The organism is Streptomyces klenkii (genome assembly GCF_003626645.1).
Classification (GTDB): domain Bacteria; phylum Actinomycetota; class Actinomycetes; order Streptomycetales; family Streptomycetaceae; genus Streptomyces; species Streptomyces klenkii.
Map to the genome: position 1 here is coordinate 1 of NZ_RBAM01000018.1, position 57671 is coordinate 57671.

Genomic DNA, 57671 nt, shown 5'->3' on the forward strand with positions numbered 1-57671 from the left:
GACATGCAACGCGTCACGGTCCGGATCCGCGTAGACCGCCACACTGGCAATCCCGGCATCCCGGCACGCGCGAGCAACGCGGACAGCGATTTCGCCACGGTTGGCGATGAGCACCTTGCGCACGATGAAGTTCACTTCTCCAGAGGGGCCGGAGCGGCCGGAGGGGCCGAAGCGGCCGGAGTGGTTTCGGCAGGGACGAGGTCGGCGGGCAGCTCCGCGGGCCGTACGGAGGTGCCGGCGAAGCAGCCGCTCCACGCGACGTGGGCACCGCGGACGTACGCCTGGGCGAGCGAGGCCAGCAGCGTGGGCGCCTCGGGCCGGGCGCGCCGCACGGTGGGCAGCAGGGCCGCCGGGCGGCCGGGCGTCAGGCAGGTCTTGCCCATGCTGGTGAGGATGGCGTCGGGGCCGACCTCCAGGTAGGTGGTGGTGCCCCGGGCCTCCAGGGTGGCCATGGCGTCGGCGAAGCGGACGGTCGCCCGGATGTGGTCCACCCAGTAGCCCGGCGTGCACATCTCGCCGGGCGAGACGGGCAGGCCGGTGACGGTGGAGACCAGCGGGATGCGCGGGCTGTGGAAGGTGATGCCCTCGATCGCGGCGCGGAAGTCGTCGAGGACGGGTTCCATCAGCGGCGAGTGGAAGGCGTGGCTGACGGGCAGGCCGCGGGTCTTGCGGCCGGCGGCGGCCAGCTCGTCGGCGATCTCCCGTACGGTCTCCTCGGCGCCCGCCAGGACCACGGACGTGGGGCCGTTGACGGCGGCGATGCCGGCGGTGGCGGTGCGGCCCTCCAGGTGGGGCGCGACGTCGGCGGCGGAGGCGAGGGCGGCGGTCATCACGCCCCCGGCCGGCAGGGCCTGCATCAGCCGGCCGCGTACGGCCACGAGGCGCGCGGCGTCCTCCAGCGACAGCACCCCGGCAGCGTGGGCGGCGGCGATCTCGCCGATGGAGTGCCCGGCCAGGACGTCGGGGCGCACGCCCCAGCTCTCCAGCAGCCAGTACAGGGCCACTTCGACGGCGAACGTCGCGGGCTGCGTGTACTCGGTGCGGCTCAGGAGCTCCGCGTCACCGCTGTCGATCACCTCGCGCAAGGGGCGCGGCAGGTGCGGGTCGAGGACGTGGCAGACCTCGTCGAAGGCCTCGGCGAAGACCGGGAACGCGGCGCGCAGCTCGGCGCCCATGCGGGGGCGCTGGGCGCCCTGTCCGGTGAAGAGGAAGGCGAGGGCGCCGTCCTGGGCCGTGCCGGTCGCGAGGCCGGGGGCGGCGGTGCCGGCGGCGAGGGCGTCCAGGCCGCTCAGGGCGTCGTCGCGGCCGCCGGCGAGGAGGACCGCGCGGTGGGGGCCGTCGGTGCCGCGGCCGGCCAGGGCGAGGGCCACGGAGGCCGCGTCCGGGGTGCCGGGGGCGTCCGCCGCGTCAGCGCCGGCGGTGCCCGCGAGGAGGTCGCGCAGCGCCGCGGCGCGGGCGCGCAGGCCCTCTTCGGTGCCGGCGGAGAGGACCCAGGGCAGCGGGGCGGGTGCTGCTTCGGGAGGTACGGGGCGCTCCAGTGTGGTGGCGCCTGCGGGTGCGTGGTCCATGGAGGCCTGCCTCGCGGTGTCGTCGGAAAATTCCAGGTCATCGGCCGGGGGTGAGCCCGCGGTACGCGTCATGGCAGCGTGCGGGCGAACGGCAGGGGCGCCGCGGGCACCGTGGTCGCCACGGCCGGCGTGCAAAGCGCCGGGGCCGCGGGACGCACAGCGGTGCGCGGGGCGGAACAGGGTGGCCGGAAGGCGGGGCGGGCAGGAAATCCTCGCGCGATTCGCGTGCTGCGCGTGATGTCCCGTTCCCCTTCGCTGCGGCTTCGTTGCCGTGCGAAAAGCATCTGGAATTGGTGACTATCCGTCAAGGTATCCCCCATCAGACCTTGGTGAACTGTGTCAGGCGATCGTCAGAGCCGTGCCGAGCTGCGCCTCCCGGGAGTTTTCCGGGGAATGCCGCTCAGCATTCCCGAGGTGCCCGAAGCGGAATCCGACGCCGCGGACGGTGATGATCCAGCCGGCGGAGCCGAGCTTGCCGCGCAGGCTGCTGACGTGGGTGTCGATGGTGCGCCCGGGCCGGGACCAGTTGTCGTCCCACACCTGCGTCATGAGCTCTTTGCGGGAAATCACCTTCTCCGGCTGCGAGGCGAGGAGACGGAGGAGGTCGAATTCCTTGCGGGTGACCTCGACCCGGCGCCCGCCGAGGCGGATCTCGCGCGTTCCCGCGTCGATGGTGAGCGGGCCGGCGGTGATGACCTGGGCGACGGAGCGGTCGCGGCCCCGGGGGCGCGCGCGGCGCATGACGGCTTCCATGCGGGCCATGAGCTCGCGAAAGCCGTACGGCTTGACGACGTAGTCGTCGGCGCCGGCTTGCAGGCCCAGGACCCGGTCGAGCTCGCTGGCGCGGGCGGTGACGGCGATGACGGGGATGTCGCTGGCGGCTCTGATGGCGCGGCAGATCTCCAGGCCGTCGAGGTCCGGCAGTTCGAGGTCGAGGAGGACGAGGTCCGCGTCGCCGTAGGCCTCCAGGGCCTTGCTCCCGGTGCCGGCGACGGAGGTGTCGTACCCGTGCCGGCGCAGGCCCTGGACCAGGGTCTCGGCGGCGCGGGAGTCGCTCTCGACCACCAGGACGCGCAGGGTGTCCTCCGCCCGGAGGCCTTCGGTCCGGCCGTTGCCGTTCCGGCCGCCCTGGGCGCTCTGGGCGACCGGGCCGGAGAGGCCGGACGGGCCGGAGACGGAGCGGGGCCGGGGGATGCGCGGTGGTGCCGCTGTCCGGCGTATGTGGGGGTCGAGAGAGCTGGTGGTGGCTTGCTGGTTCATCCGGCTGCTCCTGCACTTTCGCGCGGCGCTGGGGCCGCTGGGCCGACCATTCAACGCGAGATTACAAACCGGACTGCTGGTTTGTCAAAGGTCTTGACCTTTGCGAGGGGCGACACCCGGCCACGCGCGGCGGACGTCCTGATTCCACATCAGACACCCCCTCAACAGGCGCTTCCATGGGGGATCGGGGCCTTCGGCAGGCCATTCGCAGGGCGGGGAGCCGCGTCGGCACACATGGCAAACAGGAGGAGAATCCGGTTAATTACCCTGAGAAACAGGGTCATATCTCATTCATTCGGACAGTTGGCCGCTAGAAATAAAACCAGTTAGTTGGTTTCATGGCTCCCATGACGTTGCCCCCCCTCCCCCTTCGCACGTTCGCGCAGCTCAGCGCGGCTGCACGCGACTTCACCCGCACCACCGGAACGCACTGCTCCAAGGGCCGGCCATGACCAAGCAGGAACGGGCCATGAACACCCGTCACGCCCTGATCCGCTCCGCGGCCCAGGCGTTCGACCAGCACGGCTACACCCTGGCCAAGCTCGCCGGCATCAGCGCCGGCGCCGGCGTGAGCACGGGCGCGCTGCACTTCCACTTCGACACCAAGGCGGCCATGGCCGCGGCGGTGGAGACGGAAGCCGCCCGCATCCTGCACGCCGTCGCCCGCCGCGTCCAGCGCCGCAGCCCCTGCGCCCTGCAAGCCCTGGTCGACACCTCGCACGCGTTCGCCCAGCAGCTGTGCTGGGACGTCGTCGTCCGGGCCGGCTTCCACCTCAACTCCCGCACCTCGCACGCCTCCGAGACCGACATGCTGCGGGAGTGGCTGGAGTGTGTGCGACGGTACCTGACGCGGGCCGCGAGGGAAGGATCGATCCTCGCGGACGCCTCGGTCGAGGACATGACGGCGACGATCATCGGGGCGACGATCGGCTTCGAAGGGCTCGCCCGGCGCGACCGCGAGTGGCTCTCCCGGGCCACGCTGGCCAGCCTGTGGCGCGCGCTGCTGCCCCGGCTGGCCACGCCGGAGGCCCTGGCGCGCCTGGAGCCGGCCGGCATGGAGTGCGCGCTCAGCGCGGCCGGGGCGCTGCCGGAAGGACCGGTGGGAGGGCTGACAGGAGGGCTGACGGGAGGTCACTGACGCATCGCGTGGCTCAAAATCGACGCACCGTCCCGACCGAATACCGAGGATCCGGTCTCCTTCGGTCTTCTACGCGCCGCAAGTCCGTCATATCGGTCCGGTGGGTGCGGCAGGTTCATCACATCTCCCCCACGAATCACTCATCGCCTTCACGAGACTGTTGACAAACAGGATGACCGGTTTGTTAACGTTCAAGCGCCGGATCGACGCACACGTGGGGGGACATGTGGGAATCGCGGACGTCTCAGGGGGACATGGCGGCCGGTCGGGGTTCGCCCTGCTGGAGGCCGTCGTAGGGAACGGCTTCACGTCGGCCTTGCAGGAGGGGCTGGGCCGTTCGGCCGTCTCGTCCCTCGGTGCGCCCCGGGCGCAGGGGGCGCACGGGGCGCGGCAGTCCGCATCAGGACAGCCGGGGCAGGTAGTGGTGCCCATGGTGCCCGCGCAGCGACGCCCGGCGCCCGGGGGGAGCGCTCTCGGCGTCGATACGGGCGCGGTGATGCGCCGCTACGAGGCGGCGCTGCCGGAGGTCCTGGAGGAGCTCGGGTGCGACGCGCCCACGCTGCGCTCCTCCCTCGCCCTGCACGCGCGGTGCGTGCTGGCAGCGGCGGAATCCGCCGCCGAGCGGGGCAACTCGGCGCCCGCGTCCGCCTGGCGGGCCCCGGCGGCGCTGCGCGCGGACACCCGGATCCCGGAAGCGGCCGCGGGCCTGCTGCTGGAGTGCGCGCTCCAGGAGGTGCTGGCGTCCGGTGACCCGCGGGGGGCGGGGACCGCGCGCCGTGCGGCACGGGTGGTGCGGCTGCTCGGCGGCAGCGCCGCCACGGGGCAGGGCGACGAGGTCTGGCGGGAACGCCGGCGGCTGGCACGGGAGATCCACGACCAGCTCGGCACCTCGCTCACCCTGGCCCTGCACCACCTGGAGTCCCCCGGCACCGGCGAGGCGCGGGCCGCCGGGGATCTCGTACGCGAGGCGCTCGGGCGGTCGCGGGAGCTGGTCGGCGAGCTGCGCCTGGCGGCCGAACTGCCGCCGCTGGCACGGGCCGTCGAGGAGTTCGCCGCGCAGGCCACGCCCGGGACGCCGGTGTCCGTGGCCGCCACGGGGGACGAGTCGCTGCTGTCGGACGCCTCCCGGCGCGAGCTGTTCTGGTCCCTGCGCGAGTGCCTGGCCAACAGCTTCGTGCACGCTCCGGGCGCGGCGGTGGAGGTGACGACGCGGGTGACGCGGCGCTGGGCCCACGCCCGGGTGGAGGACGCCGGGCCCGGCTTCGACGCGGCGCGCGTCATGTGCGCACCGGCGGCCGGGGGGCTGCGGTGGGTGCGCGAGCGCATCGAGGACATCGGCGGCCGGGTGACGCTGGAGAGCACGCCGGGAGAGGGGACCCGGGTGAGCATCCACGTACCGCTGCTGGCGCGCGGCTGAGGGGGCCGGCGGCGCTCCGAGGCAAGGCCGGAAGCGAGGCGCTGAGGCTGTGGCGGCCGGCGCTCAAGCCGTGGCGGCTGCGGCTTCCTCTTGCCGGGCATGATGTTGCGCCTGGTGGAGCTTCCAGACGCGGGCCCCGCGGTCGGGAGAGGTGTCGAGGTTCCGCAGCGCGCCGGGGACGGCGATGCCGGGCAGGAAGGTGTCGTAGAGAAGGGCGATCCGCTTCTCCAGGGCGCCGCTCTCGTCGTGGGCGGTGGCGAGGATCTCCACGCCGGTCCACGCGCCGACGAAGAGCGTGGCCGTCGCACCGGGGTCGACGTGGGGCAGCACCTCGCCCTGCGCCTTGGCCTCGGCCAGCTGCCCCGCGATGAAGTCGATCCAGGCGGGCCACGAAGTGCCGAACAGGTCACGGGCCTTGCGGTCGGCGGAGAGCCGGACGGAGGCGCTCAGCAGGGGCTCGGCGGGCAGGCGGTGGGCGAGGACCATGCCCACGTCGACCCACTCCTGCAACCTCGACTCCTGGGGCAGGATGCCCTCCAGGGTCAGCGCCTGGTCGAGGACCCCGCGGGCCAGCTCCTCCTTGGAGGCGAAGTGGAAGTACAGGGCGCCCTTGGTCACGCCCGCGCGCGCGAGGATCTGCGCGATGGTCGTCGACTCGTAGCCGAACTCGTCGAAGACGGCGCCGGCCGCTTCCAGGATCAGACGGCGCGTGCGAACCGCCCGCTCCTGCTTCGCCACGAGGAACCTCCGTGCTGGTGAACCCTGCCTAAAGATACGTACCGTACGGTACGGATCTTACATGGAGCTCCTCCATGAGGCGTCACAGCAGACCGACCGCCGTGTCCACAGCCCTTGCCACGTCCCCGTCCGCGGGGTAGAGGAGCGCCCGTCCCGCGACCAGCCCCTGGACCGTCGGCAGGCGCAGCGCCGACCGCCAGCGCTCGTACGCCGCGTCCTGGTCGCCGCCCACGTCGCCGCCCAGCAGCACCGCCGGCAGCGTCGACGTCTCCATCACCCGTGCCATGTCCGCGGGGTCGTCCGTCACCGGCACTTTCAGCCACGTGTACGCGGACGTCCCGCCCAGCCCGGAGGCGATGGCGATGGCCGTCGTGACGGCGTCGGCGCTGAGGTCGTTGACGACGCGGCCGCCGGCACGGCGGGACAGGAACGGTTCGACGAATACCGGCAGCCGCCGGGCGGCCATCTCGTCGACGGCGCGGGCGGCCGCGTGCAGGGTCCGGAGCGAGCCGGGGTCGGCGGGGTCGATGCGCAGGAGCAGCTTCCCGGCGTCGAAGCCGAGCGCGGCCAGGTCCTCCGCGCGCGGCCCGGTGAAGCGGTCGTCCAGCTCGAAGGCCGCGCCGGCGAGCCCGCCGCGGTTCATGGACCCGATGACGACCTTGTTCTCCAGCGCGCCGAGCAGCAGCAGGTCGTCCAGGATGTCGGCGGAGGCCAGCACGCCGTCGACGCCGGGCCGCGACAGCGCGAGGCAGAGCCGCTCCAGCAGGTCGGGCCGGGCGGCCATGGCGAACGGCCGGTCGCCGACGGCGAGGGCGCCGCGGGCGGGGTGATCCGCCGCGATGACCATCAGCCGCCCGCTCTCCCCGACCAGCGCCCGCCGGCCGCGGCGCGCGGCGGCCTCGGCGATGGCCTCGGGGTGCCGGCTGCGGATGCGGGGCAGATCCGCGATGCGCACACTCACGAGCGGGGGACCTCCGTATCGGATTCTGCGGCCCCGCCCGGAGGACCGGACGTGGCCAGCAACGCCTCGATCTCCTCCCCCGTCGGCATCGCCGCCGAGCACGACAGGCGCGAAGCCACCAGCGCGCCCGCCGCGTTGGCGAAGCGGAGCGTGCGTTCCAGGGGCCAGCCGGACAGCAGGCCGTGGCACAGCGCGCCGCCGAAGGCGTCGCCCGCGCCGAGGCCGTTCACCACGTCCACCTCCACGGGCGGCACTTCCGCCGTCGTCCCGTCGCGGTGGACGGCGAGGACGCCCTCGGGTCCCCTTTTGACCACGGCGAGTTCGACTCCGGCGCCGAGCAGCGCCCGCGCCGCGGCGTGCGGCGCGCGCTCGCCCGTGGCGACCTCGCACTCGTCGGCGTTGCCGACGGCGACCGTGGCGTGGGCGAGGGCCGCGGCGTAGTGCGGCCGGGCGGCGGCCATGGCGGCCGGGCCCGTACGCCCGCCGTGCCCCGACGCGCCGCCCTCGCCGCCCCAGAACAGCGGCCGCCAGTCCAGGTCGAGGACCGTGACGCCGCGCCGGCCCCGCGCCGCGAGCGCGGCCAGCGTCGCGGCCCGGCTGGGCTCCTCGCACAGCCCGGTGCCGGTCGCCCAGAAGATCCGGGCGGCCCGGATCGCGCCGAGGTCCAGCTCGTCGGCGCGGATCTCCAGGTCGGGCGCCTTGGGGCGGCGGTAGAAGTAGAGCGGGAAGTTATCCGGCGGGAAGATCTCGCAGAACGTCAGGGGCGTCTGGTACGCGGCGACGGGCGTCACCCACCGGTCGGCCACGCCGAAGCCGCGCAGCGCGTCGTGGAGGAACTCGCCGAAGGGGTCCGCGCCGGTGCGGCTGATGAGCGCCGCGCGCCGGCCGAGCCGCGCCGCGGCGACCGCGACGTTCGCGGGCGAGCCGCCCAGGAACTTGCCGAAGGTCTCGGCCTTCGCCAGCGGCACCCCGGTCTGCAAGGGGTAGAGGTCCACGCCGACCCGGCCCATGGTGATCAGGTCGAAAGACGTGCGCGCACGCGGGTGGCTCGGTCGGCTCATCGGCGCCCTTCCTGCTGCTTGCTGTTTGCGGCTTCCTGCTGCTTGCTCCTGCTTGCTGCGGATCCGGCTCGGGTCATTGTCCTTACATATAGACGTGAACGGAAGACATCTTGACGTAACGTCCGTATGTCAGGACGTAGCCTTGACACTCCCCCGTACCGCGGGGAAGCTACGGGCAACCCAGCCCCTCGCCCGAGGAGGAGCCCCATGCCCGCTCCCGACGCGAACGCGAACCTCCCCTCACCGCACCGCCGGATCCGGGTCGGCTCCGCCCCCGACTCCTGGGGCGTCTGGTTCGCCGACGATCCGGCCCAGCTGCCCTGGCGGCAGTTCCTGGACGAGGTCGCCGACGCGGGCTACGAGTGGATCGAGCTGGGCCCGTACGGCTATCTGCCCACCGATCCGGCCCGGCTGCGCGACGAGACGCAGCGGCGCGGCCTCACGGTCTCCGCCGGCACGGTCTTCACCGCGCTGCACCGCGGGCCGGACACCTGGGAGGCGACGTGGGCGCACGTCGCGCCCGTCGCGGAGCTCACCGCCGCGATGGGGGCGCGGCACCTCGTCGTCATCCCCTCCTTCTGGCGCGACGACAAGACCGCCGAGCTCGTCGAGGACCCCGAGCTGACCGCGGATCAGTGGCGGCACCTCACCGCCGGCATGGAGCGGCTCGGCCGCGAGGTCCGCGAGCGCTACGGGCTCGGGATCGTCGTCCACCCGCACGCCGACACGCACATCGACACCGAGGCGCACGTCGAGCGCTTCCTCGACGCCACCGACGCGTCGCTGGTCGCCCTGTGCCTGGACACGGGGCACTACGCGTACTGCGGCGGCGACAGCGTCAAGCTCATCGAGACGTACGGGGAGCGGATCGGCTACCTCCACCTCAAGCAGGTGGATCCGGAGGTCCTCGCGGACGTCCGCGCCAGGGGGACGGCGTTCGGGCCCGCCGTCCGGCAAGGCGTCATGTGCGAGCCGCCGCGGGGCGTTCCCGCGCTGGAGCCGGTCCTCGACGCGGCCTCCCGGCTGGACGCGGACCTGTTCGCCATCGTGGAACAGGACATGTACCCGTGCCCGCCGGACCGTCCACTGCCCATCGCGCGGCGCACGCGGGGCTTCCTGCGCGGCTGCGGCGTCTGAGACCGGGAGACTTGCACGCATGAATGAGGCACGTGGAGGCACACTCGGCGTCGCGGTCATCGGCACGGGCCGGATGGGCTCCGACCACGTCCGGCGCCTCGACCGGGTCATCAGCGGGGCCCGCGTCAGCGCGGTCATAGACGTCGACGGCGAGCGCGCCGAGCGGATCGCGGGCGGCGTCCCCGGCTGCACCGCGTACACCGACGCGGCCGCCGCGATGGACGCCGGCGGCGTGGACGCCGTGCTCATCGCCTCGCCCGGGCCCGCGCACGAGGCGGCGCTGCTGGACGCCTTCGCGCGGGACCTGCCCGTGCTGTGCGAGAAGCCGCTCACGCCCGGCGCGGAGTCCGCGCTGCGGGTGATGGAGGCCGAGGTCCGGCTCGGGCACCGGCGGGCGCAGGTGGGGTTCATGCGCCGCTACGACACGGAGTACGTGCAGCTGAAGGCGCTGCTCGACGGCGGCGGGCTCGGGCGGGCGCTGATGCTCCACTGCCGGCACCGGAACGTGGCCACGCCGCCGGGCTTCACCGAGGCGATGATGATCAACGACTCGGTGGTGCACGAGGTCGATGCCACGCGGTGGCTGCTGGGGCAGGAGATCACGGCGGTGAGCGTGGTGAAGCCGGCCCCTTCGCCGGCCGCGCCGGAGGGTCTGAGCGACCCTCAGCTGGTCCTGCTGGAGACGTCCGGCGGCGCCCTGGCCGACGTCGAGGTCTTCGTCAACTGCGGCTTCGGCTACCAGGTGCAGTGCGAGGCGGTCGGCGAGCGCGGCAGCGCGCGGCTGGGCGACGCGCACGGCCTGTACGTGAACGCCGCCGGCCGCTGGGGCGGCGCCATCGCCCAGGACTACGTCGACCGCTTCCGCGAGGCGTACGACCGCGAGCTCCAGCACTGGGTCGACGCGGCCCGCCGAGGCGTGACAGAGGGCCCGAGCGTCTGGGACGGCTACGCGGCGGCGGCGGTCTGCGAGGCGGGCGTCCGGGCGCAGTCGTCCGGCGCCCGGACGGAGGTCGTCCTGCCGGCGCGCCCGGCAATGTACACATGACACCGCGTGCCAGGACGCCGTGCGGCGGCGCCGGACAGCCCGGCGGGGCAGCGCCCCCTCCCTCCCGCCGCAACGGCGATCAGCCACCACGGCGAAGACCGGCGGTGCCGAACCGCCGGATGCCGTACGGCACCGCCGGACAGCCCGGTGGGGGTTGCGCACCGCCGCGGCGGGATGTTCACGCCTACGGCGAAGGCCCACAGCCGGGCAGGCCATGCCGCACAGGCATCTCTCCCGCCGCAACGGCGATCAGCCACCACGACGGAAACCGGCGGTGCCGAGCCGGCAGACGCCGTACGGCACCGCCGGACACCCCGGCAGGGCCCCGCACCCCGACGGGCGGCGCCCGGCTTCCCCCGGCGGAAGCCGGCGGGGCACCCCACAAGGACGGAGTCAGGCATGCGGATCGGAGTCGTCGGGGCCGGGCGGATCGGGGCGCATCATGCTGAGACGCTCGCCTCCCTCGGCGGCGTCGAGGAACTCGTCATCGCGGACACCGACCCGCACCGCGCAGCGGACGTCGCAGCGGACGTCGCAGCGCGCGTCCGGGCCCGTACCGCCCCCTCCCCCGAGGCCGTGTTCGACGGCGGCGCCGACGCGATCGTGATCGCGGCGACCACCGCGGCCCACCCCGCCCTGATCGCGCGGGCGGCCCGCGCCGGCCTCCCCGCGTTCTGCGAGAAGCCCGTCGCCCTCGACATCCCCGGCACGCTGCGCGCGCTCCGCGAGGTGGACGCGGCGGGCACCCTCCTGCAACTGGGCTTCCAGCGCCGCTTCGACGCCGGATTCCTCGCGGCCCGCACCGCCCTCCGGGCCGGCCGCCTGGGCCGCGTGCACACGATCCGCGCCGTCACCTCGGACCCCGCACCCCCGCCCGCCGCGTTCCTGGCGCGGTCCGGCGGGCTGATCCGGGACTGCCTGGTGCACGACTTCGACGCCGTCCGGTGGCTGACGGGCCGCGAGGTGACGGAGGTGTACGCCCGCGGCGCGACCGGCGGGGCGTCCGCGGCCGTCTTCGAGGAAGCGGGCGACGTGGACACCGCCGCCGTCCTCCTCACCCTCGACGACGGCACGCTCGTCACAGCGACAGCGACCCGCTGCAACGGCGCGGGCTACGACGTCCGCATGGAGCTGTCGGGCGAGCTCGACCAGTGGATCGTGGGCCTGGACGCCCGTACGCCCGCGACGTCGGCCGAGCCGGCCGGCCCGCCCCCGCCCGCGCGCCCCTGGACCGGCTTCCTGGAGCGGTTCGCGCCCGCGTACCGCGCCGAGCTGGCCGCCTTCGTCCGGGCAGCCCACGGCGAGGCCCCCAACCCGTGCCCCGGCCGCGAGGGGCTGCACGCCCTGCTGGTGGCCGAGGCGTGCGAGACGTCCCGGCGGGAGAACCGCCCGGTGCGCGTCGCGGCGGCGCCCCCGGCCTAACACGAGCTGACGCCCGAAACAGCGTCATACGCGCGTCACAGGCGTCACGTTCCCGCCTTCCTTCCGTCACAGCCGCACCACGGCGCCGCATCAGTGGTCACTCTCCGTCGTTCAACGAACAACAGTCGTGGTGATCGACAAAGGCCGCGTCGCAGCTCCCCCGACGGATCCCCCTCTGTCGCTGCGGCGCAGCGGAGAGGCGCGAGATGACTGACCGTCGACTCTGGTCCTACAAGGAGATCGCAGCGCACATCGGTGTCCAGACCGATACCGTGCGGACCTACCGCAAGCACGGGCTGCTGCCCAAGCCCGACCACATCGAGGGCGGCAAGCCCTACTGGTACGCGGACACGGTCCGCGCCTGGGTGGCGAGCCGCCCGGGCAACCGCGCCCGGCGCGATCCGAAGAACTGACCCCCGACCCCTCCGGGCCCCGGACCGTCACGGTCCGGGGCCCCTTGCATTCCCGTTCCTTCTCCCCTCCCACTCCCCTCCCGGAATACCCCCAGGGGGTAAGCTGTTCCCCGCACAGCGCCACGATCGATCTTCCTTAGGAGAACCGTCATGAGCTCCCAGCCCACCGCCACCACCACCGTCTACCGCGTGACCGGCATGACCTGCGGCCACTGCGAGTCCGCCGTGAAGGAGGAGCTCTCCGCCCTGGCCGGCGTCACCTCCGTGCAGGCCGTGGCCGCCAGCGGCGAGGTCACCGTGGTCTCCGCGGCCCCGCTGGACGAGGAGGCCGTGCGCGCCGCCGTGGACGAGGCGGGCTACGAGCTCACCGGCCGCGTCTGACCGGCCTCCCCCCGGCCCCGCCGTCTCGCGCCCGGGCGCGCGAGACCGCACTCCAGTCCGACACGTAACCCACATAAGTGACACAACACCCACACAAGCGGGACCTTGCCCGACTGCGCCCGTTATGGCAGGAGACCTAGATCACAGCAATGGCAACGTAACCATTGCGGGGGGTCGTGGGTCTAACCGGGCAGTGCTGGATCGTCTTGGGGGACGGTACCGGCCACGCGTGGCCGGGGCACGTACCCGGGGAGCTTTGAGCGGCCCTCCCGTACGTACGCGTCCCGGCAGATCGCGTCGGCTGCGCGCACCGAGGCTCCCGGCCGGATCCCGTGGGGGGAATCCGTACCGGGGAACGGGAAGCGCCCCGCTCCGACCCGTGGGGGGATCGGCGGCGGGGCGCTTTTTCCAAGGCCCGTGCGCCCATGCGAAAAGCCCTGAGAGCCATGGCGGCTCTCAGGGCTTTTGTCGGCTGCGGGGCGCGTCAGGCGCGCTCGACCGGCAGGTCGCGCTCGACGACGCCGGTGTAGATCTGGCGCGGACGGCCGATCCGGGAACCCGGCTCCTTGATCATCTCGTGCCACTGCGCGATCCAGCCCGGAAGGCGGCCGAGCGCGAAGAGCACGGTGAACATCTCGGTCGGGAAGCCCATGGCCCGGTAGATCAGACCCGTGTAGAAGTCCACGTTCGGGTAGAGGTTGCGCGAGACGAAGTAGTCGTCGGAGAGCGCGTGCTCTTCCAGCTTCAGCGCGATGTCGAGCAGCTCGTCGGACTTGCCGAGCGCCGAGAGGACATCGTGCGCCGCCGCCTTGATGATCTTCGCCCGGGGGTCGAAGCTCTTGTAGACGCGGTGCCCGAAGCCCATCAGGCGGACGCCGTCCTCCTTGTTCTTCACCTTGCGGATGAAGGAGTCGACGTCGCCGCCGTTGGCCCGGATGCCCTCGAGCATCTCCAGCACCGACTGGTTGGCGCCGCCGTGCAGCGGGCCCCACAGGGCGTTGATGCCGGCGGAGATCGACGCGAACAGGTTGGCCTGCGAGGAGCCCACCAGGCGCACGGTCGACGTGGAGCAGTTCTGCTCGTGGTCGGCGTGCAGGATCAGCAGCTTGTCCAGGGCGCTGACGACGACCGGGTCCAGCTCGAACTCGGCGGCGGGCACCGAGAACGTCATGCGCAGGAAGTTCTCGACGTAGCCGAGGTCGTTGCGCGGGTAGACGATCGGGTGGCCGATCGACTTCTTGTACGCGTACGCCGCGATCGTCGGCAGCTTGGCGAGCAGCCGGATCGTGGAGAGGTGACGCTGCTTCTCGTCGAACGGGTTGTGGCTGTCCTGGTAGAAGGTCGACAGCGCGCTGACCACGGAGGACAGCATGGCCATCGGGTGGGCGTCACGCGGGAAGCCGTCGAAGAACCGCTTGACGTCCTCGTGCAGCAGGGTGTGCTGGGTGATCTCGCCCTTGAAGGTCGCCAGCTCGTCGGTCGACGGCAGCTCGCCGTTGATCAGCAGGAAGGCGGTCTCGAGGAAGGAGCTGCGCTCGGCGAGCTGCTCGATCGGGTAGCCCCGGTAGCGCAGGATGCCCTGCTCACCGTCGAGGTAGGTGATCGCGGATTTGTAGGCGGCGGTGTTGCCGTAACCGGAGTCCAGGGTCACCAGACCGGTCTGGGCGCGGAGCTTGCTGATATCGAAGCCCTTGTCGCCGACGGTGCTGTCGACCACCGGGTAGGTGTATTCGCCGTCCCCGTACCGCAGTACTACAGAGTTGTCGCTCACGTCATCCCTCACCGACGTTGTGCCTCTTCTTCGAGGTGCCCTGACTACCCCTACCTTCCCCCATTTGGACGATGCACGTGCACTCGGGGTCGGCCATAGGGCCTAAAGACGGCACTCAGTGCCGCCCAGCCTGGCCATACTGCCCCCTTCGCCCCGGTTGGTAAACCGATGAGAGACGAATCCCACCCCGGATCCGCGCCCTCCGGGGCCTTTTCGAGGCCTCTCCGGAGCGGTAGGGGGCCGTCCGGCCCTTCACAAAACCTCCCCGATCGCCCTCACATTCCCAGTCGGTGATCGAGCGCCGTACACCTCCTGCCTGCGGATACGGTCCGCACGGCCTGCCCGAGCGCCTTCCGCGAGCCCACCAGCACCACCAGCCGTTTTGCCCGGGTTACCGCGGTATAGAGCAGATTGCGTTGCAGCATCATCCACGCACCGGTGGTGACGGGGATCACCACGGCCGGGTATTCGCTGCCCTGCGAGCGGTGGATGGTCACGGCGTAGGCGTGCGCGAGCTCGTCGAGTTCGTCGAAGTCGTAGCCCACTTCCTCGTCCTCGTCGGTGCGCACGGTGAGCCGCTGCTCGACGGCGTCGAGGCCGGTGACGACGCCCACCGTGCCGTTGAAGACGCCGTTCTGCCCCTTTTCGTAGTTGTTGCGCACCTGGGTGACCTTGTCGCCGACGCGGAAGACCCGGCCGCCGAAGCGCTTCTCGGGCAGCTCGGGCCGGGCCGGCGTGATCGCCTGCTGGAGCAGTCCGTTGAGGGTGCCGGCACCGGCCGGGCCGCGGTGCATCGGCGCCAGCACCTGGACGTCCCGGCGGGGGTCGAGCCCGAACTTGGCGGGGATGCGCCGGGCCGCCACGTCCACGGTGAGCCGGCCGGCCTCCTCGGTGTCCTCCTCGGGGAAGAGGAAGAAGTCCGTCATCCCGTGAGTGATGGGCGGCGCCCCGGAGTTGATGCGGTGTGCATTGGTGACCACGCCGGACTGCTGCGCCTGCCGGAAGATGCGGGTGAGCCGGACGGCGGGGACGGGGCTGCCGGGGGCCAGGAGGTCGCGCAGCACCTCCCCGGCGCCCACGGAGGGCAGTTGGTCCACGTCGCCGACGAGGAGCAGGTGGGCGCCCGGCGGCACGGCCTTGACGAGCTTGTTGGCCAGCAGCAGGTCGAGCATGGACGCCTCGTCCACGACCACCAGGTCGGCGTCCAGGGGGCGGTCCTTGTCGTACGCGGCGTCGCCGCCGGGCTTGAGCTCCAGGAGCCGGTGGACGGTGGACGCCTCGGCGCCCGTGAGCTCGGAGAGCCGCTTCGCGGCCCGCCCGGTGGGGGCCGCGAGGACCACCTTGGCCCCCTTGGCGCGGGCCAGTTCGACCACGGAGCGGACGGTGAAGGACTTGCCGCAGCCCGGCCCGCCGGTGAGCACGGCGACCTTGCTGGAGAGCGCGAGCCGGACCGCGTCCCGCTGCTCGGGGGCGAGCTGCGCGCCCGTGCGGCCCGCGAGCCAGGTCAGGGCCCGGTCCCAGTCGACGTCCTGGAAGGCGGCGAGCCGGTCGGCGCCGTCGCCGAGCAGCCGCTTGAGCTGCCCGGCCAGGGAGAGTTCGGCGCGGTGGAAGGGGATGAGGTAGACGGCGGTGACGGGCTGCCCGTCCTCGGCGCCGGGGACCTTCTCGCGGACCACCCCCGCCGCCCCTTCCCCGCTCTCCTCCGCCGCCAGTTCGGCGAGGCAGTCGATGACGAGCCCGGTGTCCACCTGGAGGAGCTTCACGGCGTCGGCGATCAGCCGCTCCTCGGGGAGGTAGCAGTGGCCCTGGTCGGTGGACTGGGAAAGGGCGTACTGGAGGCCGGCCTTGACCCGCTCGGGGCTGTCGTGCGGGATGCCCACGGCCTGGGCGATGCGGTCGGCGGTGAGGAAGCCGATGCCCCACACGTCGGCGGCCAGGCGGTAGGGCTGGTTGCGGGTGACGGAGATGGAGGCGTCCCCGTACTTCTTGTAGATGCGCACGGCGATGGAGGTGGAGACCCCGACGCCCTGGAGGAAGACCATGACCTCCTTGATGGCCTTCTGCTCCTCCCAGGCGGCGCCGATCAGCTTCGTGCGCTTCGGGCCGAGGCCGGGCACCTCGATCAGGCGGCCGGGGTCGCTCTCGATGACGTCGAGGGTGTCCGTGCCGAAGTGCTCGGTGATGCGGTCGGCGATGCGCGGACCGATGCCCTTGATCAGGCCGGAGCCGAGATAGCGGCGGATGCCCTGGATGGTGGCGGGCAGGACCGTGGTGTAGTTCTCGACGGTGAACTGCCGCCCGTACTGCGGGTGGGAGCCCCAGCGGCCCTCCAGCCGCAGCGACTCCCCCGGCTGCGCGCCGAGGAGCGAGCCGACCACCGTGAGGAGGTCACCGCTGCCGCGGCCGGTGTCGACGCGCGCGACCGTATAGCCGCTCTCCTCATGGGCGTAGGTGATCCGCTCCAGGACACCTTCGACGACTGCCATCTGGACCATGCACCGACGGTACCGCCGGGGTCCGACAAGGGTTCGGGCCTGTGGATAACCCCGAACGGGCAGGACACCGGGTAACGCAGAGGGGCCCGGTCCGACGACCGGGCCCCTCGTATCCCCCCAAAACCGGCTTCCTCCGAATCCCCCCGGATCCCTCCCCAGGAAGCCCGATGCCATGTACGACCCGTCCGGGCCGCAAAGGGTTGCAACGCTTTCAAGGAGTTATTTTTCCGTTACCCTATGTGCGATTTCAGGGTTCGCGGCTACCTCAGGTCGAGCAAGCACATACCGACGGTAACGTTCCAGCGTCTCGGCGAGGACTTCCGCTCCGTCTCCGGCCCACAGCCGCGTGCTGAAGATTTCGGCCTCGACCGGCCCCCGATAGCCCGCGGCGGTGGCCTGTTCGAAGAACCGGTGGAGGTCGACGCAGCCGTCGCCGAGCTGGCCGCGGCCGAGCAGCGCCCCTTCCGGCAGCGGCGTGACCCAGTCAGCGAGCTGGAGGGCCGCGATCCGGCCGCCCTCCCCCGCCCGCGCGAGCTGCCCGGGCACGGTGTCGTCCCACCACAGGTGGTAGCTGTCGGCCACGACGCCGACCTGGTCGGCGGGGAACCGCTCAACCAGGTCGAGGGCCTGACGGAGCGTGGAGACGACGCTGCGGTCGGAGGCGTACATGGGGTGCAGCGGCTCGATCGCGAGCCGGACGCCGTGCCCGGCCGCGTACGGGGCGAGACCGGCGAGCGCCTCCGCCACCCGCTCGCGCGCGCCGGGCAGGTCGCCCGAGCCCGGCGGCAGCCCGCCCGGGACGAGGACGAGGACGGGCGCCCCCAGCTCGGCGGCCTGCTCGACGGCCGCCCGGTTGTCCGCGAGCGCGGCCGCCCGCGCCGCGGGCTCGGGCGAGGTCAGGAAGCCGCCGCGGCACAGGCTGCTGACGCGCAGTCCGTGCGCCCGCACGAGCCGCCCGGCGGCGGCCGCCCCGTACTCCTGCACGGGCCCGCGCCACAGCCCCACGTACCGCACCCCCGCCGCCGCGCATCCCGTCGCGAGCTCAGGCAGCGACCACTGCCGCACGGTCTGCTGGTTGAGGCTGAAGCGCGCGAGGCCGGTCACGGCTCCACCCCGTGGACGGCCAGCAGCTGACGCATCCTGGCCTCGGCGAGGCGGGGGTCGGGGAACAGGCCGAGGCCGTCGGCCAGCCGGTACGCGCGCGCGAGGTGCGGCAGGGAGCGCGCCGCGTGCCCTCCTCCCGCCATGGTGAAGTGGGCCTGGTGCCCGGAGAGCCACGCGAGCAGCACGATCCCCGTCTTGTAGCAGTGCGTCGGCGGTGCGAAGAGGTGGCGGGCCAGGGGGACGGTGGGGTCCAGGAGGGCGCGGAAGCGGTCCCGGTCGCCCCGGTCGAGCGCCCGCGCCGCGTGGGCGGCGAGGGGCGCCAGCGGGTCGAACACGCCGAGCAGGGCGTCGCTGTGGCCGCCGGCGCCGCCCTCGACGAGGTCCGGGTAGTGGAAGTCGTCGCCCGTGTAGCAGCGCACGCCGGCGGGCAGCCGGCGGCGCAGGGCGCGCTCGCGGTCCGCGTCCAGCAGCGACACCTTGACGCCGTCGACCTTGTCCGGCCGGGCGGCGATGACGTCCAGGAGGGTGTCCGCGGCGGCGTCCGGGTCGGTGCTGCCCCAGTAGCCCTCCAGCGCGGGGTCGAAGGCCGGGCCCAGCCAGTGCAGGATCACGGGCCGTGCGCTCTGCCGCAGCAGGGTGCCGTAGACGTCGCGGTAGTCGTCCGGGCCGGCGGCGACGGCGGCCAGGGCCCGCGAGGCCAGCAGGACGGCCTGAGCGCCCGCCGCCTCCACGAGGTCCAGCTGTTCCTCGTAGGCGGCGGTGACGGCCGCCAGGGGGCCGTACGGGGGCGTGAGCTGGTCGGTGCCGGCTCCGCAGACGATGCGGCCGCCCGAGGCCTTCGCCTCCGCGGCGGAGCGCCGGATCAGCTCGGCCGCGGCGGGCCAGTCGAGGCCCGCGCCGCGCTGGGCCGTGTCCATCGCCTCGGCGACTCCGAGGCCGTGCGCCCACAGGTGGCGGCGGAAGGCCAGGGTGGCGTCCCAGTCGAGGGCGGCCGGGCCGTAGGGCGTGGTGTTCCCCAGGGGGTCGGCGACGACGTGGGCGGCGGCGAGGACGGCGCGGGAGGCGGGCGGCGGTCCGGGCGCGAGGTCCAGGGCCCGGCCTGTGGGCTCGTACGGGCGCAGCCGCCCGCCGGCGTCGGGCAGGCGGATCACGGGGCGGTCACCTGCCAGTGCATCCGTCGGCCTTCCCGGGCGGACGTCCGGGCCAGGCTCGCGAGCCGTACGCCGCGGGCGCCCGCGCGCAGGTCGTAGGGCCAGGGCTCGTCCAGGGCGACGTGCCGCAGGAACAGTTCCCATTGCACCTTGAAGGCGTTGCCGAACGGCTCGTTGCCGGGGACCTCCTGCCATTGCGTGCGGAAGCCGCCGTCGGCGGGGACGTCGGGGTCCCAGACGGGCTTGGGGGTGACGGAGCGGTGCTGGACGCGGCAGTCGCGCAGCCCGGCGACGGCCGAGCCCTCGGTGCCGTCGACCTGGAACTCCAGCAGCTCGTCGCGGTGGACGCGCACCGCCCAGGAGGAGTTGAGCTGGGCGACGACGCCGCCCTCCAGCTCCATGATCGCGTAGGCGGCGTCGTCGGCGGCCGCGCGGTAGGGCTTGCCGCTCTCGTCCCAGCGGTGCGGGATGTGGGTGGTGACGTGGGCCTGGACGCTCCGTACGGGGCCGAAGAGGTCCCGCAGGACGTACTCCCAGTGGGGGAACATGTCGGCGGTGATGCCGGCGTCCGCGTCGCGGTAGTTCCAGGAGGGGCGCTGGGCGGGCTGCCAGTCGCCTTCGAAGACCCAGTAGCCGAACTCTCCCCGTACGGACAGGACGCGGCCGAAGAAGCCGCCGTCGACGAGCCGCTTGAGCTTGCGGATGCCGGGGAGGAAGAGCTTGTCCTGGACGACGCCGTTCTTCACGCCGGCCGCCGCGGCGCGGTCGGCGAGGTCCAGCGCCCCGCCCCAGTCGCAGGCGACCGGTTTCTCGCAGTACACGTGCTTGCCCGCGTCGATGGCCCTGCGCAGGGCCGGCTCGCGGGCGGAGGTGGCCTGGGCGTCGAAGTAGACGTCCACGGCGGGGTCGGACAGGACGGTGTCGAGGCCGGTGGTCCACCGGTCGAGGCCGTACCGTCCGGCGAGCTCTTTCAGCCGGGCCTCGCTGCGGCCGACGAGGACGGGCTCCGGCCACAGGCGGGTGCCGTCGCCGAGGTCGAGGCCGCCCTGCTCCCGCAGGGCGAGGATCGAGCGGACGAGGTGCTGGCGGTGCCCCATGCGGCCCGTGACGCCGTTCATGGCGATCCGCAGGGTGCTGCGTGCGCGCATCGTGCGTTCCCCCCTTCTGCCGTACGGGGAAGCATTTCCCGCGCGCCCCGGGGGAACCCGTTCCCCATGAAGCTCGCCTTCTCCACGCTCGGAGTGCCCGGACTGCCCCTGTGGGAGGTGGTGCGGCTGGCCCGCGCGCACGGCTGGGACGGCGTGGAGCTGCGGGCGCACCCGGAGGAGCCCGTGCACCCCGGGTGCGGGCCGCGGGAGCGGGAGGCCGCGGTCGCGGAGTTCGCCGGGTCGGGCGTGGAAATCCTGGCCGTGGCCGGCTACGCGCAGGTGGCCGCCGCGGGCGACGACGCGGCCGTGCTGGGCGAGCTGAGCGGGCTCGTCCATCTGGCGGCTGATCTGGGGGCCCGCTACGTCCGGGTCTTCCCCGGCGGAGGCGACCTGCCCCCGGAGGAGGCGGACGCGACGGCGGCCCGGCGGCTGGGGGCGGTGGCGCCCCTGGCCGCGGACCGGGGCGTGCACGTGCTGCTGGAGACGCACGACTCGCACCGCCGGGCCGCGGACGCCGCCCGGGTCCTGGGGCCCGTGGGGCACTCCCACGTCGGCGCCCTGTGGGACGTCCTGCACACCTGGCTGGGCGGCGAGTCCCCCGTGGTGAGCCTGCCGGTCCTCGCCCCGCACCTGGGCTACGTCCAGGTGAAGGACGTCGCCTCGGCGGAGGACCTGGCGCCGCTGCCGCTGGGGGCGGGGGTGCTGCCGCTGGAGGACTGCGTACGCGCGCTCACCGCGGCGGGCTGGGACGGCTGGCTGTGCTGGGAGTACGAGAAGCGCTGGCATCCGCAAGCGGCAGACTTCGGGCAACTGGCGGGGCCGGGGGCGGAGTACTTGCGCGGGCTGCTCGCCGCCGCCCGCCCAGCACCGTGACGCCCACCCCGGACACCAGCAGCAGCGCCGCGCCCCAGCGCAGCGGGCTCACTCCCTCCCCGAGGACGAGCGCCGCCGAGGACATGCCGAAGACGGGCACCAGCAGGCTGAAGGGCGCGACGGCCGAGGCGTCGTAGGTGCGCAGCAGGAAGCCCCAGGCGCCGAAGCCGAGGACGGTGGAGACCCAGGCGACGAAGAGGATCGCTCCGGCGCCGCTCCAGTCGAGGCCCCGCAGCGCTTCGGCGTCCGCCTGCGGCCCCTCGAAGAGGAGGGAGAGCAGCAGGAGGGGCAGGACGGGGACGGTGCTCACCCACACCATGAAGTTCAGCGCGTCGGGCGGCGCCGCCTTGCGGGTGATGACGTTGGAGACGCCCCACATGGCCGCGGCGACGACGATGAGGGCGAAGCCGAGGAGCGGCCCGGACGTGCCCTCGTCGACGGCCGCCACGGCGATGCCCGCGAGGGCGGTGCCCATGCCCAGCAGCCGGGTCCGGCCGAGGCGTTCGCCGAGGACGGCCGTGGCGAGCAGGGCGGTGAAGACGGCCTGGACCTGGAGGACGAGCGAGGACAGGCCGGCCGGCATCCCCAGGTGCATGCCCATGAACAGGAGCCCGAACTTGCCCACGCCGAGGACGAGCCCGACGGCGGCGATCCAGCGCCACCGCACCTGCGGGCGGCCCACGAGGAAGACGGCCGGGACGGCCGCCGCGAGGAAGCGCAGGGCGGAGAAGAGCAGCGGCGGGAAGTGGTCGAGGCCGACGTCGATGACGACGAAGTTGACGCCCCAGACGGCGGCGACGAGGACGGCGAGGGCGAGGTGCAGGGGACGCATACGGGCAAGCCTCGCCGCCCCGACCCTGTAGCACCAGCACAGGTTCCTTCATGATGGGATTCAGCAACGCTGAAATGACAACGCTGGATCGAGAGGGGGGCGTTCGGTGCTGGACCTGGCACGCCTGCGGGCGCTGCACGCCGTGTCGGTGCACGGTTCGGTGAGTGCGGCGGCCACGGCCCTGGGCTACACCCCGTCGGCCGTCTCGCAGGCCGTCACCAAGCTGGAGCGGGAGACGCGGACGGCGCTGCTGGAGCGCCGCGGGCGCGGCGTGGCGCTGACCGACGAGGGGCGGCATCTGGCCTCGACGGCCCAGCAGTTGCTGGCGCTGGTCGAGCGGGCGGAGACGGAGCTGGAGGAACGGCGCGGGCAGCCCGCGGGCCGGCTGGTCGCCGGGGCGTTCCCGTCGGCGGCGCGCGGCCTGCTGCCGGGCGTGCTCGCCCGCCTCGCGCGCGACCACCCCGCGCTGGACGCCCGCCTGGTGGAGATCGATCCCCACCTGTCGGTCGACCTGGTCTCCCAGGGCGTCCTCGACCTCGCCGTCGTCCACGACTGGGACATCGCGCCGCTGGCCCCTCCGGAGGGCCTGGAGCAGGCGCTGATCGGCGAGGACCGGTGCGACGTCCTGGTGCCGGAGGGGCATCCGCTGGCCGGGCGGGCGATGCTCGACCGGAGCGACCTGCCGCACCAGCGCTGGATCTGCCAGCCGCCGGGCACCGTCTGCCACGACTGGCTGGTGCGCACGCTGCGCGCCGACGGGCACGAGCCGGACCTCGCCTACCAGGCCGCCGAGAACCACACCCACATCGCGCTGGTCGCCGCCGGCCTCGGCATCGCCCTCATGCCGCGCCTGGGGCGGGGCCCGCTGCCGGAGGGCGTACGGGCCGTGCCGCTGGATCCGGTCCCCGTGCGGCGGCTCTCCGTCCTGTGGCGCACGGGCGCCGCCCGCCGGCCGGCGATCACCGAAACCGTCCGCACGCTGCACGAGCAGTGGCCCCTGAGGACGTTCTGAAGCCTTGCATCACCCGTTTAAATCGTATGATGCAGCCTCGGCGAGAGGGCTGCACACATGACGGTGGACACCAAGGAACGGCTGATCCGTGCTGCGGACACCGTGCTGCGGACGCAGGGCTACGCCAAGTCCAGCGCGCGGACGATCGCCAAGGAGGCGGGCGTCAACTCGGCGCTGGTCTTCTATCACTTCGGGGGCGTCGACCCGCTGCTGTTCGCCGCGCTGGACCGCTCCTCCGCCGAGCGCATGGAGCTGCTCGCCGAGGCCGTCGCGGGCGCCCGCACGCTGGAGGACCTGGTGGACGCGGGCACCCGCGTCTACCGCAGCGACATCGAGGCCGGGCACCTGACCCTGTTCTCCGAGCTCGTCGCCGCGGCCGTCGCCAAGCCGGAGCTGCGCGAGGAGATCCGGGTCCGGGCGGAGCCGTGGATCGCCTTCGTCGAGCAGACGCTGGAGCGGGTCATCGGCGGGACGCCGCTCGCCCGACTCACCCCGCCGCGCGACCTCGCCAACGCCGCGATCACCTTCTACCTCGGGGTCAACCTCTTCACCGTCCTCGACAGCGACCGCTCGCGCACGGAGTCGGTGTTCGCGATGGCCCGGAGGCTCGCGCCGCGCGCGCGGCTGCTGACCCGCCGGCTGCCCGGCCTCGGCGCGAAACGGCGCGCGCACGACTGACGCGCGCCCCGGTGCGGAACCGCTCCGGGGCGCCGCCCGTCCAAGGGCCGTGCTGCCGTCGTACCCCCCGCAGAGCGGTGTCGGCCCGCGCCGCCGGCCGGTTGCTGACCTCCCTCTCCGCCGCCTGCGGCGGGCAGCACGCCGTCGTCGGCGCGCCCCCTGTTCCATCTGCGCCGACGGCGGGCAAGACAGCGGGAGAAGCCTCTCCAGGGCGCGTCCGAGGCGTACGCACCCCGGCGTACGCCCGGCGGAACGCGCCCGCACACGCATCGTTTCCACCGCCGCCGCGCGCCCCGCACGTCTGGCGTGCGCCGGTCCCGGGGAGCCAGGCTGAAGCGCATCAGGGGGACGGGGGTCACCATGCGGCCACGCGCGCCGCGGACGGCGCTGCTCGCGCTCGTGCTCGCCGCCGCCTGCACGGCGGGGGCGCTGACCGGCTGCCGCACGGGCCGGCAGCCCGCCGCCACGGCCGGAGCGGCCGCGGCCGGGGCCCACGCCCGGGGCGGGCGCGATCCGGCGTTCCTGGCCCGCGGGGAGTGCGCGGGGCGCGCCGCGGGCTCGTTCACCGAGGTGTCCTGCCGGAGGCCGGACGCCGTCGCCCGGGTCCTCGCCCGCTACAACGGCCCCCGCTCCGGCGGCCCGCGCTGCCCCGACGAGACGGACTTCGTCCTGCACATCAACGCCCTCGACCAGGGCACCTCGGAGGAGAGCAGCGCGCCCGAGGGCTACGCCTGCATGCGCAACCTCCAGCCGCCGCACCCGGGCGACCCGGGCATGGGCGGCGGGCCCCTGACGGTCACCGGCGACTGTCTCTACACCCAGCGGGACGGGGTGGTGAAGGAGACCGCCTGCGACGGCTCGGCGGCCCGCGCCCCCGAGTACCGCGTCACGACGGAGGTCGGCGCGCGCCGGGAGTGCCCGCCCTCGACCGACCTGTACGTACAGGTGGGCGGCGGGGCTCCCGTCGGGTGCGCCCGCCGCCTGTCCTGACCCGCTGTCCCTACGGGCGGGCCCGGCTCCTTACGGCCGCAGGCCCTTGCGCGGCTCGACGAGCGGCTTGTCGAGCTTCGCGTCGTACGTGGCGAGCGGCTTGGCGTGCGAGGCGTCCGCGGTCACCGCCGCCGGGGCGACGCCCGCCCACTCCAGCACCTTGGCCGTGGCCTTGGCCCGCTCGTCGGCGACGAGCTGGGCGATGTTGGAGCCGTGGTTGCCACCGGGCGCGTAGAAGCGGTAGTCGTCCCGCGCGGCCGCGTTCCTGCCGAGGCGGAACGGCTCGCTGCTCCACGGGTCGTTCTGCCCGTAGACGAAGAGCATCCGCTTGCTGTCCTCGCGCACCCAGCGGTCGACGTCCGCCATCGCGTTGCGCTTGAACTTCATCGGGATGTCCCGCGGCACGTAGGCGCGCGGCTGGACGGCGTCCGGGTACCGCAGCAGGCCCTTCAGGTGCGGGTACTTGACGGTGGGCGCGCCGAGCTCGGTGCCCGCCTGGTAGTAGTACGGCGTGAAGCGCTCCAGGCCCTGGTCGGTGTAGCCGTCGAAGCCCGAGATGGTGTCGATGAACTTGTACAGGTCATCGGTGGAGGCGTTCGTGGCGGGCACGGTCGCGCACTCGCTCTGCAGGTGGTACTGCCAGAACGAGTAGACCAGGTCGAGGACGACGTTCTCGTAGGCCTTGTCGGCGTTGCCGATGACCTTGAACGTCTTGCCGTTCTCGTCGGCCCACTTCTGGTAGCGGGTGACGATCTCGCCGCGGCGCAGCAGCGCCTGGCGCTGCACCGAGTTCAGCTGGTTGCGGCAGGCCTGGTCGCCGACGTTCGCGAAGAACCGGTCGTAGGCCGAGTCGTCGTCGTTGTCGACGTCGTTAGGCGCGACGTAGGCGACGGTGCCGTTCATGTCGTTCGGGTAGAAGCGGCGGTAGTACGTGGCGGTCATGCCGCCCTTGCTGCCGCCGGTGGCCAGCCAGTTCTTGCCGTAGAGCGGCTTGAGGGCGGCGTAGAGGCGGTGCTGGTCGCTGGCCGCCTGGAAGATGTCGAGCTTCGACCAGTCGGCGGGCTGCGGCCGCGACGGCGTGAAGAATCGGTACTCCAGCGAGACCTGATTGCCGTCGACGATGCGGGCGGGCTCGCTCCGGCCCGGGCTGGTGTTGACGTTGTAGCCCGAGGTGAAGAAGACGGTCGGCCGGGCGGTCGACTTGTGCAGCAGCGTGAAGCGCTGCTGGAACGTTCCCTTGGCCGGGTTCCGGTGATCGACGGGCTGGTCGTAGGTCAGCACGAGGTAGCGGTAGCCCTCGTAGGGCTTCTCCTCGACCAGCTTCACCCCCGGAATCTTCAGGACGCGTTCCTTGATGTCCGGCTCGGTGGTTGCCGCTGCTGTCGCGGTGCCGCCGGCGCCGACGGTGCCCGCGAGCACCGTCAGGGCCAGCAGCCATCTGAATGCCTTACGCACTCACCCTCCCCTGGGTCGCAAAGTCCGCCGCGAACCTACCGGGGGGCAGACCTGCGCACCAGCCCCTTTCCGTCAGCCGGGCACCAGGGCCACCTTGCCGCGCGCGCGTCCCCTCAGGCGGTGCGCTTGGCGTACGTGATCATCACGACGCCGTTGCCGAACGAGCGGGTCCCCTTGAGGTCGTAGCGCTCCGGGGCGAACTCCGCCGCGAACAGAGGGATGCCCTTCCCTGCCACGAACGGGTTGACCTTGACGACGATCTCGTCGATCTCGTCCCGCAGCTGGCCTGCGAGGCTCGCCCCGCCGCACAGCCAGATCCCCTTGCCCTCCTCCTGCTTGAGGCCGCGGACCAGCTCCACCACGTCGCCGGAGAAGACCGTGACCGCGGGGTCGGGGCTGGTGGTCAGGGACTTCGAGACAACGTACTGCCGCAGGTGCGGGTACGGGCTGGTCATGCCGGCCGACAGGCCGGGCTCGTAGGTGTTGCGCCCCATCAGGACCGTGTCGAAGTCCCTGTTGTCCGGGCCGAGTCCGACGGCCTCGCGGCCGCGCGCGGAGACCGTGTCGGGGTAGCTCTCGACCAGGGCGGAGACGTACGCGTCGTCCAGGATCGACATCATGAAGCCGAACTCGTCGCCCGGGCCGGCGATGAAGCCGTCGATGGTGGTGGCGATGAAGTACGTGAGCTTGCGCATCGGGTCCCCCCGCTCGGTACGAAGCGCCTCGTCAAGGCCTGCCGGGCGCCAACGTACCGGGCGGGGAGCCCCCGGGCCTACGCCGGCACCGCCTCGCCCGTGAACGTCCGCCACAGCTCCGCGTAGCGCCCGTCAAGGGCCAGCAGCTCGCTGTGCGTGCCGTCCTCGGCGACGCGGCCGTGGTCGAGGACCACCACCCGGTCCGCGCGGGCGGCCGTGGTCAGCCGGTGGGCGACCACGAGCGTCGTGCGGCGCCCGGCCAGCCGCTCCGTGGCCTGGTTGACCAGCGCCTCGGTGGCCAGGTCGAGCGCGGCCGTGGCCTCGTCCAGCAGCAGGACGTCCGGGTCGACGAGCTCCGCGCGGGCCAGGGCGATCAGCTGGCGCTGGCCGGCGGAGAGGTTGCGGCCGCGCTCGGTGACCGCGTGCAGGTAGCCGCCGTCGAGCGTGGCGATCATGTCGTGCGCGCCGACCGCCCGCGCCGCGGCCTCCACCTCGGCGTCGCCGGCGTCCGGGCGCCCGTAGGCGATCGCGTCGCGCACCGTGCCGGGGAAGAGGTAGGGCTCCTGCGGGACGACGCCGAGCCGGTGCCGGTAGCCGGTGGGGTCGAGCTCGCGCACGTCGTGCCCGTCCACGAGGACGGCGCCGCTCGTCGGGTCGTAGAACCGCGCCACCAGCTTGACCAGGGTCGACTTGCCGGCGCCCGTCTCGCCGACGAACGCGACGGTCTGGCCGGCCGGGATCGTCAGCCGGATGCCGGACAGGGCGTGCTCGCCGTCGCCGTAGTGGAAGGCGACGTCGTCGAAGACGATCTCGCCGCTGAGCTCGCGCACCTCGCGCGGCCGCCGCGCCACGGGCGTGGTCGTCGGCTCGCGCAGCAGGCCCTGCACCCGGCCGAGCGAGACGGTGGCCTGCTGGTAGCCGTCGAAGACCTGGGACAGCTGCTGGACGGGCGCGAAGAACAGGTCGATGTAGAGCAGGTAGGCGACCAGCGCGCCCGCGGTCAGCGTGCCGTCGCCCACCCGGCCGGCGCCCACGATCAGGACCGCGGCGGCGGCCACGGACGACAGCAGCTGCACGAACGGGAAGTAGACCGATATCAGCCACTGGCCGCGCACCCGCGCCTGCCGGTAGGACCGGCTGCGCTCCGCGAAGCGCCGGGCGCCCGCCTCCTCGCGCCGGAACGCCTGCACGATGCGCAGGCCCGCGACGCTCTCCTGGAGGTCGGCGTTGACGAGCCCCACGCGCTCGCGCGCCAGCTCGTACGCCTTGACGCTCTGCCGGCGGAAGACGACGGTGCCCACGACCAGCAGGGGCAGCGTCGCGAAGACCACGAGGGCCAGCTCCACGTCGATGACGAGGAGGGCGACGAGGATGCCGAAGAAGGTGAGGACGGAGACGACGGCGGTGACCAGACCGGTCTGGAGGAACGTCGACAGGGCGTCCACGTCCGTCGTCATCCGCGTCATGATCTTGCCGGTGAGCTCGCGCTCGTAGTAGTCGAGGCCCAGCCGCTGGAGCTGGGCGAAGATCTTCACGCGCAGCGCGTAGAGGATGCGCTCGCCCGTACGGCCGGTCAGGCGGGTCTCCGCGACCTGGGCGGCCCACTGTCCCGCGACGACGAGCAGGGCCAGCCCCGAGGCCGCCCAGACCGCTCCCAGGGCCAGCTGCTGGACGCCCTTGTCGATGCCGTGCCGGATCAGGACGGGCAGCAGCAGGCCGGCGACGGCGTCGACGGCCACGAGCAGCAGGCTGATGAGGAGCGGCGTGCGGAAGCCGCGCAGCAGCTGCCGCAGCCCGTACGCCTCCTCGGGGCGCGCGGCCTGCTCCTCGTCCACATCGGGGGTGTCGTCCGCGGGCGGCAGGGCGGCCACCTTGGCGAGCAGTTCGGGCGTGGCGGGCATCCCCGTGACGCCGTCGGCGGAGCCGGAGGGCTCGTCCTTGCGCACCCATAGGGCGGGAGTGACGCCGTTAACCACAGGGTGCCCCGCGGGCTGCTGGGAGGCCACGGCGGGTGCCGCCTCCTTCGCGTGCGGCGCCTGGCCCGCCGGGTCCTTCACGACGCCCGCGAGCTCACCCGGGTCCGTCAGCAGGACGCGGTACCGCTCGCAGCGATCCTCCAGCTCCTGCGCCGTGCCGACGTCCACGAGCCGGCCGCCGTCCAGCACGGCGATCCGGTCGGCGAGCGCCAGCGTCGACGCGCGGTGGGCGATGAGCAGGGTCGTGCGGCCCGCCATGACGCTGCGCAGCGCCTCGTGGATCTCGTGCTCCACGCGCGCGTCGACCGCGGACGTGGCGTCGTCCAGGAGCAGCAGGCGCGGGTCGGTGAGGATCGCGCGGGCGAGGGCGACGCGCTGGCGCTGGCCGCCGGAGAGGGTCAGGCCCTGTTCGCCGACGGCGGTGTCGTAGCCGTCGGGGAGGGCGCTGATGAAGCCGTCCGCCTGGGCGGCGCGCGCGGCGGCGCGGATCTGCTCGTCGGTGGCGTCGGGGTGCCCGTAGGCGATGTTCTCGCGGATGGTGTCGGAGAACAGGAAGCTGTCCTCGGGCACGAGGCCGATGGCGGCGCGCAGGGAGGGCAGGGTGAGGTCGCGGACGTCGTGGCCGCCGACGCGCACGGCGCCGCCGGTGACGTCGTAGAAGCGCGGCAGCAGCAGGGAGACGGTGGACTTGCCGCTGCCGGAGGCGCCGACGACGGCCACGGTCTCGCCGGGCTCGATGCGCAGGGAGAAGCCGTCGAGGACGGACCGGGCGGGGTCGTAGCCGAAGGAGACCTTGTCGAACTCGACGGTGGCGGGGGCGTCCGCGGGCAGCTCGTGGGCGTCCGGGCGCTCCTGGACGACGGGCTCGGTGTCGACGAGTTCGAGGACGCGCTCGACGCCGGCGCGGGCCTGCTGGCCGACGGTGAGGACCATGGTGAGCATCCGCACGGGGCCGACGAGCTGGGCGAGGTAGGTCGAGAAGGCGACGAACGTGCCGAGGGTGATCTGGCCGCGGGTGGCCATCCAGCCGCCGAGGGCGAGCATGGCGACCTGCCCGAGGGCGGGGACGGCCTGGAGGGCCGGGGTGTAGCGGGAGTTGAGGCGCACGGTGCGCAGGCGGCCGGCGAAGAGCCTGCGGCTCACCTCGCGGAGCTTGGCGGTCTCCTGCTCCTCCTGGCCGAAGCCCTTGACGACGCGCACGCCGGTGACGGCGCCGTCCACGACGCCCGCGACGGCCGCGGCCTGTCCCTGGGCGTACCAGGTGGCGGGGAAGAGCCGGGTGCGGCTGTGCTTGGCGAGGATCCACAGCGCGGGGGCGACGGCCAGGGCGACGACGGTCAGGAGCGGGGAGAGGGTCACCATCACGACGAGCGAGATGGCGAAGAGCATGAGGTTGCCGATCATCATCGGCAGCATGAAGAGGAGGCTCTGGATCAGCTGGAGGTCGCTGGTGGCGCGGCCGACGACCTGTCCCGTGGACAGCTCGTCCTGGCGGCGGCCGTCGAGCCGGGCGATCGCGGCGTGCATCTCGGTCCGCAGGTCGTGCTGGACGTCGAGGGCGAGCCGGCCGCCGTAGTAGCGGCGCACGTACGTCAGGCCGTAGACGACTACGGCGGCGGCTATGAGGAGCACGGCCCAGGGGGCCAGGGGGCGCTGGTGGGAGCCGATCACGTCGTCGATGATCAGCTTGGGTATGAGAGGCACGAGCGCCATGACGGCCATGCCGGCCAGCGAGGAGCCGAGGGCGAGGAGCACCGCGGTGCGGTAGCGCCAGCAGTAGCCGGCGAGCCGCCTGGCCCATCCTTGACCTGTCGTGTCCTTCGCCGCTGCCACCCGAGCCTCCTGCGCTGCCACTCTCGTCCTGCTGACGGAGGGCCCAACGCCCTGGGCTGCGGATTTCATCCCGCCGCAACAAGGGAGGAGCAGGAGGCCGGGGTGTTCGCTTCCGCTACGGCCGCGGCAGGCGCACCGTGAGCGAGTAGAGGCGGGTGATCTGCGCAGCGTTCTGGTTGTCGTCGCTCACCAGCAGTAGGCGGAGTGAGCCTCCGCCGCGCTTCGTGACGGCGAGGCCCTCGATGTTGTCCAGGAGGGGGTTCTGCTGGGGCTGCCGCGCGGTCGCGCCCAGGGACGGGCAGGCGCCGAGGTCGGCGAGGAGCTTCTTGCCCACGGGGCGGGTGGCCGCGCCGCCCGGCAGGTTCGTGACGGCGCTGACGTCGCTCGCGCGGCGCGGGTCGGCGAGGTAGAGCCGTACGGTGTTGCCGACTCCCGGCGTGAAGCCGCGCTCCAGGACCAGGAGGCGGCCGTCCCCGGCCGCGGTGATCTCGGCGACGCCGAGGCCCTTGTCGGCCGGGTAGGCGTACTGCGGGCCGAGGGCGAACTCCTGCCGGCCGTGCCGCTGCCAGGTTTGCAGGCGTACGAGCGGCCTGCCGGCGGCGTCCTGTCCGTCACCGGTGAGGGACTGCTCCATGGAGGCGATCAGCGTGCGCCCGCCGGGCTGGAGGGTCAGCCCTTCGAAGGTCTGGTTGGACACGGCGCGGCCCGCCGGGGCGACCTGGAGCGCGCCGGGCACCGGCAGCCGGCCCAGCAGCTTGCCGTCCTTGCCGTAGCGGCGCACGGACGGCTCGGTCTCGGAGGTCACCAGCCGGGTGCCGTCGCGGTCGACGACCAGGCCCTCGGAGTCGAGCGGGCCGCCCTTCTCGTCGGCAAGGTTCACGACCCGTACGGGCTTCGCGGACGGAGTCCCGCGCCCCTCCTGCCGCACGTCGAGGGAGAACAGCTGGGAGCGGTCGGAGAGCGCGGCGACAGTGCCGTCCTTGTCGACGGCGAGCGCCGAGAAGTTGCCCACGAACGACCCCTGGAACGTCGCCTTGTCCAAGGCGTCGGAGAAGCCGTCGATCCGCACGGAGGGCGAGCACGCGCGCGCGGGCGCGTGTGCCTGCGCTTGCGCTTGCCGGGGCGCCGCCGCGGCGGTCGTCGGGGTCAGGCACGCGGCCGCGGCCAGCGCGGCGGCGGTGGCGGCGAACGCGGATCTGGTACGCACGGATCTGGTACGCACGGGCGGGCCTCCTGGGGCGGCTGCGGGTGACTGTGCTCACCGTAGGTCGCCCGGGGCGGCAGGGGAGTTGATTCGCGTGAACGTACGGGAAAACACGGCGTGACGGCCCGGCCCCTCACAGGCCCGGCACGAACTCCAGCAGCAGGTCGATGAGTTTGATGCCGGCGAAGGGCGCGATCAGCCCGCCCACCCCGTACAGGCCGAGGTTGCGGCGCAGCAGGGCGTGCGCGCTGGAGGGGGCGTAGCGGACGCCGCGCAGGGCGAGGGGGATCAGGGCGACGATGACCAGGGCGTTGAAGATGATCGCGGAGGCGATGGCCGAGGTCGGGCTGTGCAGGCCCATGACGTTGAGCTTCTCCAGGCCCTCGTAGCCGGCCACGCCGCCGAACATGGCGGGGACGATCGCGAAGTACTTGGCGACGTCGTTGCAGATGGAGAAGGTGGTGAGCGCGCCGCGGGTGATGAGGAGCTGCTTGCCGATCTGGACGATCTCGATGAGCTTGGTGGGGTCGGAGTCCAGGTCCACCATGTTCCCGGCTTCCTTGGCGGCCGAGGTGCCGGTGTTCATGGCCACGCCCACGTCCGCCTGCGCGAGCGCGGGGGCGTCGTTCGTGCCGTCGCCCGTCATCGCCACGAGCTTGCCGCCGGCCTGCTCCTCGCGGATGCGGGCGAGCTTGTGCTCGGGGGTCGCCTCGGCGATGAAGTCGTCCACGCCGGCCTCGGCTGCGATGGCCTTGGCGGTGAGCGGGTTGTCGCCGGTGACCATGACGGTCCTGATGCCCATGGCGCGCAGTTCGGCGAAGCGGTCGGCGATGCCGGGCTTGACGACGTCCTTGAGGTGGACGGCGCCGAGGACCCGGCAGCCGTCGGGGTCCTCCAGGGCGACGAGCAGCGGGGTGCCGCCGCCGGCCGCGATGGAGTCCGCGATCCAGGCGGCCTCGGCGGGGACGTCGCCGCCGCGCCGGGTCACCCACTGCGCGACGGCGCTACCGGCGCCCTTGCGGATGCGGCAGAACTCCCCGTCGTAGGCGAAGTCGGCCCCGCTCATCCGCGTCTGCGCGGAGAACGGCACGAAGCGGCCGTGCGCGAGCTCGCCGTCGCCGTGCCGGATCCCGTATTGCTGCGCGAGGGTGACGATGGAGCGGCCCTCGGGCGTCTCGTCGGCCAGGGAGGCGAGCTGGGCGGCGTCGGCCAGCAGCTCGTGCGGGACGCCCTTGACGGGCACGAAGGCGGCCGCTTGGCGGTTCCCCAGGGTGATGGTGCCGGTCTTGTCCAGGAGGAGCGTGTTGACGTCCCCTGCGGCCTCCACGGCCCGTCCGGACAGCGCGAGGACGTTGCGCTGGACGAGGCGGTCCATGCCGGCGATGCCGATCGCCGACAGCAGGGCGCCGATGGTCGTGGGGATGAGAGTGACGAGAAGTGCGACGAGGACGGTGATGGTCTGCGGGGCGCCGGCCCAGCCCGCCATGGGCTGGAGCGACACCACCGCCAGGATGAAGATCACGGTCAGGGAGGCGAGCAGGATGTTCAGGGCCAGCTCGTTGGGCGTCTTCCGCCGGCTGGTGCCCTCGACCAGGGCGATCATGCGGTCGAGGAAGGTGTGGCCGGGGCGCGAGGTGATGCGGACGACGATCCGGTCGGAGAGCACCTTCGTCCCGCCGGTGACGCCCGAGCGGTCGCCGCCGGCCTCGCGGATGACCGGCGCGGACTCGCCCGTGATGGCCGACTCGTCCACCGACGCGACGCCGTCGACGACCTCGCCGTCGCCGGGGATGGTCCCGCCCGCCTCCACGCACACGAAGTCCTGCGGGCGCAGGTCCGCGGCGACCACGCGCTCCTCGTACCAGTCGCGCCGGTCCATGCCGACCCGCCACGAGCGCAGGCGGCGGGCGACGGTGGTGTCGCGGGTGCGGCGCAGCGTCTCGGCCTGGGCCTTGCCGCGGCCCTCGGCGACGGCCTCGGCCAGGTTGGCGAAGAGGACGGTCAGCCACAGCCAGACGCTGATGAGCCAGGTGAAGGCGGACGGGTCGAGGAGCGCGGAGAGGGTGGTGAGGACGGAGCCGGCCTCGACCACGAACAGCACCGGGTGCTTGACCATGACCCTGGGGTGCAGCTTGCGGAAGGCGTCCGGGAGGGAGGCCGCGAGCTGGCGGAGGTCGACGGCACCGCCCGCCACCCTCCGGTGCCGTTTCCGCCCGGCGGGCGGGGCGGGGAGGGGAGTGACGACGTTCTCTTCGGGCTGTCCGGACTGGCCGGACTGTTCGGGCAGCAGGTGAAGCGACAACGGGCCGGCCTTCGACGGAGGTGGGTGATCACCTCAGCCAACCGTCCGGGCACGGTCCGTCACCTGATCCTTACGCGCCCTTGTCGGGCGGCGGGTCCGGGCTGACGCACCTTTGACGCGGCCGTACGGGTCTCGACGCGGCCGTACGGGCTCCCTGGACGCGAAAGCGCCGGGCGGCCGGTTTCCCGGCCCGCCCGGCGCTCGGCGGTCAGCGCTCGCGCCCTGCGCGGGGGTGACGTCAGGCGCGCGAGGCGGCGATCTGCCGCGACATGATCGTCGTCAGCTCGTACGCCGCGTGGGACGCGGCCACCGAGGTGATCTCGGCGTGGTCGTAGGCCGGGGCGACCTCGACCAGGTCCGCGGAGACCAGGTTGCAGGAGGACAGGCCGCGGATGATCTCCAGCAGCTCGCGGGAGGTGAGGCCGCCGGCCTCCGGGGTGCCGGTGCCGGGGGCGTGGGCCGGGTCCAGGACGTCGATGTCGATGGAGATGTACAGCGGGCGGTCGCCGACGCGCTGGCGCAGCTGGTCGGCGATCTCGTCGACGCCGCGGCGCATGACGTCGGCGGAGGTGACGATGCCGAAGCCCATCTTCTCGTCGTCCGTCAGGTCCTTCTTGCCGTACAGCGGGCCGCGCGTGCCGACGTGGGAGAGCGCCTCGGTGTCGAGGATGCCCTCCTCGACGGCCCGGCGGAACGGCGTGCCGTGGGTGTACTCGGCGCCGAAGTAGGTGTCCCAGGTGTCCAGGTGCGCGTCGAAGTGCAGCAGGGCGACGGGGCCGTGCTTCTTGGCGACCGAGCGCAGCAGGGGCAGGGCGATGGTGTGGTCGCCGCCCAGGGTCATCATGCGGGCGCCGGTGCCGAGGATGCCGTCCGCGGCGTCCTCGATGGTCTCGACGGCCTCGTCGATGTTGAACGGGTTCGCGGCGATGTCACCGGCGTCGGCGACCTGCGCGAGGGCGAAGGGCGAGGCGTCCTGGGCCGGGTTGTACGGGCGCAGGAGGCGGGAGGCCTCGCGGATGGCGTTGCCGCCGAAGCGGGCGCCGGGCCGGTAGGAGACGCCGGTGTCGAAGGGGACGCCGACGACGGCCACGTCCGCCGTGCCGACCTCGTCCAGGCGCGGCAGGCGGGCGAAGGTCGCGGGGCCTGCGTAGCGCGGGATGCGGGAGGAGTCGACGGGGCCGCGCGGTTCACGGGGGGCGGGGGTGCTCATGCTGGGGAGCCTCTCGAATCACGGACGCGTTACGGTCGAACCAACGTCGGGGCGGCTGCGGTGGACGTACCCGAGGGTAGGCAGGGCGGCGGATTCCGCACATGTACGTATCAGTGGGTCCGCGTCCTCCATATGGACACCGCGTCCAGCACCGCAGTGATCGGGGGAGACAATGAACGGCATGCCGATACCGACCCGCAGCGAACTGATCGACCACCTCGTCCGTACGCGCATCGCCGGCGCCGTGGCGACCCCACGCGAGAACAACCTCGACCACTACCGCAGGCTCGCGAACGGCGACCGCCGCTACTGGCTGGGGCTGGAACTCGGCGACCGCTGGACGGACGAGCAGGACGTGCTCGCCGTCATGGCGGAGCGCTGCGGCGTCAGCGACGACCTGAACCACCGGGCCGGCCAGGACCACATCGACCCCGAGCTGACCGCCGACGCCCTGGACCGCATGGCGAACGTGCTGCGCAAGGCGGCCGGGAGCCGGCAGCGGGTGCTCTTCGCGACCGGCCACCCGGGCGCCCTGCTCGACGTGCACCGCGCGACCGCGGCGGCGATGCGCGCCGCGGGCTGCGAGGTCGTCCGGATCCCGGGCGGGCTGGGCGCGGACGAGGGCTGCGTGGTGCAGTTCGCGGACGTGGCGGTGTACGAGGGCGGGGCGACGCTCTGGCACACGCACTCCCCCAACCCGATGGCCGCGATCCTCGACGGCCTGCTGCGGGAGGGCCGCCCGCTGCCGGACCTGGTCGTCGCCGACCACGGCTGGGCGGGCTGCGCGGCGCAGCGCGGCATCGACGCGGTGGGCTACGCGGACTCCAACGACCCGGCGCTCTTCCTCGCGGAAGCGGAGGGCACGCTTCAGGTGGCGGTCCCGATGGACGACCACGTGACGGATCCGCGCTTCTACGAGCCGATGACGGCGTACTTGCTGGCCGCGGCGGGGCTCCTCACGGAGGGCTGATCCCGCCAGCCGTGGTCAGCCCTCCGCGGTTCAGCCCTCCGCGGGGCCGGGGCCGCCGTTCCAGCCGCGCACGCACAGCCATGCGCCGCCCCAGAGCAGGGCGGCTTCCACGCCCCTGAACACGAGGCCGCCCACCAGGTGGGACACCCCCGTCGTCTCGACGAGCGGGCTGTGCCAGAGGAAGGCCACGAGGGCGCCGAGGACGACGCTCAAGCCGCCTCCGGCCATGAGCAATATCCTCGGCGCCGTTCCCATCCGTACGGCCGCGCGTGCCATCCGCGCCCCTCCCTCACACCGGTGACGTCAACTCGCCGATGTTACCGGCCGGTCGAGCGCGGCCGGGGAACCCTGATGACGCCCTCCTGGATCACCGACACCGCCAACTGGCCGCTCTCCGTGCTGCATCTCCCGGGGGCAACCCCCGGACCCCCAGCCGGGGGTCCGGGTCCCGGCCCGGCCTGTCACCTCCCCGGGCGCGGGATCCGGATCACACCCTCCTGGATCACCGACACCGCCAACTGGCCGCTCTCCGTGAAGATGCGGCCCCGGGCCAGGCCGCGGCCGCCCTGGGACGTCGGGCTCTCCTGGTCGTAGAGGAGCCACTCGTCGGCGCGGAACGGGCGGTGGAACCACATCGCGTGGTCCAGGCTCGCGCCGACGACGTCGCCGACGGCCCAGCCGCCGCGGCCGTGGGCCAGGAGGACGGAGTCGAGGAGCGTCATGTCGGAGACGTACGTGGCCAGGCAGATGTGGAGCAGCGGATCGTCCGCCAGTTTGCCGTTGGTACGGAACCAAACCTGCGACTTCGGCTCACGCGGCTCGCCCACGCTGCCGAACGGCGGCTCGTCCGCGTACCGCAGGTCGACCGCGGAGCGGGCGTCCAGGATGCGGTCCACGACGCCCGGGCCGCCGAGGAGCGGTGCGTAGCGGCGCAGCGTCTCCGCTGCCGTGGGGAGGGTCTCCGGGGCGGGCGCGGCCGGCATGGCCTCCTGGTGCTCCAGGCCCTCCTCGTGGCGCTGGAAGGACGCGGAGAGGTGGAAGATCGGCTGTCCGTGCTGGACGGCCACCACGCGGCGCGTGGTGAAGGAGCCGCCGTCGCGGATGCGGTCGACGGTGTAGACGATGGGCACGGCGGGGTCGCCGGGCCGCAGGAAGTAGGAGTGCAGGGAGTGCGGCGGGCGGTCGGCGGGGACGGTGCGGCCCGCGGCGACGAGGGCCTGCGCGGCGACCTGGCCGCCGAAGACGCGCGGGACGAGCACGGCGCGGCCGGTGCGGCCCCGGAAGATGTCCTCCTCGATGGGTTCGAGGTCGAGGAGGGCGAGGAGCTCGTCCAGCGGCGTGTGCGGGCCGGCCGCCGGTATGTGCGAAGGAGAAGGAGAAGTAAGGGGCTCGTTCATTGGAGTTCCGGGTCTTACCGGCCTTACAGGCCCATGGACTTGGCGATGATGGAGCGCATGACCTCGCTGGTGCCGCCGTAGATGCGGCTGACGCGGGTGTCTGCGTAGAGGCGGGCGATGGGGTACTCCATCATGTAGCCGTAACCGCCGTGGAGCTGGAGGCACTTGTCGATGACGACGGCGGCCCGCTCGGTGGTGAAGAGCTTGGCGGAGGCGGCGTCGGCGGCGGACAGCTCACCCGCCTCGTGGGCGTCGAGGGCGCGGTCGACGACCGCCTCCATGGCGTCGACGTCGGCCTTGCAGTCGGCGAGCACGAACTTGGTGTTCTGGAAGGACGCGACGGACGTGCCGAAGACCGTCCGGTCCTGCACGTACTCCTTGGCGAACGTGACGGCGGCCGCGGCCTGGGCGTAGGCGGCGACGGCGATGCCGAGCCGCTCCTGCGGCAGGTTCTGCCCCAGGTAGCCGAAGGCCTTGCCCTCCTCTCCGAGGAGGTCCCCGACGGGCACCTTGACGTCGGTGAAGGACAGTTCGGCGGTGTCGGAGGTCTTCAGGCCGAGCTTCTCCAGCTTGCGGCCGACCGCGTACCCCTCGGAGGTGGTGTCCACGGCGAGGATGGAGATGCCGGCGCGGCGGTCCCCGGGGGCGGGCGGGGCGGTGCGGGCGCAGACGAGCACCCGGTCGGCCTGGACGCCGCCGGTGATGAAGGTCTTGGCGCCGTTGAGGACGTAGTGCGTGCCGTCCTCGGACAGCTTGGCCGTGGTCTTCATGCCGGCGAGGTCGGAGCCGGTGCCGGGCTCGGTCATGGCGATGGCGGTCATCATGTCGCCGGAGACGAAGGGCGGCAGCCAGCGCCGCTTCTGCTCCTCGGTGGCGTACTTGAGGAGGTACGGCAGGCACAGCGCGGTGTGCACGCTGCTGCCGCCGAAGCTGACGCCCGCGCGGGCGCACTCCTCGGTGATGACGGCGTGGAACTTGAAGCCGCCGCCCTCACCCGCGCCGCCGTACTCCTCGGGCACCTCGATGCCGAAGACGCCGAGGTCGCCGAGCTTCTTGTAGAACTCGCGCGGGACGGCGCCGGCCTCGCGCCACTCGTCGTAGACGGGCACGACCTCGGTCGCGATGAAGTCGCGGATCGTCGTGCGGAAGGCCTCGTGGTCCGTGTTGTACACCGTGCGACGCATTGGCTGCCATTCCCCTCGTGCGGGCCCGGGGACCCCGGGCTCATGCCTGGCCAAGCGCTTGCTCAGGCGAAGCTACCGGGGAGTCACCAGGACTGTCCAGAGCCGGTTGAGCCGTACGGGTGACGGCCCGGGGCGGCATCCGCGGCCGTATCTCCGCGGACCCGGGCCACGCGTCCGGCCGCGCCCCCGGGCTACGCCTCCGGCCGCGTCCCGCCGTCCGACAGCGCCGCGAACGCCCCGTGGGCCAGCCTGCGCAGCAGGGCCGCGGTGGCCTCGCGGCCGGGGAGGGCGCCGGGCCGGCCGAGGTGGGGGGTGGAGTTGAGCAGGCCGAAGACGGCGTGGACGGCGGCGCGGACCTCCGCCTCGTACGGATCCGGGTGGAGCCGGCGGACGACGTCGACCCACAGCTCCACGTACTGCCGCTGGAGCGAGCGCACCTGCTTGCGGTCGCTGTCGCGCAGCTGGCCCAGCTCGCGGTCGTGGAGGGTGATCAGCGCCCGGTCGTCCAGGGCGAAGTCGATGTGCCCGTCGATGAGGGAGCCGAGGACGGCGGCCGGGCCCCCGCCCGCCGAGGCGGCCTCGATGACGCGGCGGCGCCCGCCCGCGAAGAGCCGCTCGCTGATGCCGACCAGGAGCTCGGCGAGCATCGCGTCCTTGCCGGCGAAGTGCCGGTAGAGGCCGGGGCCGCTGATCCCGACGGCGGCCCCTATCTCGTCGACCCCCACGCCGTGGAAGCCGCGCTCGGCGAAGAGCCGGGCCGCCTCGCTGAGGATCTGCTCGCGGCGGGTGGGGGCGGCCTGGGCCGGGGTGCGGGTTGGTGCGTCGTTCACGAAAGTGATTCTAGACAGCGGCGTTAGTGGTCGTTAACCTGAAGGGAAAGTGTTAACGCTCATTAACCGAGCGGGATCATGGGCCGAGCAAGGGAGCTCGAGTACATGCAGCAGGCACCGGCGCTGGGGAGCGCCGCCGATCCGGCGTCCGACGCCTGGCGGGTGAACGAGGCGGCGCACCGCGAGCTGTCCGCGGGACTGCGGGAGCGGCTGGCCGCGGCCCGGCTGGGCGGCGGCCCGAAGGCCAGGGAGCGGCACACCTCCCGCGGCAAGCTCCTGCCGCGCGACCGGGTCGATGCCCTGCTGGACCCCGGCTCGCCGTTCCTGGAGATCGCCCCGCTCGCCGCCGACGGGATGTACGGCGGGGCTGCACCGGCCGCGGGCGTGATCGCGGGCATCGGCCGGGTCTCCGGCCGCGAGACGGTGATCGTCGCCAACGACGCCACCGTCAAGGGCGGCACGTACTACCCGATGACGGTCAAGAAGCACCTGCGCGCCCAGGAGATCGCCCTGGAGAACAGGCTGCCGTGCCTGTATCTGGTGGACTCGGGCGGCGCCTTCCTGCCCATGCAGGACGAGGTCTTCCCCGACCGCGACCACTTCGGCCGGATCTTCTACAACCAGGCCCGGATGTCCGGCGCGGGCATCCCGCAGATCGCCGCCGTCCTCGGCTCCTGCACCGCCGGCGGCGCCTACGTGCCGGCGATGAGCGACGAGGCGGTGATCGTCCGCGGCCAGGGCACGATCTTCCTGGGCGGCCCGCCGCTGGTGAAGGCCGCCACGGGCGAGGTCGTCACCGCCGAGGAGCTCGGCGGCGGCGAGGTCCACTCGAAGGTCTCGGGCGTCACCGACCACCTCGCCGAGGACGACGCCCACGCCCTGCGCATCGTCCGCACGATCGTGTCCACGCTGCCCGGGCGGGGCGCGCTCCCCTGGGGCGTCGAGCCGGCCGAGGAGCCCGCCGCCGACCCCGCGGGGCTCTACGGCGCCGTTCCGGTGGACTCCCGCACGCCGTACGACGTGCGCGAGGTCATCGCCCGCGTCGTCGACGGCTCGCGGTTCGCCGAGTTCAAGGCGGAGTTCGGGCAGACGCTGGTGACCGGCTTCGCCCGGATCCACGGCCACCCCGTCGGCATCGTCGCCAACAACGGCATCCTGTTCTCCGAATCCGCCCAGAAGGGCGCGCACTTCATCGAGCTGTGCGACCAGCGCGGCATCCCCCTGGTCTTCTTGCAGAACATCTCCGGCTTCATGGTCGGCCGGCAGTACGAGGCGGGCGGCATCGCCAAGCACGGCGCGAAGATGGTCACAGCCGTGGCCTGCGCCCGCGTCCCCAAGCTCACCGTCGTCATCGGCGGCTCCTACGGCGCGGGCAACTACTCGATGTGCGGCCGGGCCTATTCGCCGCGCTTCCTGTGGATGTGGCCCAACGCCAAGATCTCCGTCATGGGCGGCGAGCAGGCGGCCTCCGTCCTGGCCACCGTCAAGCGCGATCAGCTGGAGTCCCGCGGCGAGGCCTGGAGCGCCGAAGAGGAAGAGGCGTTCCGCGCCCCCGTCCGCGAGCAGTACGAGACCCAGGGCAGCGCCTACTACGCCACCGCACGGCTGTGGGACGACGGCGTCATCGACCCCCTGGAGACCCGGCAGGTGCTGGGCCTGGCGCTGACAGCCTGCGCCAACGCCCCCCTGCCCGAGAAGGACCCCACCGCGCCCGGCTACGGCGTCTTCCGGATGTGAGGCGGAGCATGTTCGAGACTGTCCTTGTCGCCAACCGCGGCGAGATCGCCGTACGGGTCATCCGTACGCTGCGCGCGCTCGGCATCCGCTCGGTCGCCGTGTTCAGCGACGCCGACGCGGAGGCCCGGCACGTCCGCGAGGCCGACACCGCCGTGCGGATCGGCCCGGCCGCCGCCGCGGAGAGCTATCTGTCGATACCGCGCCTCCTGGAGGCCGCCGCCCGCACCGGCGCCCAGGCCGTCCACCCCGGCTACGGCTTCCTCGCCGAGAACGCCGCCTTCGCCCGCGCCTGCGCCGATGCCGGCCTCGCCTTCATCGGGCCGCCCGCCGGCGCCGTCGAGCTGATGGGCGACAAGATCCGTGCCAAGGAGACCGTGCAGGCCGCGGGCGTGCCCGTGGTGCCCGGCTCCTCCGGCAGCGGCCTGACCGACGCGGAGCTCGCGGCCGCCGCCCTCGGCATCGGCATGCCCGTCCTGCTCAAGCCCTCCGCGGGCGGCGGCGGCAAGGGCATGCGCCTGGTGCGCGACGCTTCGCTGCTCGGCGAGGAGATCGCCGCCGCCCGGCGCGAGGCCCGCGGCTCCTTCGGCGACGACACCCTGCTCGTCGAGCGCTGGGTCGACCGGCCCCGCCACATCGAGATCCAGGTCCTGGCCGACGGCCACGGCCACGTCATCCACCTGGGCGAGCGCGAGTGCTCCCTGCAACGCCGCCACCAGAAGATCATCGAGGAGGCGCCCTCGCCGTTCCTCGACGAGGCCACGCGCGCCGCCATGGGCGAGGCGGCCGTCCAGGCCGCCCGCTCCTGCGGCTACGCGGGCGCGGGCACGGTCGAGTTCATCGTGCCGGGCGACGACCCCTCCTCGTACTACTTCATGGAGATGAACACCCGCCTCCAGGTCGAGCACCCCGTCACCGAGCTGATCACCGGCCTGGACCTCGTCGAGTGGCAGGTCCGCGTCGCGGCCGGCGAGGAGCTGACCCTGCGCCAGGAGGACGTGACCCTCACCGGGCACGCGGTCGAGGCCCGCATCTGCGCCGAGACCGCGCGCGTGAGCGGTGACGGCGCCCGCGTCGACTTCCTGCCCTCCGCGGGCACCGTGCGGCTGCTGCGCGAGCCGGCGGGCGAGGGCGTCCGCGTCGACTCCGGCCTGTCGGAGGGCACGGACGTCGGCACGTCCTACGACCCCATGCTCGCCAAGGTCATCGCCCACGGCCCGGACCGGGCCACGGCCCTGCGCCGCCTGCGCGCCGCCCTCGCCGGCACGGTCGTCCTCGGCGTCGACACCAATGCGGGCTTCCTGCGGCGGCTGCTGGCGCATCCGGACGTGGTGGCGGGCGCGCTCGACACGGGCCTCGTCGACCGCGACGCGGTCACGCTGGTGGAGCAGGAGGTGCCGGCCGAGGCGTACGCGGCAGCGGCACTGCTGCGGCAGCAGGGGCTGGAGCCCGTGCCCCACGGCTGGGTGGACCCGTTCTCGGCCCCGTCGGGCTGGCGCCTGGGCGGCGAGGCGGCATGGACGCCGCACCACCTGCGCGTGCCGGGCCACGAGCCGGTGACGGTGCGGGTGCGCGGCACCGCGCGCCATGCGCAGGTGGTCGTGGACGCCCCCGTGCCCGCCACGGGCAGCGGGCAGCTCCCGGCCCCGGGCGGCACCGCGGACACCGCGCAGCCCGCAGCGGTTCCGGTCTCCGCCGGGCTGGCGGCCGACGGGCGCGGCGCGGCCGGCGGCGCACAGCCGGCGCCGCACCCGGGGGCCGGCGCCGGAGGCGGCATCACCCTCCACTACGACGGTGTCACCCGGCACTTCACCGCCGCCCCCGGCCCGGAGGGCACCTGGCTCGGCCGCGACGGCGACGCCTGGCACCTGCGCGACCACGACCCCGTCGGGGCCGCGGGCGGCGGCGCGGGAGCCGCCGGCGTGGACACCCTCACCGCCCCCATGCCCGGCACCGTCACCGTCGTCAAGGCGGCCGTGGGCGACTTCGTCAGCGCCGGGCAGAGCCTCCTCGTGGTGGAGGCCATGAAGATGGAGCACGTCATCTCCGCCCCGCACGACGGCACCGTCGCCGAGCTGGACGTGACGCCCGGCGCCACCGTGGCCATGGACCAGGTCCTGGCCGTCGTCACCCCCGCCGCCGGCCCCGCGGAGGAATCATGATCAGCGGACTGCCCATGGCCGTGCCCGAGCCCGGCCTCCCGCCCCGCGTCCGGATCCACGAAGTGGGCCCCCGCGACGGCTTGCAGAACGAGAAGGCGGTCGTCCCGGTCGAGGTGAAGGCGGAGTTCATCCGCCGCCTCGCCGCGGCCGGCCTCGGCACCGTCGAGGCCACGAGCTTCGTGCACCCCAAGTGGGTGCCGCAGCTCGCGGACGCCGAGCGGCTGCTGCCCCTGCTGGACGGCGTGGCCGCCCGGCTGCCCGTCCTCGTGCCCAACGCCCGCGGCCTGGAGCGCGCCCGCGCCCTCGGCGCCCGCGAGGTCGCCGTCTTCGGCAGCGCCACGGAGTCCTTCGCCAAGGCCAACCTCAACCGCACGGTCGACGAGTCGCTGGAGATGTTCGCCCCGGTCGTGGCCGAGGCGCGCGAGGCGGGCCTCGCGGTCCGCGGCTATCTGTCCATGTGCTTCGGCGACCCCTGGGAGGGCGCCGTCCCCCTGGAGCAGGTCGTCCGGGTGGCCCGCCGCCTGCTGGACCTCGGCTGCGGCGAGCTGAGCCTCGGCGACACGATCGGCGTGGCCACGCCCGGCCACGTCACCGCCCTGCTGACCGCCCTGAATGAGGCGGGCGTGGAGACCGGCCGGCTCGCCGTCCACTTCCACGACACCTACGGCCAGGCCCTGGCCAACACCCTGGCCGCCCTGCGGCACGGCGTCACCACGGTCGACGCCTCCGCCGGCGGCCTCGGCGGCTGCCCGTACGCGAAGAGCGCCACGGGCAATCTCGCCACCGAAGACCTCGTCTGGATGCTCGACGGCCTCGGTATCGACACCGGGGTCGACCTCGGCCTGCTCACCGCCACGAGCGTGTGGATGGCCGAGCACCTGGGGCGGCCCAGCCCCTCCCGTACCGTCCGTGCCCTCTCTCCACAGGAGTCCTGAGCCATGCCGCTGGACCACCGCCTCACCCCCGAGCACGAGGAACTCCGCCGCACCGTGGAGGAGTTCGCACACGACGTGGTCGCCCCCAAGATCGGCGACTTCTACGAGCGCCACGAGTTCCCGTACGAGATCGTGCGGGAGATGGGCCGCATGGGGCTGTTCGGGCTGCCGTTCCCCGAGGAGTACGGCGGCATGGGCGGCGACTACCTGGCCCTCGGCCTGGCCCTGGAGGAGCTGGCCCGGGTCGACTCGTCGGTCGCCATCACCCTGGAGGCCGGCGTCTCGCTCGGCGCCATGCCGGTCTTCCGCTTCGGCACTGAGGAGCAGAAGCGCGCCTGGCTGCCGAAGATGTGCTCCGGCGAGGTCCTGGGCGCCTTCGGCCTGACCGAGCCCGAGTGCGGCTCGGACGCGGGCGGCACGCGCACCACCGCCCGGCTGGACGAGGCCACCGGCGAATGGGTGATCAACGGCACCAAGTGCTTCATCACCAACTCCGGCACGGACATCACCGGCCTGGTCACCGTCACCGCGGTCACCGGCCGCACGCCCGAGGGCAAGCCGCTGATCTCCTCGATCATCGTCCCCTCGGGCACGCCCGGCTTCACCGTCGCCGCCCCCTACTCCAAGGTCGGCTGGAACGCCTCCGACACCCGCGAGCTGTCCTTCTCCGACGTCCGCGTCCCGAAGGCCAACCTGCTGGGCGAGGAGGGGCGCGGCTACGCCCAGTTCCTGCGGATACTGGACGAGGGCCGGATCGCGATCTCGGCGCTGGCCACGGGCCTGGCGCAGGGCTGCCTGGACGAGTCGGTGAAGTACGCCAAGGAGCGGCAGGCGTTCGGCCGGCCGATCGGCGCCAACCAGGCCATCCAGTTCAAGCTGGCCGACATGGAGATGCGGGCGCACACGGCGCGGCTCGCCTGGCGCGATGCCGCGTCCCGGCTGGTGCACGGCGAGCCGTTCAAGAAGGAGGCCGCCCTGGCCAAGCTGTACTCGTCGGAGATCGCGGTGACCAACGCCCGCGAGGCCACGCAGATCCACGGCGGCTACGGCTTCATGAACGAGTACCCGGTGGCCCGGATGTGGCGCGACTCCAAGATCCTGGAGATCGGCGAGGGCACGAGCGAGGTCCAGCGGATGCTGATCGCCCGCGAACTGGGGTTCGCGGGCTAACGGGGCCGGGCGGCCTCGCCGGCCGACACCCTTCAATCCGCCGCGGCGGCGCTCAGCCCCCGCGGCGGATTCCGGCGGTGCCGGACCACCGGCCAGGCAGGCTCGGCACCGCCGAGATCCGCCGTAGTGGCTGAGCGCCGCTGCGGCGGAAAGAAGAGTGCGGCCCCGTGCTCTTCACACCGGGGCTTGCACTCTTGATCTGCCGGGCCGGAGCCCGGCCCCGTGACCCGGTCACGTCACAAGCCACGGCACCTGGGGTGAGCGGTAGTACGTGATGCCGAGCTCGTCCCAGCGCGGGCCCTGCGCGGCCAGCCGCACCCGGTAGGCCGCCCAGTCGTGCGTGGCCGGCGGGGACCAGCCGAGTTCGGCGATGCCCGCCAGCCGCGGGAACGCCATGTACTCCAGCTGCGCGCTCGTGCTGATCGTCTCCGTCCACAGCGGCGCCTCGACGCCCGCCACGGCCGCGGCGGGCACGCCCGCCAGGTAGCCGCCGGGGTCCCAGTCGTAGGACTGCCGCACCTCGACCAGGCCCGCCCAGCTCAGGCCCAGTGGCGTGTCCTTGGTGTACTTCATGTCGAGGTACGCCCGGTCCGCGGGCGAGAGGATCAGCCCCGCGCCCGCCCGCGCCGCGGCGGCGACCCGGTCGCGCTCGGCAGCGCCCGTACCGCCGTAGCCCCAGTACTGCAAGAGCGCGCCGGGCGCCGGGCGGGCCCCCGCCAGCTGGTGCCAGCCGATGACGGTCTTGCCGTGCCGGGCGACGACGGGCTGCACCCGGTCCATGAAGGCCGCGTAGTCCGCCGGGCCGGTCGAGTGCGCCTCGTCGCCGCCGATGTGCAGGTACGGCCCCGGAGTGAGCGCCGCGAGCTCGCCGACGACGTCCTCGACGAAGTCGTACGTGTCCGGCTTCGCCACGCACAGCGAGCTGAAGCCGACCTCCGTGCCCGTGTAGAGGGGACGCGCGACGCCGTCGCAGTTCAGCCGGGCGTACGAGGCGAGGGCCGCGTTGGTGTGCCCGGGCATGTCGATCTCCGGCACCACGGTGACGTAGCGGCTCGCGGCGTGCCGGACGATCTCGCGGTAGTCGTCCTTGCTGTAGAAGCCGCCCGGGCCGCCGCCCACCTGCGTGCTGCCGCCGTGCGCGGCCAGCCGGGGCCACGCGTCGACGGCGATGCGCCACCCCTGGTCGTCGGAGAGGTGCAGGTGGAGGGCGTTGTACTTGTAGAGGGCGAGCTGGTCGACGTACCGCTTCACCTGGTCGACGGTGAAGAAGTGCCGCGCGACGTCGAGCATCGCGCCGCGGTAGCCGTAGCGCGGCGCGTCGGTGACGACGCCGCCCGCCACGGTCCAGGGCCCGGGCTGCCGGGCGGTGCTCCCGGCGCGGGCGGGCAGCAGCTGCCGGAGGGTCTGGACGCCGTGGAAGAGCCCGGCGCCCTCCCGTGCGGAGATCGTCACGGAGCGGGAGGTGACGGACAGCCGGTAGCCCTCGCCGCCGCTCCCGCCCTCCCCCTCGTCGAGCACCAGGCGGATGCCGGGCCCGTCCGTCCCGCCGGGCAGGACCGGCAGCCGGTAGCCGGTCGAGGGGCGCAGCAGCCCCGCCAGGTAGCCGCCGATCCGCGCGGCCTCCGGGTTGCCGGGCGGCACCCGTACGGCGGTGCGGGCCGTGATCTCGTACGGGTCCCCGCCGGGCCGCACGGACGCGGGGGCGGGCACGACCTGGCCGAGCGGGGCGGGGCCGCCGGGCTCCGCGGCCCGGGCCGGGGCGGCCGTCCCGGCGGCCGCGAGGAGCAGCAGGGCGATGCCGGTGGCGGCCAGGCGTCTCGTGGTTGCGAAGCTCGTGCGTCTCAAGAGGAAATCCCTTCGGCGTACCGCTCACGGGAATTCACGCGTACGAACGACCACTTGGGTATCGCCGGCCCCGGCCCGCGTCAAGGTCCGCGGTACGGGCCGAGGTCCGTGGCGGGATCCGTGCCGGGGTCCGCGCACGTCCTGGTCCGCACCTTCCCGAGCGTACGTGCCTGAGAGAATCCCCCCATGGCTGAGATCCTCCAGAAGGACGGCACGTGGACCTTCGACGGCGAAACGATACGGATCGTCCCCGGCCGCGAGCGCGGCGTGCACCTGATGCGCCAGACCCTCGGTGAACTGACCGTTCCGCTGTCCGCCGTGGCGGGGATCGCCCACGAGCCGGGCCGCAAGAGCGGGCGCCTGCGGCTGCGGCTGCGCGACGGGGCGGACCCCCTGCTCCAGGTCGCGCGGGGCCGGCTGCCGGACGCCGCCGATCCGTATCAGCTGGCGGTGGAGGCCGACCGCGCGGGCGTCGCCGAGTACTTCGTGGACGAGGTGCGCAACGCCCTCCTCCTGGACCAGGTGCCGGACGGCCCCTCGGACCGCTACCTCCTGCCCGGCCCGACGCTGCCGCTGTCGGTCGGCGCGGGCGACGGCACGGTCACCTTCGACGGCGAGCGGATCCGCCTGGAGTGGAACTGGAAGACCGAGGAGGGCAAGAAGTCCGCCGGTACGCAGTCCCTCGCCCTGGCGGACGTCCGCTCGGTGGAGTGGATGCCCTCCATGGGCCTGGAGAACGGCTACCTCCGCTTCGTGGTCCTGCGGGAGCCGACCAAGGCCCCGCCCAAGCACGATCCCCATGCGATCGAGCTCTTCGGCTTCAAGAAGGACCCGCTGATGGCGATGGTGGGCGCCGCCGTCGTGGCCCGGCTGCCGCACCCGTCCGGCGCCGGGGCGCGCGGCGCGGCCCCCTCGCTCGCCAAGGCCCCGGACGCCCCCGCGGCCCTCGCCGGGCCCGCTCCCGGCGCCCCTTCCGGCGATTCCGATCACGACGCCCTGCTGCGGCGGCTGCGGGAGCTCGGTGAGCTGCACCGCGCCGGGATCCTGACCGAGGAGGAGTTCACCGCGGCGAAACAGGCCGTATTGAAGCGTTTCTAGGCGATTCGCGCCCCCATTCCACCCACCCCTGCCCGATTTCGGGCAGGATTCTTGCGAATGTTGTCGATAGCCCTCAGTATCGACGGGTGCTCGAACGCCGTATGAATCATGACGACCTGGTGGATCACCTGGTGCGCAGCACGCCGCTTCAGCGCGGCGAGGCCGCCCGGGTGGTCCTGGACGTCCTGGCGTACTTCGACGAGACGACCGAGAGCTTCGTCCGCCGCCGCCACCGCGAGCTGCAGTCCGGCGGGCTGCGCAACGCGGAGATCTTCGAGCGGATCTCGGCGGAGCTGCCGCACCGTGCGGTGGCGCCGCCGGAGCTCTCGCTGCGGCAGCTGCGCCGCATCGTCTACGGCTGAGCCGGCAGGAGCGGCGCCGCCACCGCCGCCCGGGCCGCCGGGCACCACTGATCATTTCTCTGGGAGGGTCACCACATGTGTGGAATCGTCGGATACATCGGTAAGCGCGACGTCGCGCCGCTGCTGCTCGAGGGGCTGCAGCGCCTGGAGTACCGCGGCTACGACTCCGCGGGCATCGCGCTGCACGCCGGCGGCAAGACCGGTGGCCTGAAGTCCGCCAAGGCCAAGGGCCGCGTCCGCGAGCTGGAGTCCCGCCTTCCCAAGCGCTTCAACGGCACCACGGGCATCGCCCACACCCGCTGGGCCACCCACGGCGCGCCGAACGACGTCAACGCCCACCCGCACCTGGACGCCGAGGAGAAGGTCGCCGTCGTCCACAACGGCATCATCGACAACGCCTCCGACCTGCGCACCAAGCTGACGGCCGAGGGCTTCACCTTCGTCTCCGACACCGACACCGAGGTCCTGGCGCACCTGATCGCCCGCTCCGAGGCCGGCACGCTGGAGGAGAAGGTCCGCGAGGCCGTCAAGCACATCGAGGGCACGTACGGCATCGCCGTCCTGCACGCGGACTTCCCGGACCGCATCGTCGTCGCCCGCAACGGCTCCCCCGTGGTGCTGGGCATAGGCGAGAAGGAGATGTTCGTCTCCTCCGACGTCGCCGCCCTGGTCTCCCACACCCGCCAGGTCGTCACCCTCGACGACGGCGAGATGGCCACCCTGCGCGCCGACGACTACCGCACGTACACCACCGAGGGCTCCTCCACCTCGGCCCAGCCGACCACCGTCGAGTGGGAGGCCGAGTCGTACGACATGGGCGGCCACGACACGTACATGCACAAGGAGATCCACGAGCAGGCCGACGCCGTGGACCGCGCCCTGCGCGGCCGCATCGACGACCGCTTCTCCACCGTGCACCTGGGCGGCCTGAACCTGGACGCCCGCGACGCCCGCGCCGTGCGCCGCGTCAAGATCCTCGGCTGCGGCACCTCGTACCACGCCGGCCAGATCGGCGCCCAGATGATCGAGGAGCTCGCCCGCATCCCCGCGGACGCCGAGCCGGCCTCCGAGTTCCGCTACCGCAACCCGGTCGTGGACCCCGACACCCTCTACATCGCGGTGTCCCAGTCCGGTGAGACCTACGACGTGCTCGCCGCCGTCCAGGAGCTCAAGCGCAAGGGCGCCCGCGTCCTGGGCCTGGTCAACGTGGTCGGTTCCGCGATCGCCCGCGAGACCGACGGCGGCATCTACGTGCACGCCGGCCCCGAGGTCTGCGTCGTCTCCACCAAGTGCTTCACCAACATGGTGGTCTCCTTCGGCCTGCTCGCCCTGCACCTCGGCCGCACCCGCGACCTGTCCGTCGCCGACGGCAAGCGGATCATCGAGGGCCTGCGCAAGCTGCCCGGCCAGATCGAGGAGATCCTGGCGAACGAGGAGCAGATCGAGAAGCTGGCCGGCGAGTACGCCGACGCCAAGTCGATGATGTTCATCGGCCGTGTCCGGGGCTACCCGGTGGCCCGCGAGGCCTCGCTGAAGCTCAAGGAGGTCTCGTACATCCACGCCGAGGCCTACCCCGCCTCCGAGCTCAAGCACGGTCCGCTGGCCCTGATCGAGCCGGCCATGCCGACGGTTGCGATCGTCCCGGACGACGAGCTGCTGGAGAAGAACCGCGCCGCCCTGGAGGAGATCAAGGCCCGCAGCGGCCGCATCCTCGCCGTCGCGCACCAGGAGCAGGAGAAGGCCGACCACACGATCGTGGTGCCGAAGAACGAGGACGAGCTGGACCCGATCCTGATGGGCATCCCGCTCCAGCTCTTCGCCTACTACACGGCCAAGGCCATGGGCCGCGACATCGACAAGCCGCGCAACCTGGCGAAGTCCGTCACCGTCGAGTAGTCCCCGCGGGGCCCGCCGCGGCGGCGGGCCTCCCGAAGCCCTCTCGTACCTGTCCGCACCTGTCCGCGACAGGTCCGAGAGGAAACGGCCTTCCCGCACGTGCCACCACGCGCGCGGGAAGGCCGCTTTCCCATGCGCCGGCGTTCGCCCTCGCGCCGGCGGGGATGCCGCCGCTTCCGGGAACCGTCACCTCCCGTACGGCAGCACGCCATCGGGCGGTTCCTACCCGCCCGCGCGGCGCGATCCACCCCCTACGCGCGGGTAGATTCACGGGCCGTCAAGTCCGGGGCAGGAGTCATCACCCGTCCAGGGTGAGGAAGTCGGCTACGGAATAACGACGACGGGACGCTGGGCCCGCCGGGCCAGCCGGCCCGCCACCGAGCCGAAGATCCGCCCGACCAGGCCGTGCGTCGAGCCGACGACGATCGCGTCGGCCGCGTACTCCCGGCCGACCTCCTCCAGTTCGTGGCAGATGTCGCCGCCGCGCTCGACGAGGATCCACGGCACCTCCGACAGATAGTCCGCACAGGCCAGTTCCAGGCCCAGGACCTCGGTGCGGTGGTCGGGGACGTCCACGAAGACGGGCGGCTCGCAGCCCGCCCAGACGGTGGTCGGCAGCCTGTTGGCCACATGGACGATGATCAGCCCGGAGCCGGAGCGCCGGGCCATCCCGATTGCATACGCAAGCGCTCGCTCGCTGGACGTGGAGCCGTCGAAGCCCACCACGACGCCGTGCTGGAACGCCGGATCGCAGGAATGGCGTGTTTCTTCCGCCGCTTCGGGGTGCGCCGCGTGATCGGCGACCCGCTTGCGGTCCGCAGGTTCGGAGAATTCGTGACCGGCCATCGGTATCTCGGCGAAGGGTGTCCTCGGGCGGAGGGAGAGTCGGCGGGTGTGCTCCCCCGGGGTCGGATCTTGGAGGCAAAATCCGTCCGGGATTCATCTTTTCAATCACTTACCCACCAGGGTACGGCGACACTCGCCGCCTGCCCAGAGTCCGACCGGCGGCTCGGAGCCAGGGGTCGCACGGGCGTGGCACGCGGTGCCCGCCCGGACCGCCGGTGGGCCGTAAGGCGGGCGGGCGTTCCCCGGAGCATGCACGAGGGCGGCCCGTAGCGCAATGCCCCGACCGCGCTCCGGGCGTACTCCCGATGCGCTCGGCGCAGTGACCGAGGGCCCCGGCCGGGCGTTGTACCACCGCCAGCCCGCCGCCCCCAGGGAGCGCTCCGTGCCCGGAACCCGTGACCACGCCCGCGACGGCGCCCCGCCGCAGGACTCCCCCGATCCGGTGAGCGACGTGGTCCGCTGGGCCGCCTTCAGCTGCGTGCTCGTCCCCGTGACCCTGTTGATCTGCGGGCAGTCCTTCGGCGGCGCCGCGGGCACGGCGGCCGGGCTCGTCGCCGTCACATGCGCCTGCCGCGCCCTGCTGCGGCAGGCGGAGCGCAGTGCGGCCAGGGCGCTCGCGGAGCAGACGCTCCCGCACCGCGGACGACACGGCCGGACGGGCTCGGGGACGCACCGCGGGGGGCGTCACACCGGCGGCGCAGCGCCGGTCGACTGACCCCTGCGGAGGCCGTGCGCCGGCGTCTCAGCGGGGGACGGCCGAGGGCTGTTTGACACTTTCGCACACCCGCACCCACCACTTTTCAGCCAACTTCAGTCCGAACCCCATACCTTGGCTTGAGACCCCCCTAACAGCCGGTCGACCAGCAAGGAAAGGACCGTGGAGGGCGGTTGCACCCTACGGGGATTGGGCATGGGCGAGAGGCGTACTTTTCACCGAGGCCTGCAAGTGCAACGCTTCGTGATCGAACGCTTCGCGCCAAGTTGCCATGTCGACTTAGAGCCGAGTGGTGAACTGGTCACTGCGTCTCCATTCGACGCAGTAGATTCGATCTTGGCCATGACCGGCGGGGGAACCGTTCAGGACCGAGGGGAAACGTGCAGGACCGAGAGGACTCGACCGCCGAGGGGGGCTTAGCGCCATGAGCCAGGACTCCACGACCGTACCGGAGACCACGCGCAAGCTCTCCGGACGCCGCCGCCGGGAGATCGTCGCAGTGCTGCTTTTCAGCGGCGGCCCCATCTTCGAAAGCTCCATTCCGCTCTCCGTGTTCGGCATCGACCGACAGGACGCCGGAGTCCCCCGCTACCGCTTGCTGGTGTGCGCGGGCGAAGATGTGCCATTGCGAACAACCGGCGGCCTGGAATTGACCGCACCGTACGGCCTGGAGGCGCTCTCCCGGGCCGGCACCGTCGTCGTACCGGCCTGGCGGTCGATCACCCAGCCGCCGCCCACCGCCGCACTCGACGCACTGCGCCGCGCCCATGAAGAGGGCGCCCGCATCGTCGGGCTGTGCACCGGGGCCTTCGTACTGGCCGCGGCGGGACTGCTCGACGGCAGGCCCGCCACCACCCACTGGATGTACGCGCCCACGCTCGCCAAGCGCTATCCGTCGGTCCACGTGGACCCGCGGGAGCTCTTCGTCGACGACGGCGACGTACTGACTTCCGCGGGCACCGCGGCAGGCATCGACCTGTGCCTGCACATCGTCCGCACCGACCACGGAGCCGACGCGGCCGGGGCCCTGGCCCGCCGGCTCGTCGTCCCGCCGCGCCGCAGCGGCGGACAGGAGCGCTACCTCGACAGGTCTTTACCGGAGGAGATCGGCGCCGACCCGCTCGCCGAGGTCGTCGCCTGGGCGCTGGAGCACCTCCACGAGCAGTTCGACGTGGAGACGCTCGCCGCCCGTGCGTACATGTCCCGCCGGACCTTCGACCGGCGGTTCCGCTCGCTCACCGGAAGCGCGCCTTTGCAGTGGCTGATCACCCAGCGGGTGCTCCAGGCACAGCGGCTGCTGGAGACCTCCGACTATTCGGTGGACGAGGTCGCCGGCCGCTGCGGGTTCCGCTCCCCGGTGGCGCTGCGCGGGCACTTCCGCAGGCAGCTGGGGTCCTCCCCCGCCGCCTACCGGGCGGCGTACCGCGCGCGCAGGCCCCAGAGCGGCTCGGCCGACCGCCCCGAGCGGGCCGAGCGCGAGGGGCGTACGGAGCGGGAGCGTCCGGACCGGTTCGACCGGCCCGAGCTCGGCGAGCAGCGGACCGGGGAGCCGTCGGTGATGGCGCTCCGGCGGGCCGCCATGACTCCGGCCCACGCCGCCTCCGGCGCGGGCGGGGTCCTCGGCGGACCGCCGCCGGCGCACGGCGGGCACCCGGGCCACGGCCCGCACGGCGCCCATCCGGGCATTCCGGGCGTACCGGGCGGACATAGTGGAGGATACGGGGTGAATGCCACGGAGCCGGGTAAGCCGGAGTCGGACCTCTACACCCCACGCCTGCCCGGCCAGCGGGAGCGCCCCGTAGGGTGAGGAGCATGAACGATCGCATGGTGTGGATCGACTGCGAGATGACCGGGCTCTCGCTGTCGGACGACGCGCTCATCGAGGTGGCTGCCCTGGTGACCGACTCGGAGCTGAACATCCTCGGCGACGGCGTGGACATCGTCGTCCGCCCGCCCGCCGAGGCCCTCGTCACCATGCCCGAGGTGGTGCGCCAGATGCACACGGCTTCCGGGCTGCTCGCGGAGCTGGACAAGGGCACCACCCTGGAGGACGCCGAGCAGCAGGTCCTCGCCTACGTCCGCGAGCACGTCGCGGAGCCGGGCAAGGCCCCGCTGTGCGGGAACTCGGTCGGCACCGACCGCGGCTTCCTCGCGCGGGACATGCCCGCCCTGGAGTCCCACCTGCACTACCGGATCGTCGATGTGTCGTCGGTGAAGGAGCTGGCCCGCCGCTGGTATCCGCGGGCCTACTTCTCCAGCCCCAAGAAGAGCGGCAACCACCGCGCTCTCGCCGACATCCGCGAGTCGATCGCCGAGCTCCGCTACTACCGCGAGGCGATCTTCGTGCCGCAGCCCGGCCCGGACTCCGACACGGCGAAGGCCATCGCGGCCAAGCACGTCCTGCCCGCCAAGGCGGTGTGACACAGCTCGCTCCCGGCTCGGCCGAAAGCCGGGAGCGAGCACCCCCGAAGACCCTGTAGACTTCTTCTCGGCCGGTGGGAAACACGCCGGACGACATGGTGGGTATAGCTCAGCTGGCAGAGCACCTGGTTGTGGTCCAGGATGTCGCGGGTTCAAGTCCCGTTACTCACCCTGACAGAGGGCCCCGGTTCGCGGAAGCGGACCGGGGCCCTTGTCGTTTGCGGCCCCCTTCCCCGTTCCCCCGGGCGGCAGGCCGCGCGTACGCCGTCCGGCGTCAGTCCGCGGCGTGTCGCTCCAGGAAGGACGCGACCGACGGCGAGCCGCCGTACCGGCCGCCGAGCAGCCCGGCCGTGGCGGCGAGCATCGCCCGGATCCGCGCCGAGCGGACGTCGGCCAGCAGATCCAGCGCGCGCTCCCCGGCGGCCGCCGCCGCGTCCGGCGCGCCGGCCCGGGCCAGGTCGCCCGCGAGCTGCGCGGTGAAGAGGGCGGTGTTGCGGGCGAAGTGGGCGTCCTGGAGGTCGACGGCGCGCCGCGCGTGCACGGCCGCCCGCCGCCAGTCGCCGAGCGCCGACCGGCACTGCGCCTCCAGCCCCTCCAGTTCGGCCTCGCCGAAGAAGCTCATCCACTCGGGGTCCGCGTCGCCCGGGCCGCGGCCGAAGAGCGTCCGCGCCCGCAGCAGGGCGGCCTCGCAGGCGGCCCGGTCGCCGAGCCCGGCCCAGCCGCCGGCCTCCCGCAGGGCCAGCAGGGACATCAGCCGCGCGGAGGGCAGGCCCCTGGCCGCGCCCTGGGCGGCCTGCGCCGCGCGCACCGCCTCCCGAGGGCGGCCCGCATCGCGCGCGAGGAAGGCGGTGTTGCAGAACGCGTGGGCCTCCAGGGCCGCGTCCCCGGCGACCCGGGCCGTGGCGAGCGCCTCGGCGTAGTGCGAGCGGGCGTCGGCGAAGCGGCCCGAGTCGTGGGCCAGCCAGCCCACGGAGAGCGAGAGTTCGCCCGCGCCCGCCTGGAGCCGGTCGGCGACGGACTGGCGGCGGGTGCCGGCGTCGAGGAGCTCGTAGGCGAGCCGCAGCGGTCGCGTGGCGCGGCGGTAGAGGCCGTCGGCGCCGTGCCGGTCGTCCAGCAGCCGGATGCGGCGCACGGCCTGCTCGACGGCGGACGCCTCGGCCTCGCCGGCGCGGCGCGGGGCGCGCACCAGGGAGGCGGCCGGGGCGGCGGCCCCCAGCGAGGCCGCGGCCACTGCGGCCGCCGTACTGCCGGTCATGAACGCGCGCCGCAACACGTCGCTCTCCTTGGGCTGGTCGGAGCGGTCGGAGGGTGCGCTCCCCCCGCTCCGCTCGCTACGGCTCCCCCGCCCGCGGACCACCTCGCGCGGGACGAAGCCCATGTCCTCCGGTTCGCAGCCGGGGAACATGTGCCGGAACACCCGCTCGTAGGCGTAGTTGGGGCAGCGGATCTCCCCCGACTCGACGCGGCCGATGTAGCGCGCGTCGCACGAGACCTGCTCGCCGATCTCGCGGGCCGCCCGCCGTACGGCCGCCGCGAACTCGGCCGCCGAACGGGCGCCCCGCAGCTGCCGGAACGCCTCGTTCGGCGCGTGGGGCGACACCATGGGCGCGACCGTACCGGCAATCGGTGGCCCGTTCCCCCCGTTCGGCCCCTCGTTTCGCTACAAACGGGATATCCCACCCGCGATCCGCCATGAAGTGCCATCCTTTGTGACGGCATGCGCCCGTTGCCGTTGACGCCCTTCGCGCGTTGAACACTTTGAGCGCGCTCGACGCGGAGCGTAGTGGCACGGCGGAGGAGGGGTTTCCCTTGGTGGAGGCCGGAGTGGACAGCAGCAGCTCGCGGACGACGGCCCTGCACCAGCCGCGTCAGGACCGCAGCCCTTCTCCCTGCGCGCCCCGGGCGGCGGGCCTCGGCCCCGACGCCGGCCCGTGCGACCTGGTCACCGTCCCCGCCCGGCAGGGCCTGGAGGCGGTCGACATCCTCCGGCTGCGCGACGGCGTCGGCCCCGTCCTCCACGACGACGAGTGCGACACCCTCGGCTTCCTGGTGCCCCCCGGCACCGCCGATGCCTGGGACGTGCCGGGCAGCGCCTGCACCCAGACCCACGGCCGGGGGCTCCGCGCGGTCCCGGAGGGGCCGCTGCTCACCGGCGCCGGCTGGCTCGTCGCCCCGGAGGCCGCCTTCTCCTCCGCCACGGACCCGGCGGTCCTGCGCGACGCCCTCGGCGAGGCCGCCCGGACGATCGCGGCGGTCGACCGCTGCCGCTAGCCGCCCCTCCCCCTGGGCGATACTTGCCGGGTGGGCAAGGTCAAGAAGAAGCAAGGGCGCGGCCGCGCCGCCGAAGCGGTCGCGGAGCAGGTCGGCGGTGGGCTCGCCGAGCTCGTGCCCGACCGTGACCGGCCCCGGGGGTTCACCCTCCTGATCGACGGCGCGCCCCAGTCCCACGTGGATCTCGACGACCCCGCGTATCTGGACTTCGCCTACCAGCGCCGCCTCGGCCACATCGCCGACCTCGCCGCGCCGCCCGGCAAGCCGGTCCAGGCGCTCCACCTGGGCGGCGGCGCCTTCACCCTCGCCCGGTACGTCGCCGCGACGCGGCCCCGCTCGACCCAGCAGATCGTGGAGATCGACGCGCCGCTCGTGCAGTTCGTACGGCGGGAGCTGCCGCTGGACAGCGGCTGGCGGATCCGGGTGCGGGGCTGCGACGCCCGCGAGGGGCTGGCCAAGGTGCCCGACGGCTGGGCCGACCTGATCATCGCCGACGTCTTCAGCGGAGCCCGCACCCCGGCGCACCTGACCAGCGCCGAGTTCGCCGCCGAGGTGCGGCGGGCGC

At 73.2% G+C, this 57671-nt stretch carries 48 protein-coding genes, 1 tRNA gene and 1 pseudogene (1 of these 50 running past the window's edge); 25 read left to right on the forward strand and 25 right to left on the reverse strand.

Going from position 1 to position 57671, the window contains the following annotated elements; genetic code table 11:
• From D7231_RS38185 to D7231_RS29790, 3 genes are all read right to left on the reverse strand, one after another.
• Positions 1 to 123, reverse strand: a 123-nt coding sequence (locus tag D7231_RS38185; protein ID WP_146166841.1) for a biotin carboxylase N-terminal domain-containing protein, incomplete at its 3' end; no start/stop codon positions are given.
• Positions 124 to 131: 8 nt separating this feature from the next.
• Entirely contained in the window at positions 132 to 1568 is a 1437-nt protein-coding gene (locus D7231_RS29785) for an acyltransferase domain-containing protein (RefSeq protein WP_158673833.1), read from the reverse strand.
• 339 nt (positions 1569 to 1907) lie between these two features.
• Complete coding sequence (locus tag D7231_RS29790) at positions 1908 to 2828, reverse strand: response regulator transcription factor (protein ID WP_120758725.1); 921 nt, start codon at positions 2826 to 2828, stop codon at positions 1908 to 1910.
• Between the two features lie 448 nt (positions 2829 to 3276).
• Here D7231_RS29790 and D7231_RS29795 point away from each other — a divergent pair, with 448 nt between their 5' ends.
• On the forward strand, positions 3277 to 3966 hold the full coding sequence (locus D7231_RS29795) for a ScbR family autoregulator-binding transcription factor (protein WP_120758726.1): 690 nt from the start codon (positions 3277 to 3279) through the stop codon (positions 3964 to 3966).
• A 226-nt stretch (positions 3967 to 4192) separates the two neighbouring features.
• On the forward strand, positions 4193 to 5383 hold the full coding sequence (locus D7231_RS29800; protein ID WP_158673834.1) for a sensor histidine kinase: 1191 nt from the start codon (positions 4193 to 4195) through the stop codon (positions 5381 to 5383).
• A 63-nt stretch (positions 5384 to 5446) separates the two neighbouring features.
• On the opposite strand, the gene D7231_RS29805 is transcribed toward D7231_RS29800, so the two are convergent.
• The 3 genes from D7231_RS29805 to iolC all read right to left on the reverse strand — a co-directional run bounded on the left by D7231_RS29805 (position 5447) and on the right by iolC (position 8143).
• A complete protein-coding gene (locus D7231_RS29805) occupies positions 5447 to 6121 on the reverse strand; it encodes a ScbR family autoregulator-binding transcription factor (RefSeq protein ID WP_120758728.1) in 675 nt (224 codons plus the stop codon).
• A gap of 82 nt (positions 6122 to 6203) precedes the next feature.
• Positions 6204 to 7082: a Cgl0159 family (beta/alpha)8-fold protein gene (locus tag D7231_RS29810; protein WP_120758729.1), complete on the reverse strand. Its 879-nt coding sequence runs from the start codon at positions 7080 to 7082 to the stop codon at positions 6204 to 6206.
• Positions 7079 to 8143 (reverse strand): 5-dehydro-2-deoxygluconokinase, encoded by a 1065-nt coding sequence (gene iolC, locus D7231_RS29815; protein WP_120758730.1) that lies wholly within the window; start codon positions 8141 to 8143, stop codon positions 7079 to 7081. Before iolC ends, D7231_RS29810 begins: the two co-directional genes overlap by 4 nt.
• Positions 8144 to 8350: 207 nt before the next feature.
• On the opposite strand from iolC, the gene D7231_RS29820 reads away from it, so the two are divergent.
• From D7231_RS29820 to D7231_RS29840, 5 genes are all read left to right on the forward strand, one after another.
• Positions 8351 to 9280, forward strand: a complete 930-nt coding sequence (locus D7231_RS29820) for a sugar phosphate isomerase/epimerase family protein (protein WP_120758731.1) — start codon at positions 8351 to 8353, stop codon at positions 9278 to 9280.
• Between the two features lie 19 nt (positions 9281 to 9299).
• Positions 9300 to 10325: a Gfo/Idh/MocA family protein gene (locus D7231_RS29825; RefSeq protein ID WP_120758732.1), complete on the forward strand. Its 1026-nt coding sequence runs from the start codon at positions 9300 to 9302 to the stop codon at positions 10323 to 10325.
• 399 nt (positions 10326 to 10724) lie between these two features.
• Positions 10725 to 11747 carry a Gfo/Idh/MocA family protein gene (locus D7231_RS29830; RefSeq protein WP_120758733.1) on the forward strand — a complete coding sequence of 341 codons (1023 nt, stop codon included), beginning with the start codon at positions 10725 to 10727 and terminating at the stop codon, positions 11745 to 11747.
• A 206-nt stretch (positions 11748 to 11953) separates the two neighbouring features.
• A complete protein-coding gene (locus D7231_RS29835) occupies positions 11954 to 12160 on the forward strand; it encodes a helix-turn-helix transcriptional regulator (protein WP_120758734.1) in 207 nt (68 codons plus the stop codon).
• Between the two features lie 150 nt (positions 12161 to 12310).
• On the forward strand, positions 12311 to 12541 hold the full coding sequence (locus D7231_RS29840) for a heavy-metal-associated domain-containing protein (RefSeq protein ID WP_120758735.1): 231 nt from the start codon (positions 12311 to 12313) through the stop codon (positions 12539 to 12541).
• Positions 12542 to 13025: 484 nt separating this feature from the next.
• Here D7231_RS29840 and D7231_RS29845 read toward each other — a convergent pair whose 3' ends face one another.
• From D7231_RS29845 to D7231_RS29865, 5 genes are all read right to left on the reverse strand, one after another.
• Positions 13026 to 14312 (reverse strand): citrate synthase, encoded by a 1287-nt coding sequence (locus D7231_RS29845; protein ID WP_120758736.1) that lies wholly within the window; start codon positions 14310 to 14312, stop codon positions 13026 to 13028.
• Positions 14313 to 14587: 275 nt separating this feature from the next.
• Complete coding sequence (gene recD2 / locus D7231_RS29850; protein WP_120758737.1) at positions 14588 to 16807, reverse strand: SF1B family DNA helicase RecD2; 2220 nt, start codon at positions 16805 to 16807, stop codon at positions 14588 to 14590.
• A 219-nt stretch (positions 16808 to 17026) separates the two neighbouring features.
• Positions 17027 to 17911: a sugar phosphate isomerase/epimerase family protein gene (locus tag D7231_RS29855; protein WP_120758738.1), complete on the reverse strand. Its 885-nt coding sequence runs from the start codon at positions 17909 to 17911 to the stop codon at positions 17027 to 17029.
• On the reverse strand, positions 17908 to 19062 hold the full coding sequence (locus D7231_RS29860) for a dihydrodipicolinate synthase family protein (protein ID WP_120758739.1): 1155 nt from the start codon (positions 19060 to 19062) through the stop codon (positions 17908 to 17910). The genes D7231_RS29855 and D7231_RS29860 overlap by 4 nt, the downstream gene beginning before the upstream one ends.
• Positions 19059 to 20210 carry a Gfo/Idh/MocA family protein gene (locus D7231_RS29865; protein ID WP_120758740.1) on the reverse strand — a complete coding sequence of 384 codons (1152 nt, stop codon included), beginning with the start codon at positions 20208 to 20210 and terminating at the stop codon, positions 19059 to 19061. The genes D7231_RS29860 and D7231_RS29865 overlap by 4 nt, the downstream gene beginning before the upstream one ends.
• Before the next feature lie 66 nt (positions 20211 to 20276).
• On the opposite strand from D7231_RS29865, the pseudogene D7231_RS29870 reads away from it, so the two are divergent.
• Positions 20277 to 21059 (forward strand): annotated as a pseudogene (locus D7231_RS29870) (sugar phosphate isomerase/epimerase family protein); the annotation flags it as partial.
• Here the strand turns inward: D7231_RS29870 and D7231_RS29875 are convergent.
• Positions 20941 to 21915 carry an EamA family transporter gene (locus D7231_RS29875; protein WP_120758741.1) on the reverse strand — a complete coding sequence of 325 codons (975 nt, stop codon included), beginning with the start codon at positions 21913 to 21915 and terminating at the stop codon, positions 20941 to 20943. The pseudogene D7231_RS29870 and the gene D7231_RS29875 overlap by 119 nt on opposite strands.
• A 106-nt stretch (positions 21916 to 22021) precedes the next feature.
• Here D7231_RS29875 and D7231_RS29880 point away from each other — a divergent pair, with 106 nt between their 5' ends.
• From D7231_RS29880 to D7231_RS29890, 3 genes are all read left to right on the forward strand, one after another.
• Positions 22022 to 22927 (forward strand): LysR family transcriptional regulator, encoded by a 906-nt coding sequence (locus D7231_RS29880; RefSeq protein ID WP_120758742.1) that lies wholly within the window; start codon positions 22022 to 22024, stop codon positions 22925 to 22927.
• 57 nt (positions 22928 to 22984) lie between these two features.
• Entirely contained in the window at positions 22985 to 23605 is a 621-nt protein-coding gene (locus D7231_RS29885; protein WP_120758743.1) for a TetR/AcrR family transcriptional regulator, read from the forward strand.
• 360 nt (positions 23606 to 23965) lie between these two features.
• Positions 23966 to 24595: a hypothetical protein gene (locus tag D7231_RS29890; protein ID WP_228774333.1), complete on the forward strand. Its 630-nt coding sequence runs from the start codon at positions 23966 to 23968 to the stop codon at positions 24593 to 24595.
• 30 nt (positions 24596 to 24625) lie between these two features.
• On the opposite strand, the gene D7231_RS29895 is transcribed toward D7231_RS29890, so the two are convergent.
• From D7231_RS29895 to speB, 6 genes are all read right to left on the reverse strand, one after another.
• Positions 24626 to 26050, reverse strand: a complete 1425-nt coding sequence (locus D7231_RS29895) for a S28 family serine protease (protein ID WP_120758744.1) — start codon at positions 26048 to 26050, stop codon at positions 24626 to 24628.
• 113 nt (positions 26051 to 26163) lie between these two features.
• Positions 26164 to 26745, reverse strand: a complete 582-nt coding sequence (locus D7231_RS29900) for a dihydrofolate reductase family protein (protein ID WP_120758745.1) — start codon at positions 26743 to 26745, stop codon at positions 26164 to 26166.
• Positions 26746 to 26822: 77 nt separating this feature from the next.
• A complete protein-coding gene (locus tag D7231_RS29905; protein ID WP_241999991.1) occupies positions 26823 to 30554 on the reverse strand; it encodes an ABC transporter ATP-binding protein in 3732 nt (1243 codons plus the stop codon).
• Between the two features lie 115 nt (positions 30555 to 30669).
• Positions 30670 to 31761: an esterase-like activity of phytase family protein gene (locus tag D7231_RS29910; RefSeq protein ID WP_120758747.1), complete on the reverse strand. Its 1092-nt coding sequence runs from the start codon at positions 31759 to 31761 to the stop codon at positions 30670 to 30672.
• 130 nt (positions 31762 to 31891) lie between these two features.
• Complete coding sequence (kdpB, locus tag D7231_RS29915) at positions 31892 to 33874, reverse strand: potassium-transporting ATPase subunit KdpB (protein WP_241999996.1); 1983 nt, start codon at positions 33872 to 33874, stop codon at positions 31892 to 31894.
• A gap of 424 nt (positions 33875 to 34298) precedes the next feature.
• Positions 34299 to 35270 carry an agmatinase gene (speB, locus tag D7231_RS29920; RefSeq protein WP_120758748.1) on the reverse strand — a complete coding sequence of 324 codons (972 nt, stop codon included), beginning with the start codon at positions 35268 to 35270 and terminating at the stop codon, positions 34299 to 34301.
• 181 nt (positions 35271 to 35451) lie between these two features.
• Between speB and D7231_RS29925 the strand changes: the two genes are divergently transcribed.
• Positions 35452 to 36240: a phosphatase gene (locus D7231_RS29925; RefSeq protein ID WP_120758749.1), complete on the forward strand. Its 789-nt coding sequence runs from the start codon at positions 35452 to 35454 to the stop codon at positions 36238 to 36240.
• 30 nt (positions 36241 to 36270) lie between these two features.
• Here D7231_RS29925 and D7231_RS29930 read toward each other — a convergent pair whose 3' ends face one another.
• From D7231_RS29930 to D7231_RS29945, 4 genes are all read right to left on the reverse strand, one after another.
• Positions 36271 to 36468: a hypothetical protein gene (locus D7231_RS29930; protein WP_120758750.1), complete on the reverse strand. Its 198-nt coding sequence runs from the start codon at positions 36466 to 36468 to the stop codon at positions 36271 to 36273.
• Positions 36469 to 36701: 233 nt separating this feature from the next.
• Positions 36702 to 37637: an acyl-CoA thioesterase II gene (gene tesB, locus D7231_RS29935; RefSeq protein ID WP_120758751.1), complete on the reverse strand. Its 936-nt coding sequence runs from the start codon at positions 37635 to 37637 to the stop codon at positions 36702 to 36704.
• Between the two features lie 23 nt (positions 37638 to 37660).
• Positions 37661 to 38821, reverse strand: a complete 1161-nt coding sequence (locus D7231_RS29940) for an acyl-CoA dehydrogenase family protein (protein WP_120758752.1) — start codon at positions 38819 to 38821, stop codon at positions 37661 to 37663.
• Between the two features lie 191 nt (positions 38822 to 39012).
• A complete protein-coding gene (locus tag D7231_RS29945; RefSeq protein WP_120758753.1) occupies positions 39013 to 39651 on the reverse strand; it encodes an SACE_7040 family transcriptional regulator in 639 nt (212 codons plus the stop codon).
• Positions 39652 to 39756: 105 nt separating this feature from the next.
• On the opposite strand from D7231_RS29945, the gene D7231_RS29950 reads away from it, so the two are divergent.
• Genes D7231_RS29950 through D7231_RS29965 form a run of 4 tightly spaced genes read left to right on the forward strand, consistent with a single transcriptional unit; the run spans position 39757 to position 45652 of the window.
• Positions 39757 to 41388, forward strand: coding sequence for a carboxyl transferase domain-containing protein (locus D7231_RS29950; RefSeq protein ID WP_120758754.1), 1632 nt, complete (start codon positions 39757 to 39759; stop codon positions 41386 to 41388).
• 8 nt (positions 41389 to 41396) lie between these two features.
• The gene (locus tag D7231_RS29955; protein ID WP_120758755.1) at positions 41397 to 43547 is read left to right on the forward strand and encodes an acetyl/propionyl/methylcrotonyl-CoA carboxylase subunit alpha; all 2151 of its coding nucleotides are present in this window, start codon (positions 41397 to 41399) and stop codon (positions 43545 to 43547) included.
• Positions 43544 to 44482 (forward strand): hydroxymethylglutaryl-CoA lyase, encoded by a 939-nt coding sequence (locus D7231_RS29960; protein ID WP_120758756.1) that lies wholly within the window; start codon positions 43544 to 43546, stop codon positions 44480 to 44482. The genes D7231_RS29955 and D7231_RS29960 overlap by 4 nt, the downstream gene beginning before the upstream one ends.
• A gap of 9 nt (positions 44483 to 44491) precedes the next feature.
• Positions 44492 to 45652 (forward strand): acyl-CoA dehydrogenase family protein, encoded by a 1161-nt coding sequence (locus D7231_RS29965; RefSeq protein ID WP_120758797.1) that lies wholly within the window; start codon positions 44492 to 44494, stop codon positions 45650 to 45652.
• 231 nt (positions 45653 to 45883) lie between these two features.
• Here the strand turns inward: D7231_RS29965 and D7231_RS29970 are convergent, their stop codons facing one another.
• Positions 45884 to 47497: a beta-N-acetylhexosaminidase gene (locus D7231_RS29970; protein ID WP_194960161.1), complete on the reverse strand. Its 1614-nt coding sequence runs from the start codon at positions 47495 to 47497 to the stop codon at positions 45884 to 45886.
• Positions 47498 to 47683: 186 nt separating this feature from the next.
• On the opposite strand from D7231_RS29970, the gene D7231_RS29975 reads away from it, so the two are divergent.
• The 3 genes from D7231_RS29975 to glmS all read left to right on the forward strand — a co-directional run bounded on the left by D7231_RS29975 (position 47684) and on the right by glmS (position 50853).
• On the forward strand, positions 47684 to 48595 hold the full coding sequence (locus D7231_RS29975; RefSeq protein WP_120758757.1) for a DUF4429 domain-containing protein: 912 nt from the start codon (positions 47684 to 47686) through the stop codon (positions 48593 to 48595).
• A gap of 86 nt (positions 48596 to 48681) precedes the next feature.
• Positions 48682 to 48957, forward strand: a complete 276-nt coding sequence (locus D7231_RS29980) for a hypothetical protein (protein WP_030369764.1) — start codon at positions 48682 to 48684, stop codon at positions 48955 to 48957.
• A gap of 75 nt (positions 48958 to 49032) precedes the next feature.
• The gene (glmS, locus tag D7231_RS29985) at positions 49033 to 50853 is read left to right on the forward strand and encodes a glutamine--fructose-6-phosphate transaminase (isomerizing) (RefSeq protein ID WP_120758758.1); all 1821 of its coding nucleotides are present in this window, start codon (positions 49033 to 49035) and stop codon (positions 50851 to 50853) included.
• A gap of 324 nt (positions 50854 to 51177) precedes the next feature.
• Here glmS and D7231_RS29990 read toward each other — a convergent pair whose 3' ends face one another.
• Complete coding sequence (locus tag D7231_RS29990) at positions 51178 to 51699, reverse strand: universal stress protein (RefSeq protein ID WP_030369762.1); 522 nt, start codon at positions 51697 to 51699, stop codon at positions 51178 to 51180.
• Between the two features lie 382 nt (positions 51700 to 52081).
• On the opposite strand from D7231_RS29990, the gene D7231_RS29995 reads away from it, so the two are divergent.
• The 4 genes from D7231_RS29995 to D7231_RS30010 all read left to right on the forward strand — a co-directional run bounded on the left by D7231_RS29995 (position 52082) and on the right by D7231_RS30010 (position 55006).
• Positions 52082 to 52414 carry a hypothetical protein gene (locus D7231_RS29995; RefSeq protein WP_194960159.1) on the forward strand — a complete coding sequence of 111 codons (333 nt, stop codon included), beginning with the start codon at positions 52082 to 52084 and terminating at the stop codon, positions 52412 to 52414.
• Between the two features lie 424 nt (positions 52415 to 52838).
• Positions 52839 to 54221: a helix-turn-helix domain-containing protein gene (locus D7231_RS30000; RefSeq protein ID WP_120758759.1), complete on the forward strand. Its 1383-nt coding sequence runs from the start codon at positions 52839 to 52841 to the stop codon at positions 54219 to 54221.
• Positions 54222 to 54226: 5 nt separating this feature from the next.
• Complete coding sequence (gene orn / locus D7231_RS30005; protein WP_120758760.1) at positions 54227 to 54835, forward strand: oligoribonuclease; 609 nt, start codon at positions 54227 to 54229, stop codon at positions 54833 to 54835.
• A gap of 98 nt (positions 54836 to 54933) precedes the next feature.
• Positions 54934 to 55006: transfer RNA gene (locus D7231_RS30010), tRNA-His, on the forward strand.
• Positions 55007 to 55109: 103 nt separating this feature from the next.
• On the opposite strand, the gene D7231_RS30015 is transcribed toward D7231_RS30010, so the two are convergent.
• Positions 55110 to 56438 (reverse strand): NsdA family TPR-like regulatory protein, encoded by a 1329-nt coding sequence (locus D7231_RS30015; RefSeq protein WP_120758761.1) that lies wholly within the window; start codon positions 56436 to 56438, stop codon positions 55110 to 55112.
• Between the two features lie 221 nt (positions 56439 to 56659).
• Between D7231_RS30015 and D7231_RS30020 the strand changes: the two genes are divergently transcribed.
• Together D7231_RS30020 and D7231_RS30025 are read left to right on the forward strand one after the other, a co-directional pair.
• Complete coding sequence (locus tag D7231_RS30020; protein ID WP_241999993.1) at positions 56660 to 57106, forward strand: hypothetical protein; 447 nt, start codon at positions 56660 to 56662, stop codon at positions 57104 to 57106.
• A gap of 30 nt (positions 57107 to 57136) precedes the next feature.
• Positions 57137 to 57671: the 5' portion of a spermidine synthase gene (locus D7231_RS30025; protein ID WP_120758762.1), read on the forward strand. 335 nt of this gene lie beyond the right edge of the window; 535 of the gene's 870 nt are visible here — the first part of the coding sequence; its start codon is at positions 57137 to 57139; its stop codon lies beyond the right edge, outside the window.

Coding starts and splice junctions, on each gene's coding strand:
- D7231_RS29785 (WP_158673833.1), bottom strand. CDS start 1,568: ATGGACCACGCACCCGCAGGCGCCACCACACTGGAGCGCCCCGTACCT.
- D7231_RS29790 (WP_120758725.1), bottom strand. CDS start 2,828: ATGAACCAGCAAGCCACCACCAGCTCTCTCGACCCCCACATACGCCGG.
- D7231_RS29795 (WP_120758726.1), top strand. CDS start 3,277: ATGACCAAGCAGGAACGGGCCATGAACACCCGTCACGCCCTGATCCGC.
- iolC (WP_120758730.1), bottom strand. CDS start 8,143: ATGAGCCGACCGAGCCACCCGCGTGCGCGCACGTCTTTCGACCTGATC.
- D7231_RS29820 (WP_120758731.1), top strand. CDS start 8,351: ATGCCCGCTCCCGACGCGAACGCGAACCTCCCCTCACCGCACCGCCGG.
- D7231_RS29825 (WP_120758732.1), top strand. CDS start 9,300: ATGAATGAGGCACGTGGAGGCACACTCGGCGTCGCGGTCATCGGCACG.
- D7231_RS29830 (WP_120758733.1), top strand. CDS start 10,725: ATGCGGATCGGAGTCGTCGGGGCCGGGCGGATCGGGGCGCATCATGCT.
- D7231_RS29835 (WP_120758734.1), top strand. CDS start 11,954: ATGACTGACCGTCGACTCTGGTCCTACAAGGAGATCGCAGCGCACATC.
- D7231_RS29840 (WP_120758735.1), top strand. CDS start 12,311: ATGAGCTCCCAGCCCACCGCCACCACCACCGTCTACCGCGTGACCGGC.
- recD2 (WP_120758737.1), bottom strand. CDS start 16,807: ATGGTCCAGATGGCAGTCGTCGAAGGTGTCCTGGAGCGGATCACCTAC.
- D7231_RS29865 (WP_120758740.1), bottom strand. CDS start 20,210: ATGCGCGCACGCAGCACCCTGCGGATCGCCATGAACGGCGTCACGGGC.
- D7231_RS29875 (WP_120758741.1), bottom strand. CDS start 21,915: ATGCGTCCCCTGCACCTCGCCCTCGCCGTCCTCGTCGCCGCCGTCTGG.
- D7231_RS29885 (WP_120758743.1), top strand. CDS start 22,985: ATGACGGTGGACACCAAGGAACGGCTGATCCGTGCTGCGGACACCGTG.
- D7231_RS29890 (WP_228774333.1), top strand. CDS start 23,966: ATGCGGCCACGCGCGCCGCGGACGGCGCTGCTCGCGCTCGTGCTCGCC.
- D7231_RS29900 (WP_120758745.1), bottom strand. CDS start 26,745: ATGCGCAAGCTCACGTACTTCATCGCCACCACCATCGACGGCTTCATC.
- kdpB (WP_241999996.1), bottom strand. CDS start 33,874: ATGGTCAAGCACCCGGTGCTGTTCGTGGTCGAGGCCGGCTCCGTCCTC.
- speB (WP_120758748.1), bottom strand. CDS start 35,270: ATGAGCACCCCCGCCCCCCGTGAACCGCGCGGCCCCGTCGACTCCTCC.
- D7231_RS29925 (WP_120758749.1), top strand. CDS start 35,452: ATGCCGATACCGACCCGCAGCGAACTGATCGACCACCTCGTCCGTACG.
- D7231_RS29930 (WP_120758750.1), bottom strand. CDS start 36,468: ATGGCCGGAGGCGGCTTGAGCGTCGTCCTCGGCGCCCTCGTGGCCTTC.
- tesB (WP_120758751.1), bottom strand. CDS start 37,637: ATGAACGAGCCCCTTACTTCTCCTTCTCCTTCGCACATACCGGCGGCC.
- D7231_RS29940 (WP_120758752.1), bottom strand. CDS start 38,821: ATGCGTCGCACGGTGTACAACACGGACCACGAGGCCTTCCGCACGACG.
- D7231_RS29950 (WP_120758754.1), top strand. CDS start 39,757: ATGCAGCAGGCACCGGCGCTGGGGAGCGCCGCCGATCCGGCGTCCGAC.
- D7231_RS29955 (WP_120758755.1), top strand. CDS start 41,397: ATGTTCGAGACTGTCCTTGTCGCCAACCGCGGCGAGATCGCCGTACGG.
- D7231_RS29960 (WP_120758756.1), top strand. CDS start 43,544: ATGATCAGCGGACTGCCCATGGCCGTGCCCGAGCCCGGCCTCCCGCCC.
- D7231_RS29975 (WP_120758757.1), top strand. CDS start 47,684: ATGGCTGAGATCCTCCAGAAGGACGGCACGTGGACCTTCGACGGCGAA.
- glmS (WP_120758758.1), top strand. CDS start 49,033: ATGTGTGGAATCGTCGGATACATCGGTAAGCGCGACGTCGCGCCGCTG.
- D7231_RS29990 (WP_030369762.1), bottom strand. CDS start 51,699: ATGGCCGGTCACGAATTCTCCGAACCTGCGGACCGCAAGCGGGTCGCC.
- D7231_RS30000 (WP_120758759.1), top strand. CDS start 52,839: ATGAGCCAGGACTCCACGACCGTACCGGAGACCACGCGCAAGCTCTCC.
- orn (WP_120758760.1), top strand. CDS start 54,227: ATGAACGATCGCATGGTGTGGATCGACTGCGAGATGACCGGGCTCTCG.
- D7231_RS30015 (WP_120758761.1), bottom strand. CDS start 56,438: ATGGTGTCGCCCCACGCGCCGAACGAGGCGTTCCGGCAGCTGCGGGGC.